The sequence below is a fragment of the Sandaracinus amylolyticus genome (assembly GCF_000737325.1).
Lineage (GTDB): Bacteria > Myxococcota_A > Polyangia > Polyangiales > Sandaracinaceae > Sandaracinus > Sandaracinus amylolyticus.
In genome coordinates this window covers 8,148,217-8,205,887 of record NZ_CP011125.1, presented here as the reverse complement: position 1 = coordinate 8,205,887, position 57,671 = coordinate 8,148,217, and the positions used below count along the sequence as shown (strand labels likewise).

The following is a 57,671-nucleotide window of genomic DNA, read 5'->3' as shown; positions in this document are numbered from 1 at the left end:
GCTCGGGCCACTCGCCCGCGACCTCGACGCCCGTGCCGTCGAGGTACAAGCGCGACCCCGCGGGCGCGATCGGCACCACGAAGCGCCCGACGAACGCGCGCGCCCGCAGCAGCAGATCGTTCACCTGCGCGCGCTGCTCGTCGGTGAGCGCACGACGCGTCTCCTCGAGCGACGCGCTCAGCGCGCGCACCGCCGCGGGATAGTCGCGGAGCTCGAAGCTCGACATGCCGATGCCGCGCAGCGTTCGCGCGTTCGGGTACACGTCGTGCGCGCTGCGGAAGAGCGCGCGCGCCTCGGCGAACCGCCCTGCGCCGAACTCCGCGACCGCCGCTTCGATCAACGTCGCGTACGACGTCGGCTCCGGCGGCTCGGTGGTCGTCGCGTCCTGCGCGTGCGCGACCTGCGACGAGAGAGCGACGGCTGTGATCAATGCGGCGGCGACGCGGAGCGCGTGCGTCATGTCAGAATTCGTCCCTCGAGAGCGAGCCGGTGCGCCCCGACGTCGAGCGCGGCGGTGTCGGCGGCGTGGTCGTCGTGGCGGCAGGAGGCTCGGGGCGCGCGGTGGTGCTGCGCGTCGCGTGACCTCCGCGATGTCGCGTGGGGCGCACGGGCGGCTCCGGCTCGACCGCGATCGGATCGCTCGCCGGCGCGGGCTCGACCGCCTGCGGCTCGAGCGCCGCGATGCCTGCGTCGGGCGCGGCGGTCTCGATGCTCGGCGCGGGCGGTGCCGGCGCGATCGGCGCGGGCGTGGTCGCCGCGGCGCGGGTCGGGCTCTCGGTCGGCGCGCTCGTTCGCGTCATCGCGTGCAGCACCACCGCCGCGAGCGGCACCACGATCGCGATCGCGAGCCCCACGACCATCGCGCGCGACGTGCTCCGCCCTCGCGCGCGCACCGGGAGATCGGGCACCGAGAGCGGCACCGACGCGTTCGCGGCGGGCGCGCGCATGGCGGCGCTGTCGAGCTGGATCTCGGCCGCGCCTTCGGGCGGTCGCGCCGAGTCGGGCCGCGCCGGTCGCGTCGGCGTGACGCTCGCGCGCGGAGCGAGCGCCTTCGGTGCCGGCGTCGTCGGCTTGATCCCGATCTCCGCCGAGCTCGCCACCTTCGCGCCCGCGAGCTCTCCCGCGAACGGCGCGATCGCGTCGCGCAGCGCCTCGACGCTCGCGATGCGCTGCTCGGGATCCTTCTCGAGCGCGCGATCGATCACCCGCGCCAGCTCGCGCGGCAGATCGGGCGCGATCACGTCCGCGGGCACCAGCGGGTCCATCACGATCGCGACCATCAGCGCGCCGTACGTCTCGGCGCGGAAGGGCACGCGCCCGGTGACCATCTCGTAGAGGATCGCGCCGAGCGCCCACACATCGGTGCGCGCGTCGACGTCGCGCGCGCCGCGCACCTGCTCCGGCGACATGTAGCTCGGCGTGCCCATCGTCGTGCCGGTCTGGGTGATCGAGGGCTGCGGCGCGCTCGCGTGGGCGTGCTCGTGCAGCTTCGAGATCCCGAAGTCGAGCACCTTCGTCGTGATCGCGCGCCCGTCCTCGCTCTGCACGACGAAGAGGTTCTCGGGCTTCAGGTCGCGGTGCACCACGCCCGCGCGATGCGCCGCCGCGACACCCTCGAGCGCCGGCAGGAGCAGCGCGACCGCTTCGCTCGGCGCGAGCTTCGTCTCGCGCTCGACGTACGCGCGGAGCGACGCGCCGCGCAGCAGCTCCATCACGAGGAACGCGGAGCGCTGGTCTGCGTCGGAAGAAGAGCTCACGCCGACGTCGAGCACGCCGACGACGTTGGGGTGATCGATGCGCCCCATCGCGCGCGCCTCGCGCAGGAAGCGCTGCACCGACGCCGCATCGGCGTCGGGGTCGGGGATCATCCACTTCAGCGCGACCGCGCGCCCGGTCAGCGTGTGCCGCGCGCGATAGACGGCGCCCATGCCGCCTCGACCGAGGACGCCTTCGATCTCGTACTTCTCGACGACCTCGCCGACGCGCGGGCTCCCGTCGGTCATCGCCGGGATGATAGAGGAGCGCCGGGCCCGGCGCGATGCTCCGTCGAGGCTCGCGCGATGGTTGTCGTCGCAATCGCCTCTCGCTACGCGCCGCGAACACGCGTATAAAGGCGCGCCGAACGAGAGGTGCGACGTGACCTGGCTCGTGCGCTCCGCGATCATCGCGATGTACCCGCGGACCGAGGCGCTCCCCGGCGCCGAGGACTGCGACATCGACGAGTTCCTCCGTCGCTTCCGCCGCGAGACCACGTTCTTGATGTGGCTCGGCGTCGTCGCGGGCGCGGTGGTCTTCCACTGGACGCCGATCCTCACGGTGTTCTTGCCGCTGCCCGCGTTCCTCCTGCCCGCGGGGCTGCGCGACAAGCACGCCTATCGGATCACGACGACGAACCTCTATCTGATCCGCCAGGCGGTCTTCCTGCTCAAGCTCGCGGCGGGCCTCTGCTGGGGCGGGCACCCGGAGGTGCGGAAGCGCTTCGCGCTGCCGGTGCAGCCCGCGGATCCCGGCACGTTCCGCACGAGCGGCGACGTCCCGCCGAGCGCGCTGACGACGTCGCGCGACGAGATGCAGCAGAGGTCGGCATGAGCGGCGCGCGTCACATCGCGTTCGAAGAGCGCAGCAAGGGCACGATCGAGGTCGAGGTCGACTACGTCGTCGTCGGCTCGGGCGCAGGCGGCGCGGCGGCGGCGGTCACGCTCGCGCGCGGCGGCGCGGAGGTCGCGATCGTCGAGGCCGGCGCGTGGCGCGACGGCGAGCACTACCCGTACAGCGCGTACGGCTCGATGCGCGACCTGATGGACGACTGGGGCTCGACCGTCGCGGTGGGCCGCGCGTTCTGGCCCGTGGTGCAGGCGCGCACGATGGGCGGCACGACCGTCATCAACAGCGCGATCTGCGTGCGCACGCCCGACGACATTTTCGCGCAGTGGGAGAAGGAGCGCGGCATCGGCGGTCTGCGTGATCGCGTGCTCGCGCACCAGGAGCGCATCGAGCGCGAGCTGAGCGTCGAGGAGGTCCCGCCTGCGGCGCGTGGTCGGTCGAACCTGCTCGCGATGAAGGGCGCGGAGGGGCTCGGCTGGGACTCGCACTACATGCGCCGCTACGTGAAGGGCTGCGAGGGCACGGGCCAGTGCCTCCAGGGCTGTCGCAAGCTGCGCAAGCAGAGCACGAACCTCAACTACGTCCCCGAGACGATCGCGCGCGGCGGCACGGTGCTCTCGTGCGCGCCGGTCTCGCGCGTCGTGCTCGAGGGCACGCGCGCGATCGGCGTGCGCGGTCACTTCGTGCATCCGCAGACGCGCGCGAAGGGCGCGGTGTTCTTCGTGCGCGCGCGCAAGGGCGTGTTCGTCGCGGCGTCGGTCACGCACACGCCGGTGCTGCTCGCGCGCTCGGGCGTGAAGAGCAAGATGATCGGAGAGCAGTTCCGCGCGCACCCGGGCACGGGCGTGTTCGGCTGTTACGACGAGCCCGTCGACATGAACGTCGGTGCGACGCAGGGCTGGGCGTCGACGCAGTTCCGCAAGGAGCCGGGCCTGAAGCTCGAGACGCTGGCGATCCCGCCCGAGCTCGTCGCGTCGCGTCTGACCGGCGCGGGCGTCGAGCTGATGAAGCGGCTCGCCGAGTACCGGCACATCGCGATGTGGTGCCACGCGGTGCGCGCGGAGTCGGTGGGCACCGTGCGTCCCGCGCCGTTCAGCGACAAGCCGATGGTGAAGTACGGCCTCGATCGCGCGGACATGGAGCGCTTCCGGCAGGGCATGATCCTGCTCGCGAAGCAGCACTTCGCGGCGGGCGCGAAGGCGATCATCCCGGGCATCCAGGGCATGCCGTACAAGCTGACGGCGGATCAGGTCGGACTGCTCGACGACGCGCCGCTCGATCCGAAGAAGTACATCGCGATCCTCAGCCACTTGTTCGGCGGCGCGATCATGGGTCGCGATCCGGCGAGCGCGGTGGTCGACGGCAGCGGGCGCGTGCACGGCTATCAGGGCTTGATGGTCGCGGATGCGTCGGTGATCCCGAGCAACCTCGGGGTGAACCCGCAGCACACGATCATGGGGCTCGCGAGCGTGTTCGCGGAGGACGCGCTCGCGGCGTGAAGCGAGAACGGCCGCTCGAGAGACGACGGCCGAGCACGCGCAGGTGGCACGAGGACGAGGCACGCGGGACGCGCACGTGCACGAGCACGGTCGCGTGCGGCGGCGCGGTGGTGATCGATGCGCGGCGACGCGTCGAACGCGCGCATCGAACCCGGATCGAGCGGGGTCGTTCGCAGAATCCAGAGTGGTTTCGCGTGCTTCGTGATGTCGCCAAACGGGGTTAGTCGGGTGCTGACCCCCGGGTATCCGCTCGGCTGAGTCGAGCTCAGTCGATCGCATACCAGGGGGTCAGTCGATCGCACACCAGGGGGTCAGTCGATCGCAGGCTCGACCTCAGTCGATCGCAGGCTCGACCTCGGGCGATCGCAGAGTCTCGCTCAGCAGAGCGCTGACCCGAGGTCCGTCGAGCGCGTCCGCGCGGGGCCCGCCGACTCGTGCCACCGAGCACCGCGAGAGACCCGTGCACGTGCACGTGCTCGTCCCGCGTGCTCGTCCACGTGCCACCTGCGCGTGCTCGGCAGCTCCTCGCGCGCGCCTCAGATGATGATCACCCCACACGGGAACGTCGCCGTCAGCGCCTCACCGCCGCGCTGCAGCCGATCACACGCCGCGCCCAACAGGCGGATCGTGTCCGCGTCGACCGCTTCCCAGTCGGTCCCGCACGTCAGCGGGTCGCCGCCGAGCCGCACCTCGCCGTCACACGCGCGCGTCGGATCGATCTCGCCCTCGAGCGTCAGCTCGCAGCTCACGACGCTGCCGACGATCGTCTCGAGCGCGGTGCGCAGGCCCGCGGTGTCGGTCGCCACCCAGAACGGCGCGGCGGGCATGTCCTCGTCGGGCGCGTTGCCGATGCCCGCGTTCGCGATCTGCTGCAGGTGATCCGCGCCCACGTCGTCGCCGACGCTGATGACGAACGTGCGGATGTCGCGCGCGTACGCGGCCTGCACCGCCTCGAGCGACTCGCGGCGACCGTTCACCTCGTCGTCGCCGTCCTCGCAGGTGTCGGGCTCGCCGTCGGTCGCGAGCACGAACACCGTCGGCTGATCGGGCGCGTCGATCAGCGAGTCGAGCCGCCCGAGGATCGCCTGGATCGAGTCGCCCGTCGGCGTGCCGCCGGCCGGGTTGCGCATCCGGTACTCCGTCTCGATCGCGTCGTAGTTGTCGAGCGCGGTCGGCACCGTGATCAGGTCGGGACAGCCCGAGGGCGAGCCCGACTCGTCGTACATCGCGAACCCGAAGCGCACCGACGCCTGGAGCGGCGAGATCACTCCGTCCGGCGTGTCGAGCAGCGCGCTCTCGAGCACGTCCCAGCGCGAGTCGCCGTCGTCGAAGTCCTCGTTCATCGAGCCCGAGCGATCGATCACCAGGAGCACGTTCGGGGTGCTGCGCGTCGCGTCGACCGTCACCGACGCGCACGTGCGATCGGCGGGCAGCGCGTCGGGGCGCTGCGCGTCGCCCACCGCGCCGTCGAGGCCGCTCTCGACGCAGTGGCCATCGCCCGAGCACACGCGGCCCGCGCCGCACGTGATGGTCGACGAGCAGTCGGCGGTGCACTCGCCGTCGTCGCCGCAGTAGAGACCGGGGCCGCACGGCGAGCTCGCGCTGCAGGGACGCCCGCATCCCTCGGGCGCGCCGGCGCCGGTGCACGCCTGACCGCCGGTGATGTTCCCCGAGCAATCGCAGCCCGCGAGCGTCGCGGCGAGCACCGCGACCGTGAAGCAAAAGGATCCAGTGAAGCCAACGCTGCGCATCCGACCATGCTCCCGGCGCGCTCGCACGTGCGCGCCCGTTTCGATCCTCTCACGACCCGCGCTCCTCGGGGCACGGGGGATTTCCCGACAGCGTCGAGAGCACCGACGCGACGGCGCGCCCGAGCGCGTCCGCGGTGAACGGCTTCGCGAGCAGCGGCGCCTCCACGCCCTCGGTGTCCTTCGCGGCATACGCCGAGACGAAGAGCACCGGCAGATCGGGGCGCGCCGCGCGGAGCTCGCGCGCCAGCGTCGGACCGCTCTCGCCGGGCATCACGACGTCGCTGATCAGCACGTCGAACGCCTCGCGCGATGCGATGTCGCGCGCGCTCGCCACGTCGTGTGCTCCGAGCACACGATGCCCCTGATCTGCGAGGAGCCGGGCGATCGTGCGGCGCACGCCGGGGTCGTCCTCGACGAGCAGCACGGTGCTGTGGACCGCGTGCGCGCGCGTCGAGCGGATCGCCGGTGCGAAGCGCCCCGTCGAGCGCGCGGTGGTCGCGCTCGCGGGAGGCAGCGCGATGCGGAAGGTCGTGCCGCGTCCCGGCGCGCTCTCGAGGGCGATCGCGCCGCCCGCTTGGCGCACGATCCCGTGCACGCTCGCGAGGCCGAGCCCGCTGCCGCGCGCGGCGCCCTTCGTCGTGTAGAACGGCTCGAACGCGTTGCGCCGCACGTCGTCGCTCATGCCCGCGCCGGTGTCGCTCACCTCGAGCATCGCGTAGCGGCCGGGCGCCGGCGGCGCGTCGATCCACGGCTCGGAGCACGCCTCGCCGACGTCGCAGTCGTAGGTGCGCACCGTGAACGCGCCGCCGTCCGGCATCGCGTCGCGCGCGTTCATCGCGAGGTTCACGAGGATCTGCCCGAGGCGCGTGGGATCGAAGCGCACCGCGATCGTGGCGCCGTGCTCGAAGCGGACCGCGACGTTCGCCGCGAAGAGCGGGCGCAGCAGGCCGAGCGACGTCGAGAGGAGATCGTCGAGCGGCGCGACGCGCTCGTCGGCCGGGTGTCGCCCCGCGAAGAGCAAGAGGCGCCGCGTGAGGTCCGCGGCCTGGCGCGTCGCCTCGATGATGCTCGTCGTGAGCTCGGCGTCGACCGAGCCCGCGGGCGCGCGACGCGCGAGCGCTTCCGACGCGTTGCCGATGATCGTGAGCAGGTTGTTGAAGTCGTGCGCGACCCCACCCGCGAGGCGACCGACGGTCTCCACCTTCTGCGCGCGCACGAGCTGCTCGGTGAGCCGCACGCGCTCGGTCACGTCGACGTTCGCGCCGAGGATCCCGACGACGCGATCGCCGACGCGGATCGGCGCGGAGATCCCTTCGTAGCGGCGCGCCACGCCGCCATGCACGTGCTCGACGGGCCGCACCACGACCTCGCCCGCGAGCGCGCGTGCGTTGTTCTCGCGCCAGTGGGCGAGGACGCTCGGCTCGACGTCGAGATCGACGATGCGCTTGCCCGTCGCGTCGCCCCAGTGCGCCTTCGCGCTCGAGTTGACGAGCACGTAGCGCTCGTCGCGATCGAGGATCCAGAAGTCGAAGGGGAGGCTCTCGATCGCGGTCTCGAGGCGCGCCTCGGACTCGACGAGCCGTGCCTCGGTGCGGCGGCGCTCGGCGATCTCGGCGCCGAGCTCCGCGTTCGCGCGCTCGAGCTCGTCGGTGCGCGCGGCGACTCGCGCCTCGAGCTCGTCGCGCATCCCCTCGAGCTCGCGCTCGCTCTGGCGGCGCGCCCACTCGGCGCTCGCGAGGACGAGCGCGGGCATCGCGAGGGCGAAGACGAGCGCGTCGATCTCGAGCAGCGCGAGATCCATCGACACGTCCCCGAGCGGCCGGCGACCGCGCGCGAGCGCGCCGATCGCGCCGAGCCACGCGAGCATCGTCGCGATGCCGGCGTCGCGCGGCCCGAGCCGATACGCGATCGCGACGAAGATCGGCAGCAGGACGTAGGGCGCGCGCGTCCCGGGCGCGATCCCGAGGGGCGCGAAGAGCACCTCGATCGCGACGAGCAGCACGATCGTGTACGCGGCACGCTCGACGAGCGACACGTCGAACACGAGCCGCGCGCGGAACGCGAGCACGATCGGGACGACGAGCGTCACGCCCATGAAGTCGCCGAGCCACCACGTGAGCCACGTGCGCGCGATCGCGCCCTGCGCGCCCATCGCGTGCACGGTGGCGGTCCCGATCGTCGCGGCGACGATGCAGGCGAGACCGGCGCACGCGACGAGCAGCCCGACGCTCCTCGGCGAGCGGAGCGCATCGAGGCCGCGCGCGAAGCGCACCACGAGCGTGCGCCCGACCAGCGCCTGCACCGTCGAGCCCACGCCGATCGCGGTGCTCGCGAGGATCAGCTCGGCGCTCGGCACGCCTGCGCGCGCGTAGAAGAGCGCGTTGAGCAGCGCGCCGCCCGCGAAGATCGCGGGCGCCACGCGCGCGCCGAGCACGAGGACCGCCGCGAGCGCGATCCCCGAGGGCAGCCACACCGCCGAGACGTTGCCCGGTGTGCTCGCGAGGGCCATCCCGACCCAACCGGTCGCGATGTAGATCGCGGCGAGTCCGGAGAGCGCGATCGCGCTCCGCCCGTGAGCTCCCATCGCCTGGGAGGATGTACCCAGCGCGCGGCGCTGTCGCGCTCGTCGCGCGTGTAGGTCAGCCGGTGACGAGCATCCACACGAACGCGCTCGCGGCCGCCAGCTGCATCGCCTGGAAGCGCACCTCGCGCTTCTTCAGCTCGTGCCACACGCGCGCGAGCACGAGCATCGAGACGAAGAGCGCGAGCGCGACGAACGTCGCCTCGCCGAGCGAGAGCGACTCGCCGGTGTACGCGCGGATGCCGCGGTTGAGCACCGAGCCGTGCAGCACGAGCAGGTGGCCGACGTAGACGATCAGCGACTCCTGGCCGACCACGCGCACCTGGTTCAGCGCGCGTCCGGCGAGCGAGCTCGGATCGCGCGCGACCGCGGCGCGCTCCATCCAGCGCTCGGCGAAGCAGAGGAGCGTGAGCACCGCGAGCACGTTGCCGAGCCGCCAGAAGAAGAAGTACGGGCTCGTCTTCCAGAAGTCGTGGATGCCGTACGGGTTCCAGAGCGTGTGGTTGACCGCGATCGGCACGAGCAGGACGAGCGCGGACACGATCGCGAACGGCCACGCGAGGGCGCGCGCGGGCTGCGCGACGTTGCGGGCGAAGTACGCGCAGAGGATCCCCGCGTACGTGAAGCCCGCCCACGGCACGAGCGGGAAGAGCGATCCCGACGAGCTGTTCACGAACCCCGAGATCCCCGGGTGCAGGACCTCGTGCGCCTGCCAGCGCCACACGATGGGCGCCGCGAGGACGACGAACGTGAACATCGTCCCGACCGCGATCACGAAGCGCCGCGGGGTGCGCAGCACGAGCACGAGCAGCTGACAGATCGCGAGGCTGATCGCGATGTGCTGCAGCACGTCGACCTGCAGCCATCGGTTGAGGCGCTCCGGGCTCAGGCTGGTGAGCGCCTGGAGCGACGTCGAGGGCAGGTGCAGCGCGTAGCCGATGATCAGCAGCCAGCCGTAGCGGCGGAAGCGCTTCCACAGCGCGGGCCCGGGGCGCAGGTTCGCGTCCCACGTGCGGAACGTCGTGTAGCCGAACGCCAGCCCCGACGCGAAGAGGAACATCGGCGCCGTGTAGCCGTGCACGAACATGTGGTGCCGGTACCAGCGCTCGGCGCGCACCGCGGGGTCGAGCAGCTCGGTGAACGTGTGGCCCTGCACCATCAGGAAGACGGCGCAGAAGCGCAGCAGGTCGAGCGCGAGCCAGCGGCCGCCCTTCTTCGTCTCCTTCGACGTCTCGACGATCGCCGCCATCGAAAACCGCGCGCGATGTTCCACGTCCGACACGGACGTGCAATCCCGGAAGGCAAGGACGAAGCGCGCTCATCCTCGCACGTCACGAGACGGCGAGACAGACCTTCCCGAAGTGCGCACCCGAGGCGAGATGCGCCAGCGCAGCGGGCGCATCGTGGAAGTCGAACGTGCGGTCGATCACCGGGCGCACGTCGGGATGCGCGGACAGCGCACGGCAGAGCGCCTCGAGGCTCTCGCGCGGCCCGACCATCACGCCCTGCAGGCGCACTTCGTTCATCAGCACGGGCAGCACGCTCAGGTTCTCCGCGCCGCCTGCGAGCACGCCGATGACGTACACGCTGCCACCGCTGGTCACGGCGCGCAGCGACTGCGCCATCGTGCCCGCGCCGCCCACTTCGACGACGTGATCGACACCGACGCCGCCGGTCCGCTGGCGCACGGTCTTTCCCCACTCGCGTTCGCTCGTGTAGTCGATCACGTCGGACGCGCCCATCGCGAGCAGCCGCTCGCGCTTGTGCGCCTGGCTCGACGTCGCGATCACGCGCGCGCCGAACAGCTTCGCGATCTGCAGCGCGGCGATCGACACACCGCCGGTGCCCTGCACGAGCACCGTCTCGCCGGCCGCGACGCGTCCGTGATCGACCAGCGCGTGCCACGCGGTGACGGCGGCGCACGGCAGCGCCGCGGCCTCGACGTCGGTGAGGTGCGGAGGCGCGAGCACCACGCCCTCGTCGCGCAGCCGCACCTCGGTCGAGAGCACGCCGCGCACGGCGCCGCCGAGCGCCGAGCGCAGCCGCGCGTGCGTGGCTTTGCCGGCGACCCACGTCTGCGCGAACGCGCCGATCACACGATCGCCGACCTTCACGCGCGTCGCGCCGGGCCCGACCGCGATCACGTCGCCGCACACGTCCGAGCACGGCACGTGCGGCAGCACGAGGCGCGGGTCGTACGATCCTTTGACCACCAACAAATCGCGATAGTTCAGCGAGACCGCGCGCGTCCGCACGATCACCTCGCCGGGCCCCGGCGTCGGATCGTCTTCCGTCGCGAGCGCGAGCCGCTCGAGCCCGAACCCGCCCTCGATGCGCCACGCCTTCGTCATCGCTCAGAACCAACCGGCGACCATCGCGCCGTACGTGTCTCCGGGGCCGACCATCGGCGCGGGGATCAGCGCGACCGGCGGACGCAGCTCGGGGCGCGCGCCGCCTTGGTAGTGCACGAGCCACGGCACGATGTAGCCCGCCACGAACCCGACGGCCGCGCCCATGAGCACGTCGGTCAGGTACTCCTGGTTGCTCATCACGCGGAGCAGCCCGACCACGCTCGCGACGGTCATGCCCACCACGCACGCCGACGCGTCCGCCGCTTCGTCGTCGAAGAGCGGCATGTGCGTGTGGTGCAGGCACATGAGCGACGCGCCGGTGAAGGCGTTCATCGTCTGGTTCGAGAAGAAGCTCGTCGTCTCGAAGTCGCCGTCCTCGCACGCGGGATCGGGCGGCGAGCTCGAGTCGGCGCACCGCGTCGCGACCGGCCGCTCGCGCCGCGCGAGCAGCACCGTGACCTTCCAGACGACGAGCGAGATCACGTACGACTCGAGCGCGATGAGGCCCATCTGGAACGCGGCGTCCCAGTTGCCGTCGACGATGCCCACCGCGCCCAGCGCGTCGATCACGAAGGGCGACGCGATCATCACCCACTGCAGCACCTCGGACGCGACGCGCGCGGTCTCGCGCGCCTCCGCCGACTGCAGTCGCAGGTTCTGCTCGACCGGATCGTCGAAGAGGATCCCACCCGTCCAGTTCGCGCTCGTGGTCGCGGTCGGCAGGAGCTCCGCCGCGACGAGGAGCGCGCCCAGCCCGAGCGAGAGCACCGCTTCGTCGAACGAGTAACGCGGCCAGTCCTCGCGCCACACGATGCGATGGCGCGGCTCGAGATCGACCTGCTGCGCCGCGGGCGCGGTGCCGACGACGGTGCCGAGCGTCGCGACGACGTCCTCGCCGCGCTCTTCGTCCGGGCCCTCGGCGTCTTCTTCCTCGTCGCCGTCGTCGCGCTCGATCGCCTCGGGATCGAGGGTGGCGCCTCCGCTCGTGGCGGGCGCCGTCGCGTCGTCGACCGCGCCCTCGACGACGCGCGACGCGTCGACGTCGGGCGGCGGAGGAGGCGTCGGAGGGTTCACCGGTGGGACTGGTGTGCTCGACGAGCCGACGTCGCCGGGCACCACCGCGCCACCTTGGGCGCGCGCGATCGATGCGCCCGCGAGGAGCGCGCAAGCGGTCGCGAGCGCGAGCAGGCCGCGGACGAGCACGGGCGAGATGTACGGCGGTCACCGGATCTGCACAAGACCGACCCGCCCCAGCTCACGCACCGTTCTTGCCCCCGCCCTCGCGCTCGGACAACGTCGCGGGCATGAAGCGTCTCCACCCACTCGCGCCGTTCGTCTTGTTCGCCGCGTGCGCGCTGTCGCAGGCGGGCTGCGTGCGCACGCCGCAGTCGATCTGTCAGGAGTACGTGGACGCGATCAACGCGATGTTCGAGCGCTGCGACATCCGCTTCGAGTTCGACGTGGTGCGCCCCGACGGGAGGCGTGGCTGCGGTGGCGTGCAGCGCGTCACCGACGCGCACCCGATCCTCGACGAGTGCATCCCGTGGGCGGAGTCCGTGGAGTGCACCGCGGTGAACCCCGCGGACCCGAGCAGCTCGTTCCCGTCGTCGTGCAGCTCGCGCGTGTTCCAGTACGTCGAGTGACGCGCGGGGACTAGAATCGGAGGAGCGTGACGCGATACGAGCGACAGTTCCGATCGGTCGCGCGCTCGCTGGGGCACGTGGAGCTCATGCGATCGTCGCTCGACGACGTGCTCGGGCTCGATCATCGCGATCTCCTCGACAAGGACGCCGGGCGTCGCTTCCTCGACTTCTACGGTGACGAGGGCATCCGCCTCGCGATCTCGCGCTACGGGCTCGAGGGCGCGATGCGTCGCCGCGGGTACGATCACTTCGAGATCGAGACGCGCGCCGCCGACGATCGCCACACGCTGCTCGTGTTCGGGCGTCCCGCGCAGGAGCCGCCGAGCGACGGCGAGACCAGCGCGGATCCCGCGCTCGAGCGCCATCGATTGATCGAGCTCGTCGTGCGCCGCGATCGGCTCGTCGTGCACGAGGTGCCCGGGCTCCCGAAGCTCGAGGCCGCGTACGACGTGCTCACCGTCGACTGGCTGCTGCTGCAGGATCCGCTCGCGCGCTTCACCGAGCACCGACCGCGCCTCCCGGGTCAGGACGCGCCGGGGCTCGGCATCGGCGAGCGCGTGCTCGAGCTGCTCTATCGCATGGTCGAGCGCCTCGGCCTGCACGCGCTCGTGACGGTCGCCGAGTACTTCCACAACGCCGTGCTCTACGCGCGCGAGCTGCCCTTCTTCGATCCCTCGCACGGCGGCAGGCTGCGCGCGCTCGAGTCGGCGCTGATGGGCACCGAGAAGCTCTCGCTGGCGCAGGCGAGCTGGGCGACCGAGTGGGGCTGCGTGCGCGGCGCCGACGACGCCGTGCTGCGCTGGAAGGGCGAGGCGCAGGTGCGGCCCTTCGCGCCCGAGCTCACGGAGTGGATGTCGAGCGAGGCGCACGTCGAGGCCGAGGCGCGCGCCGCCGCGGCGACGCGCTTCGTGCTCGATCGCGCGTTCTTCGACGACCGATGGAGCGCGGAGAAGGACGCGCTCGAGGGCCGCGAGCCGAGCGTGGAGTGACGGCGGGTCCAACGCGGGACGCGAGCGACGCTTGATCGCGCTGATACGATCACGCGACCCAGCGCCCGCGGAGGTGGACCGATGACGCGCCGGATCGCTTCGCTCGTTCTCAGCTCGCTCTCGCTCTCTCTGTTCGCATGCGGAGGTGACGACGCGCCCTCCGACGTGATCGATGCCGCGATGCAAGACGTCGACGCAGGCACCGGACCAGCCGACGACGGAGGTCGCGCGTACCGCGACGCGGGCCCGATCGTCGTGCCGGATCCCGGCGCGTGCGAGACCTGGGGGCTCGACGACGAGGGCGACGCGATCACCGGGCTCGAGGAGGGCACGTGGACGTTCGTGCCGTTCCCCGACGCGCACTGCATGAACGGCAGCTCGACCGGCATCGGCGTGAACCTCGCGCCCGGAGGGAGCGATCGCCTCGTGATCTATCTCGAGGGCGGCGGCGCGTGCTTCGACTCGATCACGTGCTCGGGCGTCGCCGGGATCAACGGGTTCGACGGCGACGATCTCGCGGGCTCGTCGGGGCAGATCTCGAACTACGGGATCTTCCGCCGCGGCGACGAAGCGAACCCGATGCGCGACTGGAACTACGTCTACGTGCCGTACTGCACGGGCGACGCGCACGCGGGCACGAACCCCGACGGCTTCGAGGGCCGCGAGCAGGTCGGGTTCGACAACGTGCACGAGTACCTGCGTCGACTCGTGCCGACGTTCCGCGAGAGCGAGCTCGTGCTGCTCACCGGTGCGAGCGCGGGCGGGCTCGGCGCGTTCGCGAACTTCGATCAGGTGCAGCAGGCGTTCGGGTGCACGCCGGTGCACATGCTCGACGACTCCGGCCCGGTGCTCGACGACGAGTACCTGCGGCCGTGCTTGCAGTCGATCGCGCGCGACTACTGGGGCCTCGCGGTGCCCGCGGACTGCACCGCGTGCACCGCGGACGACGGCGGCGGGCTCTCGGCCGTGTGGACCTACCTCGCGCTCAAGTATCCGGATCGGCGCTTCGGGTTCCTCTCGAGCACCGCCGATCGCACGTTCCGCACGTTCTTCGGGTACGGGCTGAGCCCGCGCTGCAACTTCCCGCAGTCGATGTCCGCGGCGATGTTCGAAGAGGGCGTGATCGATCTGCGCGATCGCATCCTCGGGCCGCACGACAACTTCCGCACGTTCTATCAAGAGGGCGACTTCCACACGTTCGTGGGGCGCAGCCTCGGCAGCGTGTCGCAGGACGGAACGACGCTCGGCGCGTGGGTCGGTCAGCTGATCGACGGCGACGAGGCGTGGTCGAACGTCGGGCCCTAGCGAGAACGCGCGCCCGCGGGATCAGGGCCCCAGCTCGACCCCGCCGGCGATGCGAACGCCCCACACCTTCGAGCGCGTCGCGAGGCCCTCCGGCTCGTCGAGGTTCAGCGTGCCGCGGACCTCGACGAAGCCGGGGCGAACGAGGAATCGTACGAACGGCACGAGCGAGAGCTGCGCGTCCGCGGGCCGGCTGACGACGTTCGGCGTGCCACCACCGTCGCTCCATCCGGCGAGCTGGACGCGCGCGCCGATCGCGAGCCAATCGGTCGCCTGGGCGCCGACGTACGCACCGACCTGATAGAACGCGACCGCGACTGGTGTCTCTTCGTTCGCGTCGAGCAGCCACAACGACGCGCCGACCGCGAGATCTCCACCCGCGAGGAGCGCGCCCGCGCGGGCGTCCACGTCGCCGCGAGCGAGCATGCCGGGACCGTGCACGAAGCCGTCCCAGCGATCCCACAGACCGACGATCGCGTGGCCGAAGTGAGTCATGCGCTCGGCGCGGCGGCTGTCGCCGTTGAGCATCGCGAAGGGCAACACGACCGCCGGCCCGCCGCGCAGGCGGATGCTCGCGCCATCACTCCAGCCGAACATCAGCGACATCGTCGAGCCGCCGATCGCGCAGCACAGGAACGTGCCGACGTGCTCGTAGGTCCGTCCGAAATACCCGCGCAGCGTGCCTTCGAGCTCGATCGTGCCGAGGCCGCGCTCGTCGCGGCTCCACACACCGACGCGACCGCTCGCGAACGCCGCGAGCGAGCCGAAGAGCGTGTAGCCGCCCAGGATCGGGTGCCACGCACCGCCCGCGATCTCGCCGGAGATGCGCCGCTCGATCGCGGGATCGAGCGACTCTCCGGTCCTGGTCTGGGCCGTTGCGACCGACGCCGTCAGCACCGACGCGAGCACGAGAGGGCCGACGATCGCGTGGCTCACGGCGCGCTTTCTGACGCGCGAGGGCGGTTCTTGCACGCGCGATATCCGCGTGACAGACGATTTCCGGTTGAGCGCCGCATGCTCCGATCGTTCGCCCCAGCAGTGATCTCGGCGTGGATCGTGGTGGCGCCATCCATTGCGCTGGCGGCGCCGTGCACGGACGAGGAGCTCACGCGCATCATCGCGCCGGTCGACGGCGACGACTCGCTGGCGCGCGTCGAGTGCGACGTCGATCTCACGCCGCTCATGACGGCGGCGATCACGCGCACGCTCGTCTTCTCCGGCGCGGCCAGCAGCGGCACGTCGCTCGATTGCCACGGCGGAGCGCTCGGCAGCGCACATGCGCCGGCGACGATCTTGATCGTGTCGGAGCGCATCGGCTCGTCGTCGATCGAAGGGCTCGGCATCTGGGATCCCGTCACCGACGTGACGATCCGCGACTGCGAGATCCACGGGAACGTGCGCATCCAAGGGATGGGCACGGGTCGCTGGACCGACGAGGCGACGCGCTCGTCGCACGTCCCGTTCGGCCACGTCGCGCGTGTCCGCGAAGCAGCTCCGCGTCGCATCACGTTCGAGGACGTCACGTTCGTCGGCCTCGGCGGCATTCCGCTCTACGTCTCGATCGGCGTGCAGGACACGACGGTCGTGCGCTCGTACTTCACCGGCCGTTCGAACAGCACCGCGCTCTACATGGATGCGGAGTCGAGAGGCGCGACGATCCGCGACTGCGTGTTCGACACCGAGACGCGACGCGAGGTCATCGCGCTCGACTCGTCGGAGGAGAACCGCTTCATCGCCAATTGGATCTCGAATCTCGACCGCGGTGGCATCTATCTCTATCGCAATTGCGGCGAGCGCTCGATGGTTCGATTCACGCCTTCACAGCGCAACGAGATCATCAACAACGTCTTCTATTACGAGCGCTACCGCGGTCCGTACCCGGGCGTGTTCTTCGGCGCCGACGACGGCTTCTCCACACATCGTTTCTGCCATCAGGATCTCGACTATCCGTACGGGAGCGGCGCCGACGATCGCGACTACACGCGATGGAATGCCGTGATGCAGAACCAGATCTACAGCCGATCCCCCGGTGAGGTGCTCCACACCGAGTGGCCGGTCACGAACGTCCCGAACCACGTGGAGGGGAACACGACGGTGACGAGCGCGATCTCGCGGCCATCGGGCTGCTTCGTGCGCGACGCGCACGTGCCGCGGTTCGTCCCTCACGGCGAGAGCGTCCGGCTCTCGACGGATGGCTACGGACGTCCGTTCGAGTCGCCCGTCGACGTCACCTGCGTCGACGGTGATCTCGACTACGCGTCGACGCCGACGCTTCGCCCCGCGCGTGAGATCGCGTTCGCGTGCTCCCGATCGAGCCACAACGCGGGATGCCGCGGAGAGATCGTCTGCCCTGACGGGGGCACGCTCGCGGGGGCGCGCGCGGCGTGCAACCTCGAGTGGGGATCGGTGACGGACGCGCATCTGGCCTCCGTGCCGCGCGACATGATCCAGGTCGTTCGCACGTCCGACGTCGGGCTCGAGGGACGGTGCTGGGTCGGTGAAGAGGGCACCTCCGGCGGCGAGCTCTCGATCCTCGGTACGCTCGGCGGGAGCAGCGCGGGCTTCGGGTGTCGCGAGCACGACCGCAACGGCGGTGACTGCGAGATCCGCGGTATCGCCCATTGTGTCGATCCCTGACGACGAGCATCTGGCGCTCGTGCTCGCATCCGGATAGACAGCGGTCGTGCGCTTCGCTTCGGGAATCGTCCTCGCGCTGGCGATCGCGATCGCGCCGACGGTCGCGCGCGCTCAGGAGATCGGCCCGGGCACACCGCAGGAGGCGCCGCGCCCCGCGCTGACGCCACCGCGCTTGATCGAGTCCCCGCCCGTCGAGCTCCCCGAGGGCGCGGAGCCGCTGCCCCCGGAGGCGTCGGTCGAGCTGCTGATCACGATCGCCGCCGACGGATCGGTGGGCGACGCGCAGATCGCGACGCCGCTCCGCGAGGACGTCGACGCGCTGGTGCTCGAGGCCGCGCGCGGCATGCGCTTCGAGCCTGCGACGCGCGACGGTCAGCCCATCCCCGCGCGCATCCGCTTCCGCTATCGCATCAGCGTGCCCGAGCCCGCGCCTCCTCCCGCTCCGGTCGAGACGCCGACCCCGCCCGCGGAAGAGACGCCGACGCCCGAGGGCGAGACCACGCCTCCGCCAGAGGGCGAGGACACCGAGATCGTGCCGCCGCCGGAGGAAACGCCGACGTTCGGCGCGCGCGCGACCGTCGATCGCCCCGAGCCCGGCGCGACCACGCGCATCACGCTGACAGGCGCGGAGCTCAGCACCGTGCCCGGCACGTTCGGCGAGCCGCTGCGCGTCGTCGCGTCGCTGCCCGGCGTCTCGCGCTCGCCGTTCGGCATCGGCTTCTACGTCGTGCGCGGCGCGAACTTCAACAACACCGGGTTCATGATCGACGGCTTCCCGGTGCCGATCCTCTATCACTTCGGGTTCGGCCCCGCGGTGATCGCGAACGACTACGTCGAGCGGCTGCGCTTCTATCCCGGCAATTACCCGGTGGCGTACGGTCGGTTCAGCGGTGGCCTCATCGCCGTCGACACCACGCAGCCGGTGCCGCGCGAGATCCGCGCGGAGCTCTCGCTCGACGCGCTGCGCGCCGCGGTGGTGCTCGCGATGCCGTGGGACGGCGGGCGCGGCTCGGTGTCGCTCGCGTTCCGCCGCTCGTACTACGAGCTGCTGCTCCCGCTCTTCATCGACGGGCTCTCGCTCCAGTACACCGACTACCAGCTGCGCGCGCAGTATCGATTCGATCGCGGCTTCAGCGCGTCGGTGTTCCTCTTCGGCTCCGAGGACACGCTCGATCAGACCGGCGCGATCGGCGGCGGCGCGACGTCGGCGGGCTCGAACACCGCGATCACCATCAACTTCCAGCGCATCATCGCGCGCTTCGTCTGGCGCATCGGCGAGGGCTCGACGGTCACGCTCTCCGGCACCGTGGGCCGCGACGGGCAGTTCTTCGGCAGCGCGAACGTCGGCGAGGCGCGACAGCGCTTCGAGCTCGAGACGTTCAACACCGGCCTGCGCCTCGACATCGCTCTCAACGTCGCGCCGTGGCTCGGCTTCAACACCGGGCTCGATCTCGCGGGCTCGACCACGCAGGTCGACGTCACCGCGCCCGCGCCCTCCGGGCTCGGCGAGTACCCGCGACCGGTCTTCGATCCGCAGCTCATCCGGCTCACGTCGACGGCCGCGCGCGGCACGCCGGGCGCGTACGCCGAGGGCGTGCTGCGCTTCGATCCCGTCGAGGTGAGCCTCGGCGTGCGCATGGACGTGCTGCGCTACGGCAGCGTCACGACGGTCGCGCCCGATCCGCGCGTCGTCGCGCGCTGGCGCGTGCTGCCCGAGTGGCTGCTCAAGGCGGGCTCGGGGCTCTTCACGCAGCCGCCGATCGCGGTGCAGACGATCTCGACGGGCGGCAATCCCGGGCTCGGCCCGACGCGCTCGTGGCAGAACTCTGTCGGCACCGAGATCGATCTGCCCTTCGACATCGACGTCGAGGTGAACGGCTTCTACTCGCACATGTTCGACCTCGCGCGGTTCACGTCGGCGGTCGGGACCGGTCCCGACGGACAGCCGCGCCGCGAGTTCTTCCGCGCCGATCAGGAGGGCCGCGCGTACGGCCTCGAGGTGCTGATCCGCCGGCCCGTCACCGAGGGCTTCTACGCGTGGGTCTCGTACACGCTCTCGCGCAGCGAGCGGCGTCGCCTCGAGGGCTGGGAGCTCTTCAACCAGGACCAGGAGCACGTGCTCAACCTGGTCGCGAGCTACTACGTCGACGGCTGGCGCTTCGGCGGTCGATTCGTGCTCGCGAGCGGCCGCCCCATCGAGGACATCCGAGGCGGCGTGTACGACGCGGACGCGAACGACTACGACCCGACGTTCACCGGCACGACGAGCCGACTGCCGATCTATCACCAGCTCGATCTGCGCGTCGATCGCGACTTCAACATCGACAACGTGATCCGCGGCACTGTGTTCCTCGAGGTCCTGAACGTCTATTACGCCGAGAACGCCGAAGGCCTCGTCTATCAATACGACTACCAGCGCAGCGTCCCGCTGCCGGGCGTTCCGATCCTCGGCACGCTCGGGATCCGCGCCGCCTACGACCCGTGATGCGTGCCAGTCTCCGACTCCGATGCTCGATCCTGGCGCTCGCGCTGCTCGCGACGGCGTGCACGGAGAGCCTCGACTCCCCGACGATCGTCCGCACGCCGCGCATCCTCGCGATCGCCGGCGAGCCGCCCGAGGCCGCGCCGGGCGAGGACCTGCTCGTCGACGCGATGATCTCGATCCCCGAGGACGTCGCGCGCCCGCTCGCGCTGCGCTGGCTCTCGTGCATCGACGCCCAAGAGGTGCTGCGCGCGAGCGGCTTCCGCGAGATCGAGCTGCCCGGCACGCCCGAGTGCGACGAGCAGATGCTGCCCGAGGGTGAGCCCTACGTCGTGCGCGGCGAGCGCACCGCGGAGCTCGTCGACACGCTGCGCGCGCTCGCGGCCGCGGGCGGGTTCGACCTGACGACGTTCGAGACGCTGCTCGCGACGACCGGGCTCGCGTTCTTCGTCGACGTCCAGGTGCTCGATGCGAACGGCGAGGTCGTCGTCGCGGGCTTCAAGCGCGTCGCGATGACGACGCGCGAGACGCCGACGACCAACCCGCCGCCGCCGACGTTCCTCTTCGGCACGACGATGATCACGGGGACCGGCGATCCGTTCGACTTCACGTGCGCCGCCGCGGACGGCGTGGTGCCCACGGTCGAGCCGGGCGCAGAGATCGAGCTCGTGCCGGTGCTGCCGCCCGGTCTCGACGAAGAGCCCTGGCTCGAGACCTTTCCGATCTTCGACTTCACCGGCGGCCTCGCCACTGCTCGCGAGAACGCGTACTACACGTGGCTCGCCACCGCGGGTGGGATCTCGGAGTTCACGACGCGACCGCCCGAGCGCGCGAGCGAGTGGACCGCGCCCGACGAAGAGGGCCCGCAGGCGCTCTGGCTCGTGGTGCGCGACGGTCATCTCGGCGCGAGCGCGTGCCGCCTCGACGTCGTCGTCGCGCGCTGATCACGCACCTCCTGCGCGACGCACCCCATCGCCACCGCGGCGGACTGGCGAGGCTCTTGCCATTCGAGCGCTGCAGTCGAGTCGCGCGGCGAGATCGCGCGTGATTCGAGCGCGCGTACTGCAGATACGAAACGCGCGCTTTGCAGTGCTGAAAGAAGCCGACAGTGCGGAGGTGCGTGGATGGAAGTGGATCGGTGGATCGAGGAGCACATCGACGTCGTGCTCGATCACTACGCGACGCTGCGTCGAACCGAGCACGCCGATCCGCGACCGCCCGAGCTGATCAAGAAGCTCATGGAGCCGACCGTCCGTCAGCTGGTCTCGTCGCTGCGCGGTGAGTCGCAGTGGGGCGGCTTCATCGAGGAGCTCGTCACGCGCGTGCTCGCGGCGAAGCAGGCGACAGCGGCGAGCGTGTCGGAAGCGGCGCGCGTGATGTACCAGGCGGTCCAGCTCGCGTGGCGCGATGCGCCCGAGGTGCCGCACGAGCAGTGGAAGCTCGCTGTCTGCGAGCAGATGCTCCTCGCGAGCGAGCACGTCGCGTTCAGCCTCGACATGCACCTCGGCGCGCGCATCCGCGAGCGCAACGACGCGCTCGCCGCACAGGAGCGCCTGCAGCAAGAGGTCATCGACGCGCAGCAGGCCGCGATCCGCGAGCTGTCGACGCCGATCATCCCGCTGCTCGATCGCATCATCGTCATGCCCATCGTCGGCAGCGTCGACACGCGGCGCGCGCGCGACATCCTGCGCGCGCTCCTCGCCGGTATCCGCGAGCACCGCGCGCAGGTCGTGATCCTCGACGTCACCGGCGTCGCGGTGATCGACACCAGCGTCGCGAACCACCTCACGAAGGCGATCGGCGCCGCGCGGCTCAAGGGCGCGCGTCCGATCGTGACGGGGCTCTCGGACGCAGCCGCGGAGACCATCGTCGAGATGGGCATCGACTGGAGCGGCATCGAGACGCTCAGCGATCTGCAGACCGGGCTCGGGCTCGCGCTCTCGCTCGTCGGCTTCGAGCTGCGCCGCCGCGAGGGCGTCGCCGAGGCGCGCGACGCGCGGCTGTCGTGATCTCGTCCGGCACGGCGAGCGGTCGCTCCTTCGAGCAGGTGGTGCGCGGCATCCTCGCGGCGCACCTCGGGCCGATCCACGCCGACACCGTCGTGATGAGCGCGGCGCGCCACCTCGGGATGCGGCCGGGCGAGCTCACCGAGCGCGATCGCGATGCGCTCGCGACCGCGCTCGCGCGCCCGCTGCGTCTCTATCTCGACGAGACGAAGGTCCGCATCGTCCAGCGCGAGGTCACGAGCGCGCGCATCGCCGAGCGCGGAGTGATGGTCGCGGACGAGGACGCGCCGCTGCGCCCGGTCGAGGCGCGCATCCGCGTCGAGGACGACGTGATCCGCGCGCGCGCCGAGGCGCGCGATCTCGCGGCGCGCGTCGGCTTCGATCCCGTCGACGCGATCAAGATCGCGACCGTGGTGTCCGAGCTCGCGCGCAACATCGTGATGTACGCGGGCACCGGCACGATCTCGGTGCGTCCGCTCGTCGGTGCGCGCGGCGTGGAGATCGAGTCGGTCGACAACGGGCCGGGCATCCCCGATCTCGATGCGATCCTCGGCGGACGTTATCGCTCGCGCAAAGGGCTCGGGCTCGGGATCGCGGGGAGCAAGCGCCTGCTCGACGCGATGGACGTGCAGACGGGCCCGACGGGCACGCGCATCGTCGGCCGCAAGAGGGTGCCTTGAGCGAGCGCCTCGGCAGCGACGCGCGCGCGTCGGGCAGCATCGCGCGCTTCGAGATCGCGGGGCAGGCGCGCGCGCTGCGCGGCGTCGAGCGTTGTGGCGACGCGTGGGCCGCGATGCCCGCGGGTGAAGCCGGCGTGGTGCTCGCGGTCGCCGACGGAGTGGGCCACGGCGATGCGGCGCACGCGGCCAGCACGCGCGCGCTCGCGCTGGTGCGCACGCTGATCGCCGAGGACGCGGCGCGCGCGCTCACCGACGTGATCGCGCGCTGTCATCGCGACGCGCTCGGGAGCGTCGGGCTCGCGCTGCTCGTGCTGCGCGCCGGGCCGAGCGGGGTCGAGCTCTGCGGCGTCGGCAACGTCGAGGTGCGATCGTGGCCGGCGCGCGAGAGCCGCGGCGTCTCGTACGCGGGCACGGTGGGATATCGATATCGCACCACGCGCGCGTTCACCTCGACGCTGGAGCGCGGCGACGTGCTCGCGCTCACGACCGACGGAGTGCGATCCACGTTCGCGCTCTCGCGCCCCGGGGCCTCTCTCCCGGCGTACGTCGAGTCCGCGCTCGACGCGCACGCGCGCGAGCACGACGACGCGACGATGGTCGTCGTCCGCCACGCAGAGGACTGACCGTGTCCACGCACATCAAGAAGCTCGAGGATCTGCTCCTCGTGAACGTGCCCGCGGACCTCGCCGACACGCAGATCCTCGGGCTGCGCCGCGCGATCCTCGCGGGCATCGAGCGCGAGCGCCCGCGCTGGCTCCTCCTCGACTTCTCCGAGGTCGAGATCTGCGACTCGTTCTTCGGGCGCTTCGTCGAGACGATGGTCTCGATGGCGCGCCTCATGGGCATGCGCGTCGTCGTGTGTGGCCTCTCCGACGCGGTCGTGGAGACGATGGTCGAGATGGGCTTCGAGCTCCCCGACGTGACCAGCTTGCTCGACATCGACGACGCGCTCGCGTACACGCGCCGCGTGCGCGCCGCACAGCCGCGGTGACCACGATCGTCGCGGTGCGGAGCGACGCGGATCGTGTGCTCGCGGTGCACCGCGCGCGGGAGCTCGCTCGCGCGCTCGCGTGGGACGATCGCGATCGCGGTGCGTTCGAGACGATCGTGCTCGAGCTCTCGCAGAACCTGATCGACCACGGGGGCGGCGGGGAGATCCACCTGCGCAGGTGCGACGAGCGCGGCCTCGAGGTGGTCGCGATCGATCGCGGTCGCGGGATCGCGCGGCTCGGCGATGCGCTGCGCGGCGGCGTGTCCCCGCGCGCCGGGCTCGGCGAAGGGCTCGCGGCGGTGCGACGGCTCGGCCACGAGCTGCGCGTCACCACGCACCCGTCGCGCGGCACCGTCGTCTTGGCGCGCCGCTGGGCGCGCGCTCGGTGAGCGTCAGAACGTCGCGCGCACCGCGATGCCGGTGGGCGTGACGTGCAGCGACGCGCTCGGCGCAGCCTCTTCGTTCTCGTCGCCGTCCGACGGCGACGGCATCTACACCGCGACCGCGCGTACACCGCGGCTGGCCGGCGACGCTCGATCCCGTGTGCTTCGGCACCTGCGCTCCCTGCCCGTGAGCTGATCCCGCTCTGCCCGCGGCGAGGCGTGCTCGCGGCGAGTTGCGCGACTGCCTCGACGCATCGCGCCTCGACTCTGCCGTGGGCCTCGCCGCATCTGCGACATTCGGCCCCGCCTCCCACGGAATCCCCGCCTTTTTCGGCCAGAACCGGCGGTCCGCGACGTCGGCAACGGGATTGCTCTATCCGGGGTGACGTTCGCGATTGGGCGCGGCGTCGATCCGCTGCATCGCAGTGTGGGAGAACGTCATGTTGGTCACGATCATCGGTTGGGTTCTGTTCGGCCTCGTCGTCGGTCTGATCGCGCGCGCGATCATGCCCGGCAAGCAGGGCATGGGCCTCATCGCCACCACGCTCCTCGGCGTCGTGGGCTCGTTCATCGGCGGCTTCATCGGGAACCTGGTGACCGGTCGCGACGCGCTCGCGATGAACCCCGCGGGCTTCATCGGCGCTGTGCTGGGCGCGCTGCTCGTCCTGTTCCTCGTCGGAATGGTCGGCCGGCGGACCTATCACCGCACGGCCTGACGCAGCCCTTCGTAGATCGCAGTGATCGCAGCGCGCGACCTCGCGAGGTCGCGCGCGCTGCGCTCACGGGCAGGCGAACTGGAGCGGACAGCTCTCGAGGACGAGCACCTCTCCACCGCACTGCGCCGCCATCTCACGGCACTGCGCGAGGTTCTCCTCGGTGATGCACGCATCGCCCGCGTGGTACCCGGCGCACGCGTCGTCGCTCGGCGAGCCGTCGCTCGACTGCGCCGGCGGCGCGGACGAGCCGCAGCCGATCGCGAGCAGCGCGATCGCGATCATCGGGAGCGCCCTCATCGGAAGCGCACTCCGGTCTGCTCCTCGAGCACGACGAGGAACACCTGGAAGTCCGTCAGCGCCGCGACGGGGAAGCGATAGACACCCTCGCTCTTGAAGAGGCCCTCTTTGGCGCCCTTCTTCTTGATCACGAGCATGCCCTGCTCGAAGTGGATGTCCTGCGTCTCCTCGATACGGATCTGCTCGGAGCGCCCGCTCGCGCCGATCTCGAGGAAGCCCTTCCCGATCCCGATCCAGTCGCGGCCGCACGCGAACCGCGCGATGCCCTGCTGCGCGATCATGCGATCGAAGTGCTGGATCCGGTGCGCCGACCACGCGCTCTCCGCGGCGAACGCGAAGTGCACGGGATCGGTCGGCTCGAGCGCGCCGTCGTCGCGGAACTGACCGGCGATGCGGAACGCGATCTTCCCGTTCGCGTCGCGCCACGTGTAATCGAAGTTCGTGCCGGTGTAGACGCCGTTCACGAAGTGACGGATGCGCTGCACCTTGAGCTCGCTCGCGTCGTCGAAGCGGAAGACCTCGTGCTTCGGCCCGAAGAGCAGCCCGCGCGTGTAGCGCATGAGGCCCTGCTTGCCGACGAACGTCGCCTGCGGGCGGCGCAGGAACCACACGATCGCGACGAGCAGCGCGGTGCCGAAGAGCGCGCCGCCGAGCCCGAGCAGCGCCGTCAGCGCGCCCTCGAATTGCACCACGACGAAGAAGCCGAGCTGCAGCGCGAGGTCGCGCACGAGCTGCGCGAAGATCGCGCCCGCGATGCCGCCGAAGATGAACCCCAGCACACCCGCGGCGATGCGCTGGTTGCGCTGGATCTTCGTCGCGCGATGCCAGCCGTGCTTCGTGCGGTTGGTGCACGCCGAGAGCACCGGCCCGATCGCGGGCTCGACCGGCACGAGGAAGTCGTCCTCGGGGTGCCCCGCGGTCCGATCGTGCCGCATCCACGCGGGCTCGACCGGCTGACGATAGGGGCCCGGCGTTCCCTGCGGCCCGAACTGCTGCTCGAACGACGGCGACGGCTGCATGACGACGAGTCTACGCGGGCTCGCCCGCGCCCGTCCCCGGTCACATCACGCGGACGGACGCGTCACTGCGCGACGATGCGATCGGGGTCGCCGAGGAACTCGAAGTGCATCGTGTCCCGCAGCTCGTCGTCGCCGAGCCAGTAGAACCCGAAGCGCTGGAACTGGCGCACCCAGCACTCGGGCATCGCCATGCGCTGGAAGATGTCGTCCGTCTCGAGGCGACACAGCGGATGGTCGGGCCACGGCGCGACGCACCCGCAGCACGAGTTGCGCTGCGGATCGACGTCGAGCGCGATGCCGTAGACGTGATTGCTGACTTCGCCGTTGTGGTAGGTGTTGCGATCGCGGATGCCGCTGAGGCGCACCGGCGTGTACGGCGTCGCGGTGCACGACTCCGCGATCGCCTGCTCGGCGCAGCGCACCGCGGGGATCACGCGCTCGTGGAGGCGCACCGGCAGGCCGAACACGCGGATGCCGCGCGCGTAGTGGAGCGGCGGGCGCGGGTTCCACTCGCTGCGCCCGAAGCCCTCGAAGAACCCGTAGCGCTGGGTGCGCACGCGGATCGCTTCCTGCGCGAGGCGGCGCCGCTCGCGCTGCTCCTCGGGCGACATGCGGGCCTTCACCACCCAGTTGCCGCGGATGAGGCCCGCCTCGGGCTGCTGCTCGTTGCAGCGCAGCGGCGCTTCTGCCGCGGAAGCCGCCTCCTGCGCACCGCTCGGCGTCGCCACCAACCATCCCGTGATCGCCGCCGCCACCGCCGCCGCGATCACCCCGCGCACGCTCGTCCGCATCTCACCTCACCCGGTCGCGTCGTGACTCGTACACGGCCCCGGGCCGCGTGTCACGTCCGCTTCACGCCGTAGATCGCGCCCTGACGGCCCCACAGGTACGCCAGCAGATCCTCGACGTGATCGCGATCGCCCACCGCAGCGCGCACGATCTCCGGCGCCTCGAGCACGTGCCCCTGCGCGTGCACCTTCTCGCGCAGCCACGCGAGGATCGGCGCGAAGTCACCGCGCTCCACGCGCGCCCAGAGATCGGGGATCGCCTGCTGCATCGCGGCGCCGAAGCTCGCCGCGTAGAGGTTGCCGAGCGTGTAGCTCGGGAAGTAGCCGAACGCCGCGCCCGACCAGTGCACGTCCTGCAGCACACCGCGCGCGTCGTCGGGCGGCGTGATGCCGAGGTACTCGCGGTACTTCGTGTTCCACGCGCTCGGTAGATCCTTCACGGCGAGCGTGCCCTCGAACAGCGCGAGCTCGATCTCGAAGCGGATGACGACGTGCAGGTTGTAGGTGACCTCGTCGGCCTGCACGCGGATGAGCCCGCGCTCGACGCGATTGCTCGCGCGGTAGATCGCGTCCGGGCTCTGTGCCTTCTCGGGGAAGTGCTTCTTCACCACGCCCGCGAGCCACGTCGCGAAGGGCTTGCTGCGCCCGACGTAGTTCTCCCAGAAGCGGCTCTGCGACTCGTGCAGGCCGTAGCTCGCGGCCTCGCGCACCGTCGTGCCGGTGTGCGCGACCGGCAGGCCCTGCTCGTAGAGCGCGTGACCGGTCTCGTGGATCGTGCCGCCGAGCCCGCTCAGCAGATCGTTCGCGTCGAGATGCGCCGTGATGCGCACGTCGCCCGGGCCCTGACCCGTGGAGAACGGATGCTCGCTCGGATCGAGACGGCCTCCGTCGAAGTCGTAGCCGAGCGCCGCCGCGACCTCGCGCGAGAGCGCCCACTGCTTCGTCTCGTCCCATCCGCCGCCGAGCTCGGGCTGCTGCGGCTGCGCGCTGATCGCCTCGATCAGCGGCACGAGCCCTTCGCGCAGCCGCGCGAACATCGAGCGCAGGCTCTCGACCGACGTGCCGGGGTCGTACTGCTCGAGCAGGACCTCGTACGGATGACGCTTCTCGTCGATCGTCTCCGCGCGACGCCGTGACAGATCGAGCAGCGTCTGCAGCACCGGCGCGAAGCGCGCGAAGTCCGCGTTCTTCTTCGCCTCGATCCACGCCTGGAAGCCCTCGCTTCGCGCGCGCGCGAGCTTGTCGACGAGCTCCGCGGGGACGCGCTTCTCGCGGCGATAGGTGCGACCGAGGTTGCGCAGGCACGCGCTGCGGATCGGATCGCTCGCGGTCGCGCGGTCACCCTCGAGCAGCTCGATCCAGCGACCGATGCGCGCGTCGGTGGTGCGCTCGTGGTGCAGCCGGGAGAGCAGCGCGAGCTGCGCGCCGCGGAGCTCCGCGGCCTTCTTCGGCATGTACGTCTGCTCGTCCCAACCGAGCACGCCCATCACGCCGTCGAGCGTCTCGATCTCGGTGAGGTGCGCGACGAGCGCGCTCCACTCGCTGGGCTGCAAAGGTCGACCTCCGGGAGAGCGATCCTCTTAGCGCCGCGCCGCTCGCGAGAGAAGCGCGAAATCGGCGACGGCGAGAGAGAACGCCTAGTCCTGCGAGGCGCTGAAAAGAGAGCGAGGCAGAAAAAAGAACCGCCCCGTCTCGTTCGAGAGCGGGGCGGTCCAGAAAAAGTGGGCGGCTCGTGGGCTGGGGGGGGACGCCTTCACGAGCCGCCGCACCTTCACGCTAGAGCCAGGTTCGTGCCAGGGGTCGCTGTCGCGAAATCACGAGGTTTTCGTCTCGTCGATGTCGCGCATATTTCAGATCTGCAATTTCAGATCTGCAATGCGCATTGCGGGCGTCCGCAGCGAGATGACCGCGATGCGCGTCCCCTGTGCATGGGCTCAGTCACCACTGCTGGGCGGGCGCGTTCCGTTGAACGCCTGCGTGTTCTGGCAGGTGTTGTACATCCCGCACTCGGCGAGCCCGTTCGTCTGCGCGAACCACGTGAGCGTCCCCTCGAGCACGTCGCCGTCGAGGTCGGCGTCGAGGTCGACGATGAACGTGTAGGCGCACGAGCCCGTGGTGCCAGCGTTGCCGGTCAGGCGCGCGTCGATGTGGCTGCCGTCGACGCTCCCGACGAACTGCCGCGAGCCGACCACGACGTCGAGGTACGCGCCCGCGAGACCTTCGACGTTCACCGTCACCGCGTCGCCGTCCTGCGTCACCGCGATGGTCGTGCCGGTGACCGTGTCTCCCTCTTCCCAGTTGTCGAGCATGCAGCCGTTGGGGCCGTTCGTGAGGTTGATCGTGTACGTGCCCGCGACGTTCTCGGGGTCGTTGCCGCAGCTCGCGATCGTCAGGCCCAGGAGCGTCGAGAGAAGCACAAGACGGTGCGGTTTCATCGCTACCTCCGGGCGCGAGGGTAGCTCGCCTGACGCAGTGCGTCGCGCCGCGCACCCATCTCGACGTGCTCTCGGCATCGTGTCAGTCTCACCGCCGTGAGCCCAGGGCCCTCGGCGGGAAGGCGCAGCCCCGCGATCTGGATCGGTGTCGCGCTCGTCGCGATCGGCGGTGTGATCGTCAGCGCAGCGGCAGCGACCCGAGGCGGTCGCGGACACACCGACCCGGTGGCGATCGCGCCCGAGGCCGACGCGCATGCGGCCCACGAAGCGCACGAGGCTCACGCGGTGCCCGCGACGCTCGCCGACGCGAGCCGCGTGGTCTCCATCGAGATGTACAGCGCGGCGTGGTGCCAGGCGTGCAGCCGCGCGAAGGCGTGGATGCGCGACCAGGGCATCACGTACCACGAGGTCGACGTCGATCGCCGCGCGGGCGCGCTCGCGCAGCTGCAGATGCTGAACCCGCGCCGCAGCCTTCCGACGTTCGACGTCGACGGCCAGGTGCTCGTCGGGTTCGAAGAGGCGCGCCTGCGCGCCGCGATCGACGACGCCGCGCGTCGCCGCTGAAGCGCTCCGCGACGCGCTGCGTGCATCGCGGAGCGTCCTCGTCGCGCGCGTCAGTCGCCGAGCTGCACGAGCTGATACGCCCAGCCGGGGATCGTGAAGCGCAGCGTCGGCGCGCCCTCCGGTCCGATCTCGTACGCCGACGTCGAGCCGTAGTCGTCGGTCGGCAGGAGCACGATGGTGCGATCGCCGTCGACGCGGAACGCGTAGTAGCCGCCCGAGAAGAGACCGATCTCGTCGATCGGCGCGGCGCTCCACGACGTGGTGTCGACGCGCCAGAGCCGCCACGCGGTCGCGACCGCGGCCTGGCCCGGAGCGACGTCGTCGGGGAGCTCCTCGGTGTGCAGCACCGCGACGAGGCCGACGCCGTCGGCGAGGTAGCGGAACGCGGCGGTCGGGCGATCGCCGACGAGCGTCGAGAGATCGCGCGTCCACGTCGAGTCGATCTCGTCGCGGTCCGCGGGCACGCGCACGACGCAAGGACGCGGCGCGCTCTCTTCGAAGTGCGGCGCGGCGGCGCTGAACACCCAGTTGCTGAAGTACGCGTTGCCGTCCTCGTCGACGCTCGCGACGTCGAGCCCGGGGCAGGGCGCTTCGAGGACCGCGCGTGCCTCGCCGCTCGCGCCGTCGACCACCGCGATCTGCGACGCGGGCGCGAAGCGGTAGTAGTCGTCGTCCGAGAAGTAGTGCGGGTGGAGCACGCGATCGCCGCGCGTGATCGCGGCGCGATCGAAGCTCGCGCGCACCGCGAGCCCGTCGCGTGCCTCGTCGACGCCTTCGAGCTCGACGACGCCGATCGCCTCGAGCGTCGCGGGATCCCACGCGACGCGCTGCACGTCGTCGATCGCCATGAACGCGCGCGAGGTGCCGGCGAACACGTTGCGATAGAGCGCGCCGCGCGCGCCGTAGTCGAGGAAGCTGATGCGCCCGCTCTCGGCGAACGTGCCCTGGTCGTCCGCGGAGTAGCGCGTCAGCGTGGGCGACTCGCCGTCGCCGACGAAGAGCATGCGGTCGACGCCGCCGATCGTCGCCCAGCCCGCGAACTCGCGCGCGCTCGCGAGGTCGACGTCGCCTGCGTCGAGCGTGTCGAGGAAGACGACGTAGGTCGTCGTCCCTTCGTCGCCGAAGATCGTGCTCGCGACCGCGTACTGCGCGTCGAGCGCGGGCGGCTCGCCACCGTCGTCACCGCCGCACGCCGCGAGCGCGAGCGCGCCGATCACCACCACCGCTCGTCGTGTCCGCACTGTCGATCTCCTCATGCTGGAAGACCGCGAAGATGGGTGTCGTGAGAACGATTGTCAAAGTCGTTATCGGCGCTTGCGCCGGATTTTCGAATGATTTCGTGAGCCGAACCGACCCAGGTTGAGCTCTCGGGCCCCGCGAGGCCGCAAACGAGGATGCAACACCATCCTGGTCCTTGAACAATGCCACGAGAATGATAGTGACTCTCACCCCTGAGAGGATCTCATGCCGTATCCCGCTTCGCTCCGAACCTTCCTCGCCTCGCTCCTCGCGCTCACGCTCGTCGCGTGCGGTGACGACGACTCCCCAGCCGACGACACCGACGCGGGCACGCAGCCCGACGCGGGCGCCATCGACGCGGCGCTCGCCGACGCCTCCGAGCCCGTCGAAGATCCGCTCTTCGTCCTCCACTCGGCCGTGCAGAGCACCGAGGGCCGCACGAACTACTTCACCGCGGTGAGCTCGCTCGCGGAGGTCGCGGACATCGACTACTCGTCGTCGATCGAGCTGCCCGGTCGCGCGCGTCTGTACGCCGAGCCCGGCATCGGCTTCTTCGCGATCGGCGATGGCGAGGACACCAGCGTCACGCGCTACACGCTGAACGACGACGGCACGTTCGAAGAGGGCGCGCGCCTCTCGTTCCAGCCCTTCGGCGTGACGTCGATGGGCGCGCAGGCCGTGCTCTTCGTCAGCCCGACGCGCGCTTACTACAAGGACGCCGGGCAGGCGCAGATCATCGTGTGGAACCCGACCTCGATGGAGGTCGACGAGGTGATCGAGCTGCCCGCGGAGCTGATCCGCGACGGACGCGTGACCGGGTTCAGCGCGTGGGCGAGCCGGCCCGGCGAGGCGTACTTCGCGGTGGGCTGGACCACGCTGGAGTACGACCGCGTCGACGCGGGCAGCGCGCTCGTGCGCATCGACACGACGACGAACGCCTTCACCGTCACGAACGACTCGCGCTGCCGCGATCTCAACAAGACCGGCGTGGTCGGTGACTCGCTCTACTTCTTCAGCGGCGTGATCAACGGCTTCGGCCACGCGGTCTATCCCGACGACGGCGGCCAGCAGGACTGCATGCTGCGCGTGCTCCCGGGCCAGAACGTGTTCGACGCCAGCTACGCCGGGACGATCTCGAGCGCGCTGGGCGAGGACGAGATCGGCACCGTGATCGCGGTGACGGGCGACGGTCGCGCGTGGGCGCAGGTCGTCGACACGACCGTCGCGCCGAGCACGCCGGGCTCGACCTACAACGAGTGGTACGCGGCGGGCTGGCGCTGGGTGAGCCTCGATCTCGCGACGGTCGGCGACCTCGTGCGCATCGCGGGCGAGCCGGGCGCGTACAGCGGGTTCACCGTGGTCGACGGCACGCGCTTCTTCGTGTCGCAGACCGAGGCGGACTACTCGGAGACGACGCTCCTCGATCTGAGCAGCGGGACGCCGGCGCCGGGCATCACGTTCCCGGGCTTCGCGCTCGACGTCGCCCGCGCGCGCTGAGGCACGCGCAGTGAAGCTCCCTCGTCACGCGTTCCAGACGTACTGGGACGTGCACGCGTGGTCGGGCGCGATCGCGGCGATCGTGCTGAGCGCGATGTTCTTCGCGGGCGTGTTCGCGCTCTTCCACGAAGAGATCGCGCTCTGGCAGGAGACGCGCGCGCATCACGCGCCGGGCACGACGTGTCGCGACGCGTCGCTCGAGCCGCTCGTCGCGCGCGCGCTCGAGGACGCGCCCTTCGCGGCGCGCAACGCGTTCGTCACGCTGCACGAGGGAGCGTGCGCGCCGATCACGATCGACCTGAGAGGCGCGGAGGCGCAGCAGCGTCGCATCGTGATCGGCGACGTGCGGAGCGGTGAGGTGCTCGACGAGCGATCGAACGTCGCGACGTTCCTCTTCTACTTCCACTTCCTCTATCACCCCGACGTCGCGTGGGGCATGTACGTCGCGGGGCTGCTCGGGCTCGTGCTGCTGCTCGCGATCGTGAGCGGCGTGCTGATCCACCTGAAGGACCTCGCGCGGCAGCTGCATCGTTATCGCGACGACGCGCACGGCGTGCGGGTGCTGTTCTCGGATCTGCACAAGGTGCTCGGCGTGATGGGGCTGCCGTTCCAGACGATGGTCGCGCTCACCGGCACGATCATCTGCTTCGCGGCCCCGCTCGCGCGCGCGTGGCAAGGGCCGGTGTTCGCGAACGATCCGAACGCGGCGCTCTACACGTTCTTCGACATCGATCGTGCGCCGCCGCCGAGCGACGTCGCGGGGCCACGGCTGCCGATCGACGAGCTCGTCGCGCGCGCGCGCGCCGCGCTGCCGGAGATGGAAGCGGAGTCGGTGCGCATCGTGAGCCCCGGCGACGCGAGCTCGTCGATCGAGGTCAGGGGGCCGGTGCACGGCGTGCTCTTCGGCCAAGCGCGCGTGCGCGTGCGGGCGAGCGACGGCGAGGTGCTCCGCGTCTCGGTGCTCGATCGCGCGCGCGCGACGCACGTGCTGATGCGCTGGGTGTACGGGCTGCACTACGCGTACGCCGGCGGCGCGGTCACGAGGCTGCTCTACGCGCTGCTCGGGATCGCGGGCTGCGCGACGCTGCTGAGCGGGAACTGGATCTGGCTCGCGCGTCGCGATCGCAAGCGAGAGCATCGCGGCAATCGCGTGCTCGCGCGGCTCACGCTCGGCGTGGGGCTCGGGATCGCGAACGCGGTCGCGGCGATGTTCCTCGCGAGCCGCGTGCTGCCGATGTCGCTCGCGTGGCACGTCGAGGGCGAGGTCGCGGCGTTCGTGCTGGTGTGGATCGCCGTGACGATCGCCGCGTTCGTCGCGCGCGACGAGGCGCGGTGCGCGATCGCGACGTTGGTCGCGGCGGGCGCGACGTTCCTGCTCGTGCCGATCGTGAGCATCGCGGTCACGCCGCTGCATCTGCTCGCGGCACCGACGTCGGTGGTCGCGGCGGTCGACGTCGGGCTCGCGGCGTGCGGCGCGTTGTTGCTCGGGTGCGCGGCGCTGGTGCGACGCGGCGCGCGCCGCGCGCGGTAGGCGCGCGCTCAGCCGCGTGCTGCGACCGCGAGCGCGAGCGCGGCGGTCGAGACGGCGAGCGCGAGCGCGGCGCGCCACACGCGCGCGTCGAGGAAGACGAGCGACGCGCCGGTGACCCAGAGCGGGACCGTCGCGCCGAAGCCGATCGCGAGGCGCACGTCCTCCGGCGCCGGCACGAACAGCGCGAGCACGATGCCCGCGAGCACCGCGGCGGGCAGCGGGCCGATCACCGCGAGCAGCGCGCGGAGCGAGGCGAGGACCCGCTCACGCATCGAAGCGCTCCGCGATGATCGCGCCGAGCGCGACGACGACCGCGACCACGCTCGAGAGCACGCGCGAGCGAGGCGCGATGCGCGACGCGATCGGCACGACGCTCGCGGCGACCGTCCACGCGAGCGTCGCGATCAGCGCGCCTTCGGCGAGATCGTCGGGCGACGCGACGCGCGCGGCTGCGACGACCAGCGCGGCGCTCGTGATCCGCATCGCGGTGCGGCGCCGTGGCTCGGTCGTCCCGGCGTGGAGGGCGGTGTAGGAGAGCCACGCGAGGGCGGCGCCGGCGAGCTCGGACATCGTGTTTTCCCTTCGAGAACAGCAGGTTCGGCGCGAGGATGAGAGTTGTTCTCGGTTGTCTGCGGAGCTAGCAGGCGCGCTCGGGAGCGTCCAGGCGCGAGGACTGCGCGGCGCTCGGTTCCGACCGCCATGTCGGCTCGACCCGGCCACGCGACGTCGCGCCGGGCGCGGCGCGGCGCGTAGATGCGCGCGGCACATCGCGTGCTGAGCGCGCGTCGCATGCACGTCCGTTCGATCGTCGTCGTGCTCGCGCTCGCGTCGCACGCGGTCGCGAGCTCACCCGCGCGCGCCGACACCTATCGCGTCGGGCCTTCGCGCTCGTACCGGCAGCTCTCCGAGCTGCCCGCGCTCGCGCCGGGCGACGTCGTCGAGGTCGATGGTGGCGCGATCTACGAGCCCGCGTCGTTCGAGACGCCCGGCGCCGACGGTGCGCCGATCGTGCTGCGCGGGATCCCGGCGTCGTCCGGCGAGCTGCCGGTGCTCGAAGGCGGCGACAACACGCTCGAGCTCGCCGCCGATCATTATCTCGTCGAGGGCTTCGAGATCCGCGGCGGCACGCGCCGCTGCGTGTTCGTGCACGCGCACGATCTCACGCTGCGCAACCTGCGCATCCACGACTGCGTGAACCACGGCATCGAGGGCGGCGGCGGCGGAGGCGGCGACCTGACGCTCGAATTCGTCGAGGTCTATCGGAGCGGCGAGGGCACGCAGCACCACCAGATCTACGTGTCGAGCGACACCACGCAGCACCCGGGGTCGGTGTTCCGGATGCGCTTCTGTTACGTCCACGACGGGCGCGGCGGGAACAACGTGAAGAGCCGATCGGAGCGCAACGAGATCCACTTCAACTGGATCGAGGGCGCGCTCTATCACGAGCTCGAATTGATCGGTCCGGACCCCGACGACGCGGGTGTCGACGAGGACGACGCGATCGAGAACAGCGACGTCGTCGGGAACGTGCTCGTGAAGGGCGGCGGTCACTCCGGCGGATGGATCACGCGCATCGGCGGCGATGGCACCGGACAGACGTGGGGGCGCTATCGCTTCGTGAACAACACGATGGTGCTCGCGAGCGACTCGAGCGGCGTGTTCCGCGTCTTCACCGGCCTCGACTCGCTCGAGGCGCACGGCAACCTGATCGTGTCGCGCGGCGCGAGCACCGCGCGCGTGGTGCGTGACGTCGAAGCGGAGTGGCTCTCGGGCACGGCGCAGCTGCACGGCTCGAACAACTGGGTCATGGACGGGCTCGGGTTCGTGCCGACGAGCTGGACGGGCACGCTCCGCGGGAGCGATCCCGGGCTCGAGTCGCTCGCGGAGAACGACCTCCGGCCGCGCGAAGGAAGCGCGCTGATCGATGCAGCGATCCGCGCGCCTACGAGCCCGGCGGGCTTCGCGTTCCCGGGGCCGCTCGCGGTGCCCACGCATCACCCGGGGATGCGCGCGCACGTCGCGCCGGGCGCGGAGGTGTCGCGGCCCGACGTGGGCGATCTCGACATCGGCGCGTTCGAGCACGGCGCCGGGCCGCCCGTGATGACGCCCGACGCGGGGACGATGTCGATGCCCGACGCCGGCAGCGCGTGCGTGCCCTCGTGCGGCGCGCGCGAGTGCGGGACCGACGGCTGCGGCGGGACGTGCGGGCGCTGCGGGCCGCGCGAGGCGTGCAGCAGCGCGGGCACGTGCGAGTGCGACGACGGCGCGAGCGCGTGCGGCGGCGCGTGTGTGGACACGCGCTCGAGCCCCGATCACTGCGGCGGGTGCGACGTCGCGTGCGAGGCCGACGAGGTGTGCGCGGCGGGCGCGTGCGCGAGCGAGTGCGGTGGATCGCTCGTCGCGTGTGATCGCGCGTGCGTCGACACCACGCGCGATCGCGCGAACTGCGGCGCATGCGGGAACGCCTGCGACGGCGCGTGCGAGGACGGCGCGTGCGTCGTGACCGGGCGCGTCGAGGGCGGCTGCGGATGTCGCGCGGTCGGCGCGACGTCGGGCGCGCGCGCCGGGTGGATCGTCGTCGTGCTCGCCGGATGGCTCTGGGCGCGACGCGCGGCTCGGAGGCGTCTATGACTCGTCCGGAGAGATGCAGATCCGGATCCGACATCGGTTCGAGGGCGCGACGCGCGAGCAGGTCGAGGCGCTCTACCTCGTCGACGACGACTTCAACCGCGAGGCGTTCGAGCGCATCCAGTACGAGCGCAGCGTCGTCGAGCTCCGACGGGACGGCGATCACCTGAAGCGCGTGCTGCGCGTGCGTGCGCGAGGTGCGGTGCCGGCGCCGCTGCAGGCGCTGGTGCCGGCCGGCGGGTTCCACTTCGACGAGCACACCGAGTACGACTTCGCGCGGCACCGCGGGACGTGGAAGACGGTGCCCGGCGTGCTCCACGAGCGCGTGCGTGCGTCGGGCACGTTCGAGATCGTCGACGTCGAGGGCGGTGCCGAGATCCGGTTCGACGGCGAGACGAAGGCGTCGCTGCCGCTGATCGGTCGCGCCGCCGAGCGCTTCGCGCTCAGCACGGCCGAGGCGAGCCACGCCGCGCTCGCCGCGGCGGCGCGCGAGCGCCTGGCGAAGACGAGCTGAAAGACACCGGCTCGCCCGCCGTTCCCTCCCGTCCGCGCGCTTCGCGCGCCCGTTCGGGACCGGCAAAAAAGAAAATCTGCGACGAGCGGAGCGCCTTCGCGTCCTCGGGGCGAAGGAGGTTCCTCTCACATGTGTAGCAAGCTCGTCGTCTCGTCGGTCCTCGCGCTCCTCGCGCTCTCGATCTCGGCCTGCGGCAACGACTCGATGTCTCCCCCACCCGGTATGTGCGGCAGCCCGGGCCGCGACGGACGCAGCGACTGCAGCGGCGTCACGACGTGCAACGCGGGCCAGTACTGCGACGACTCGGGGGTCGCGACGTGCACGCCGGGGTGCACCAGCGACTCGAACTGCGGTCCCAACGAGTTTTGCGCGCGCCCGGTCGGCGAGGCGATCGGCGCGTGCCAGTCGTGCCCCGTCTGCGGCAACGGCTCGTGTGAGAGCGGCGAGACCGCGAGCTCCTGCGCGTCGGACTGCACGGGCGGCCCGCAGTGCGGCAACGGATCGTGCGAGCCGGGCGAGAGCGCGGCGTCGTGCGCGTCCGACTGCGCGAGCGCGCCGGTCTGCGGCGACGGTCTCTGCGAGCCCGGCGAGGGCGCGTGCGCCGCGGACTGCGGCGTCGGTCCGCGGTGCGGCAACGGCGTGTGCGAAGCGGGCGAGAGCGCGGCGTCGTGTCCGCCCGACTGCGCGATCGGTCCGGTGTGCGGCGACGGAGTGTGCGAGCCGGGCGAAGCGTGCCCCGGCGACTGCACCGACGTGACGCTCGCGGAGTGTCTCGAGCACTGCGACGCGTACAACTTCTTCGAGTGCTTCGCGCCCGGCGGGCTCCAGACGTGCCGCGATCTCTGCGACGCGGCCTCGATGGCGAGCCGCGAGCAGTTCGACTCGTGCGCGTCGACGCGCGCGGTGTCGTGCGACGAGTCGTGCTTCGAATTCCTGCAGTGACGCGGCGTATCCTGCGGGGATGACGCGCCTCGGACTCGCGCTCGCGCTCCTCTCGCTCGCGGCGTGCGAAGCGTCGTCGCGCGATCCCGACGCCGCGACGCCTCCACCCGACGGCGGCACGACGAGCGGCCCCGCGGCTCCCGCGCTGCCCTCGCTCACTCCGTGTCCCGCGGGGTGGAGCGAGCGCGCGCTCGAGCCGGGCGGGCCGCTCGTCTGTGATCCGCCGAGCGATGCGTGTCCCGACGCGACGGTGCGCTGGCCCGGCGCGACCGAGTGCACGCCGGTGGGCGCGCCGTGTCCGAGCGGCGCGTGGCCCGACGATCTCGCGGCCGACGCGATCCACGTCGACGCGAGCGCGACCGCGCCGGGAGACGGGTCGCGCGACGCACCGTTCGCGACCATCGCCGATGCGCTCGCGGTCGCGTCGAGCGGCGACGTGATCGCGATCGCGGCGGGCACCTACTCGGGCGTGGTCGCGCCGATGGTCGACGTCGAGATCCGCGGCGTGTGCAGCGCGCGCGTGACGCTCACGCACGTCGCGGGCGGCGGCGCGACGCAGGTGGTCGGCGTGCGCGAGGGGCGCGCGATCGCGCTGCGCGACGTCACCGTGCAGAGCGCGGATCTCATGGCGATCGCGGTGCGTGGCGCGCTCACGCTGCGCGGGGTGCGCGTCTCGGGCGCGGGCGTCAGCGTCGCAGTGCTCGGCGCCGGTGCGCGGCTCGATGCGCGCGAGCTGCACGTGCCGCACACGTCGAGCGACGCCGACGGGCGCGCCGGGCGCGGCGTGGATCTCGAGGCGGGCAGCACCGGCACGATCGAGCGCGTGATCGTCGAGGACGGCGGCGACAGCGGGATCGCGGTGGTGCACGAGGGCGGGTCGCTGATCGCGCGCGACGTCGCGGTGATCGGCACGCGTGGCAACGGCAGCGGCGCGTTCGGCAACGGCATCGGCGTGTTCGACGGCGCGACGCTGATGATCGAGCGCGCGGTCGTGCGCGACGTGCGCGAGGCCGGGCTGATCGTGTCGATCGGGAGCGCGACGGTGCGCGACGTGGTGATCGACGGAGTCGCGAGCGAGCCCACGCAGAGCAACGGGTACGGCGTGCTCGTGCGCGACGGGCGTCTCGACGCGGATCGCGTGCGGGTCACGGGCGCGCGGCGCTCCGGGATGCTCGCCGCGCGTGGCGCGACGATTGCGGCGCGCGACGTCGTCGTGCACGACGTCGTCGCGGACGACGCTGGGTTCGCGGTCGGGATCGGCGTGGTCGGCGGCCGTCTCGAGCTGGCGCGCGCGTACCTCGCGCGGCTCGCGGTGTATGGCCTGTCGATCCTCGAGCACGAGGCCTCCAGCGCGAGCGGCGACGTGGAGGACGTCACGATCCGCGACGTCGCCGTGGGCGCGGAGGACATCGGGTTCGGCGTCCTCGTCAGCCGCTCGACCGCGACCGTGTCGCGCCTCGATCTCCGCGGCGCGCGCGTCCTCGGCGTCGACGTGATGGGCGAGGGCGCGATGCTGACCCTCGAGGACGCGCGCATCGAAGAGATCGACGCGACGAGCACGTTCGACTTCGGGCGCGCGATCGAGGTCGACGTCGGCGGGCACGCGATCGTGCGGCGCGCGCGCTTCGCGGGGACGCGCGAGAGCGCGGCGGCCAGCTACGAGGCGGGCTCGCGGCTCGAGCTCGTCGACGTCGAGGTGAGCGACGTGCGCGAGCGGGCGTGCGCAGCGACGACGTGCTCGGGCCAGCCCGGCGGGGTCGGCGTGGTCGCGCTCGGCGGGGGCGCGGTGCGCGGCGAAGCGCTGCGGATCGCGGGCGCGCCGCTGTGCGGCGTCATGGTCGCGTTCGACGGCGCGCTCGATCTGCGCGGCGGTGAGATCCGCGGGTGCAGCGTGGGCGCGTGCCTTCAGGTCGAGGGCTACGACGTGGCGCGCGTGACCGACGGCGTGCGCTACGAGGAGAACGACGTGAACGTCGACTTCACCGGATTTCCCGCGCCGATGAGCGCATCCGCGCCGCCTCCGCTCTGACGCGCGAAAAAAAAGCCGGCTCGCCCGCCGTTCCCTGCCGTCCGCGCGCTTCGCGCGCTCCCGTCCGGGACCTGCGGGACGAGCACTCCAGCAAAAAAAATCGCGACGAGCGCGAGTGACGCACGTCCTCGGGGCGAGCCCACCGAGGAGGTCGTTCCCGATGTCGTTCCCGATCCGTCGTCCCGTCGCGCGCACGTTGTCCGTGATCGCGCTCTCGTTCGTCCTCGCCGCCTGCGGCGCGCGCCTCGTGCCGCTGACGCCGCAGCGCGCCGTGCTCTTCTCGTCGTCGTTCGAGCAAGAAGCGGTGCGCGCCGCGATCATCCGCGCGCTCGCCGCGAGCGACTACGTCGCGGAGAGCGAGGAGCCCGGCCGCATCGTCGCGCGCTACGAGCGGCGCGGCGTGATCCTGCGCGTCGAGATCCACTACGACGCGACGCGCTACGAGATCGTCTACCTCGACAGCGCCGGGCTCTCGCAGCAGACGCGCCCCGATGGTCAGGTGATGATCAGCGCGAACTATCAGCGCCGCATGCAGCAGCTGACGTCGCGCATCGACGACGAGGTCGGGCGACCGGAGCGCGAGGCGCGCGAGGCCGCGGAGCGCACCGAGCGCGAAGCGCGCGAGGCCCAGCAGCGCCAGCGCGATCACGAGCTCGCCGTGCTCGAGGCGCAGCGCCAGCGCGAGCAGGACGCGCGTGATGCCGAGGCGCGCGAGCGCGATCGCACGCGCGAGGCGGAGCTCGAGCGCGAGCGGCTGCGCACGCGGCGCGCCGAAGCGGAGGCGGAGGCGCGTCGTCCGGTGATCGTCGGCGAGAGCGGCGGGCGCTCGGTCGCGCGGCTGCGCTTCTCGCGCGAGAGCATGGTCGATCCCGGCTACGGCACCGTGCGGATCACCGGGTCGCTCGGTCACGGCGGGATGGCGTACGACGGAGTCGCGGGTGGGGATCGCTCGGCGCGTCAGATGCGCTTCCCCGACTACTGCCGCGGGTTCTTCGCGGACGCGCCCTCGCACGTGCTGCAGGTCGACGCGACGATGGGCTACCTGCGCGTCGAGGCCGCGAGCGCGGGTGACACCACGCTCGCGCTGGTGAGCGCGGACGGCAGCGTGTGGTGCGACGACGACGGCGCGGGCGGGCTCAACCCGCGCATCGAGGGCGAGCTCCCGCCGGGCGTCTACTACGTGTGGGTCGGCAGCTACCGGCAGAGCGAGCGCGCGCCGTATCGGCTCGCGGTCTACGACACCGGCGCGAGCGCCGGCGCGGTGGTCGCGGTCGCGCCGCCGCGGCGCGAGGCGATGAGCGGCGCGCGCTTCCGCGGTCTGCTCGACGACTTCCGCGCGGTGCCGGTCTACGCGCAGCAGCCCGGTGTCGCCGCCGGCTACGTGCGCGCGGGCAACACGTTCACGTGCGCGCAGATCGCGGAGATGGTGCAGGCGACGTACGTCTACGCGCTGGAGGTCGACGTCGCGGCTGCGCTCTGGGAGGGCGTGGTCGACCCCGAGAACGCGCACCTGATCACGGCGGCGTTCCGCATCTACGCGAACGGCCCGGAGTTCCGCGCGCGCATCGGGCTCTGAGCCGCTTCAGTACATCGGCGCGACGACGCCGAGCACTTCGGTGGCGCTGGGAGGCATCGCCGAGAGCACGGCGTCGAGCGCCCCGGTGAACGCGGCGTCGTTCGTCACCGCATCGCCGAGCCGCTCGATGCCGCTGTCCCAGCCTCCCGGGGGCGTCGCGACCTGGAGCGTGTCGGTGCCCGCGACCGGCGCGCCCGCCACCGCGCCCAGCGCGCTCCCGCGCGCGTCGACGCTCACCTGCTCGAAGCGCGGCAGCGTCGCCGCGCCGCCCACGTCGAGCACGATGCCGGCGCGCGCTGCGCCGCTCACCTCGACCCGCGCCATCACCACGTCCTCGAGCGAGCGGATCACGTGGAGCCCGTCGCCGATCTCGATCGCGCCGATGAGCCCGACCGGGCGGCGCGACGAGCCGACGCTCGCGATCGTCACATCGGAGATCGACACGTGCGCCGAGTCCGAGATCACCACGCCTGCGAACTCGCCGTCCGCGATCGACGTGCGGATCGTCTCGTCGCGCTCGAGCGCGCGCAGCGCGAGCGACTCGACCCCCGCGGCCCACACCACGACGTCTCCCTGCTGCTCCGCGACGAGGCCCGCATGATCGATCGCACCTCCCGCAGCGACCGCGCCGTACCGATCGTTGTCGGTCAGGCGCAGCGCCTCGGTGGTGAGCGTCCCGCCGCCGGTGATCAGCGCGTAGCTGGGCTGGCCGCGCAGCCCCTCGCGCGTGCGCTCGATCGTGCAATCCCGACACACGAGCTCGCTCTCCGAGGCGACGACCGCGGCGCCGATCGTGTCGGCGACGTGGAGCGCATCGAACGTCGCGCTGGCATCGCGCACCAGCACGCCGACCCGCGCGAGCCCGAGCACCTCGACGTCGTCCGCGACGACCGTGCCTTCGACCACGAGGCCGTGGGTCGCGGTCATCGTCGCCCAGCGGCCCAGCGCGTCGCAGGTGCGCTCACCGTCGATCGCGCCGGGCTCGCATGCGCACGTCGCGGCGGCGCAGCCGGTCGCGGTCTGCGGCCCCGGCGCGACGAGGACCCACCGCGTGTCGTCCGCGTTCTCCGCCGTGACCTCGCCGACGAGGCGCACCGCGTGCAGCGCTCCGCTCGCGCCCGGACGCACCGCCAGCGCGATGCCGCGCGCCGCGCGGACCTCGACGTCGTCGACCTCTCCCGCGCCGCCGATCGCCACGCCCGCACGACCGCGCGACTCGATCGTCAGCCGCGCGAGCGCGCCGCCCGTCAGCTCCACGCCGAGCTCGCCCTCCGCGACCTCGATCACGCTCTCCGCGCCGACGCCCTCGAGCGTGACGCCCTGACCGACCACGAAGGGCCCGCGCACCCGGCACGCGCCGACGCGCACCACGTCGCCGCTCGAAGCGCTCGCGAGCGCCGCGCGGATCGCGTCCGCATCGCACTCGCTCGCATCGCCGTCGCAGCTCGCGAGCAGCACCGCGATCGCGACACCGACGAGACCTCGCCTCATTGTCCCTCCGCCCACCGAGCGCTCATATAACCTACGGGCTCATCGTGTCGCACGTGCCTCTCGAAGAGCTCGCGGCGTTCGTCGACGGACGCCTCGAAGGCGACGCGGTGTCGCGCGTCGAGCAAGAGCTCGATCGCTGCGCCGAGTGCCGCGCGATCGTCGGACAGCTCGCGCGCGATGTCGAGCACGCGGGCACCGCCGCCGCGGCCCGTGCGAAGGAGGACGCGACGCTGCGAGCGCTCGGCGAGACCGTCCACGATCCGCTGCTCGGCGCGCTGATCGGTGGGCGCTACCGCGTGCGATCGCGGCTCGGCGCGGGCGCGATGGGCGTGGTGTACGCCGCCGAGCACGTGCTCCTCGGGCGCGAGGTCGCGCTCAAGGTGCTGCACCCCGAGCTCGCGCGCAGCGCCGAGATCGCGCGTCGCTTCCGCAACGAGGCGCGCGCCGCCGCGGCAGTCGGTCATCCCGGCATCGCGCTGGTGATCGATCTCGGGCGCACCGAGGGCGGCGCGCCGTTCCTCGTGATGGAGAAGCTCGAAGGGCAGGGCCTCGACGCGCTGCTCCAGGACGCGCGCATCCTCGCGCCGCCGCGCGCGGCGCGCATCGCGCGCGACATCGCGCTCGCGGTGCACGCCGCGCACGAGCGCGGGATCGTCCATCGCGATCTGAAGCCCGCGAACGTGTTCCTCGCGGGCTCGCGCGAGCGCGTGAAGGTGCTCGACTTCGGCATCTCGAAGATCGCGGAGCTCGCGAGCCTCGAGGCGACGCGCACCGGCGCGGTGATGGGCACGCCGCAGTACATGGCGCCCGAGCAGTTCGTCGATGCATCGCGCGTCGGGCCCGCCGCCGACGTCTACGCGCTCGGCGCGATCCTCTATCGCATGCTCGCGGGCCGTCCTCCGCACGACGCGAGCACGCTGCCCGCGCTGGCGCGCGCCGCGACGAGCGAAGCCCCGCCCGCGCTGCGCGACGTCGCATCGCAGATCCCCGCAGGGCTCGCGGCGATCGTGCATCGCGCGCTCTCTCGTGAGCCCACCGATCGACACGCGTCGATGGCGCAGCTCGCGGAGGGGCTCGCGCCCTGGGCCGAGACCACGAGCATCGAGCGCGCGCCCGCGACGCTGCCGCCGCCGAGCGACACCCGGCGCGCGGTCGTCGCAGTGCGCGTGATCGGTGTCCGCGACGCGAGCGCGCTGCGCGCGAGCATGGCGCGTCACGGAGGGCGCCTCGTCGACGACGCGCTCGTCGTGTTCGGCCACGAGACCTGGACCGGCGACGAGCTCGCGCACGCGATCGCCGCTGCGCTCGACGGCGCGTCGTACGCGACGTCGCTGCTCGTCGCGCCCGCGCGCCTCACGCGCGGCGGTGAGATCTCGATCGCGACCGTCGATCTCGCGTCGCCGGCGCGCGGCGGCGTGCTCGTGTCGGCCGCGTTCGCGCCGCTGCTCGGCACGCGCTACCAGCTCGACGACGCGGGCGACGGCTTCGTACGCATCGCGGGGGCGCGCGCGTCGCGCGACGCGGCGCCGCTCGTCGGTCGCGACGTCGAGCGCGCGCAGCTCGGCGCCTGGCTCGACACCGTGCTCGACGAGGCGCGCCCCGAGGTGTTCGTGCTGCGCGGCGCACCCGGGATCGGAAAGACCCGGCTCACGCAGGAGCTCGCCGCGCGGCTCGCGCCCGAGCGCGGGTTCGTCGTGCTCTCGTCGCGCTGCGATCCGCGCGGCGCGCGCCGACCGTTCGCCGCGATGGGCGGGCTCGTCGCGGGCCTCGATCCCGTGCTCGCGGCGTGGCGTGAGGGCGACGCGCGCACGCCCGCCGAGCTCGCCGACGCCGCGCGCCGTGTCGCGTCGCTCGCGCCCGACGCCAGCGCGAGCGGGATCGGGGAGCTCCTCGACGTCACGCTCGACGCGCAGGCGGGGCAAGGCGGCGGGGCGCGCGCCACCCGCGATCGCGCGCGCGTCGCGGCGCTCGACGTGCTCGGCGCGCGCGCCCATGCGTCGCCGCTCGCGATCGTCCTCGAGGACGTGCAGTGGGCCGACGTCGCGTCCCTCGATCTCCTCGCCGAGCTCTCGGTGCGCGCGGCGAGCGCGCCGCTCGCCGTGTTCCTCTCGGCGCGCGACGACGCGCCGCCGCTCGACGAGGCGGTCGCGCGCGGCCTGCCGATCACCGAGCTCCGGGTCCGCGGCCTTCGTCGTCGCGACGTCGCGCAGCTCGCGCGCGCCGAGCTCGGCGACGTCGTGCCCGACGCGCTGATCCACGCGCTGCACGAGCGCAGCGGCGGCAATCCGTTCTTCGTGCAGCAGCTGTGCGCCGCGCTCGGTCGTGCGCCGAGCGCGAGCGCGCTCCCGCCGAGCGTCGAGGGCGCGGTGCAGGCGCAGCTCGACGCGCTCGGCGAGATCGAGCGCGAGATCTGCCGGCGCGCGTCGATCGTCGAGGGCGCGTTCGGCGCCCCCGAGCTCGCGGCGCTCGGCGTGCCCGACGCGGCGCCGTTCCTCGACGAGCTCGCGCGGCGCGAGCTGCTGCGGCGCCTGCCCGGCGAAGCGACACGCTACGCGTTCCGCACGCCGCTGCTCGCCGAGGTGATCGCGGGCCTGCTGGGCGACACCACGCGGCGCGAGTCACACGCGCGCTTCGCGGCGTGGCTCGAGGCGTCGGGCGAGACGACGAGCGAGCGCGTCGCGCGCCACTGGGAAGGTGCCGGCGAGCCCGCGCGGGCGTCGCGCGCGTACGTCGACGCGGCGATCGCGGCGCTGCGTCGCGGCGACGTCGAGGCCACCGAGCGCTGCGCGTCGCGCGCCGTCGCGCTCGGGGTCGCGGAGGACGCGCGCCACGCGCTCCACCTCGCGCGCGCCGAGGCGCTCGAGGTGCTCGGTCGACAGAGCGCGCAGGCCGAGGCGCTCGAGGCCGCGCTCGGCGCCGCGCGCACCGCCGGCGAGCGAGCCGCGGCGCGCACGCTCCTCGCCGTGGTGCGCCAGCGCCTCGGTCGTTCCGAGGACGCGCTCGCGCTGCTCGAGACCGCGGTCGTCGAGGCCGAGGAGAGCGGTGATCCCGAGGCGCTCGCGCGTGCGCTCGGCAAGCGCTCCGCGGTGCTCGTCTATGCGTCGCGGCTCGACGAGGCGGCAGCGTCGCTGGTGCGCGCGGAGCGCCTCGTCACGCTGCGGGTGCCCCAGCTGCGCGCCGAGGCCGCGGTGTGGCGCGCGCAGCTCGCGGCAGCGCGCGGCGACCTCGGCGATCGCCACCACGCGTACTGGGCCGCGGTCGAGCTCTATCGCGAGATGGGCGATCTGCGCCTCGCCGCGGGCGCCGGCGTGAACCTCGCCGACGTGCTCAACCGCGTGCGCGCCTTCGACGACGCGGAGCGCGCGCTCCTCGAAGCGCTCGAGCGCTGTCGCCGCCTCTCGATGCACCTCATGGAGGGCTACGCGCTCGCGAACCTCGCCTATGCGCGCCTCCAGCTCGGCCGCGCCGACGAAGCGCTCGCGACGCTCGACGACGCGGAGCGCATCGCGAAGAGCGCGGGCGAGGAGCGCCTCGCCCGTTACGCACGCCTCTATCGCGTGCTCGCCACCGCGCGTGCCGCGCGCCACCACGACGCGATCGCGCTCGCGACCGCGCTGATCGACGACGCGCACGTCGTCGCCGAGCGCCCCGTCGAAGCGCTCGCCCTCGGCGCTCGCGCGAGGTCGCATCTGGCGTGCGATCGGCGCGAGGCCGCGCTCGACGACGCACGGCGCGCGATCACGATCCGCGACGCGATCGGCTCGCTCGAAGAGGACGACGTCGAGCTCTTCGTGACGCTCGCGGCCGCGCTCGCCGCGTGCGGCCACGACGACGACGCGATGCGCGCCCGCGCGCGCGCCGACGCCGAGCGCGCATCGGTCGCCGCGCGCATCAGCGACGCCGAGTGGCGCGCGCGCTACCTCGAAGGAACGCTCACCGCAGCAGCACGCTGAGCGACACGTCGAGCTGACTGCCCGCGAGCCGCAGCATGCTCTCGAGCGCCTCGGGCCCGAGCCCGCGCTCACGCAGCAGCGCCCGCTTCACGTGCGCGAGCACCTGCTCGTGCGCGCCGCTGATCCACCGCGCGACCGTGCCTCGGTGCACGCGATAGAAGCGCGCGATCGACTCGGTCGAGACGTCCTCCACCAAGTGCATCCGCAGCACGGTGCGCTCGCGCGCGCTCAGCGCCCGCATTCCCTCCGCGAGCGCTTCTTTCAAGAGCGCGCGGCTCTCCGCGCCGAGCGCGTCGTGCTCGGGGCTGCCCGCGAGCGACGCGTCGAGCAGCTTCTCGTCGTCGGCCTCGACCTCGTCGCGCGCGCGGCGCTTGCGATCGTACGCCGCGCGGATTGCCGCGACCTGGACCCAGCTCCGCAGCGGCCCGCGGCCCGCGTAGCGCGTGATGCGCGCCGGCGCGCCGGGCTCCGCGACCAGCAGCTTCACGCGCAGCTCCTGCGCGATCTCCGCCGCGAGCTGCGGTGACGCGTCGATCCGCGAGATCGCGGGCGCCACTCCGTCGAGCACGCTCTTCTCGAACGCCGCGAGCGCCGCCGCGTCCCCCGCCGCGCACGCGCACGCGAGGTACACGTCGAGCACGTGCGCGCCCTCGAGCGCGCCCTGCACCGTCTCTCCGTCGGCGAGGTGCGGCCGCACGAACGCCGCGAGCGCGTCCGCCGTCACCGACGTGCCCGCGAAGCGCGCGCGGCCACGCGCGATCACCGACTCGAGCGCGCTCTCGTCCGACATCGGCGCTGACGATATCCGATCTACGGGTCCGTCCACTCGCTCGGCGGCGGCGCACCGTCGAGCGCGCGGAGGAACGCGGCGATCACCCGCTCGTCGCCCTCTTCGTAAAAGAAGCTGCTCGTGATGAACGACTCGAGATCGCGCGTCCCGCTCCGCCCGTACGGCGCGGTCTGCGCGATGTTGCGCAGCGACGGAGTGCGGAACCGGCCTTCGTCGTCCTCGCTCGGCCCCTCGGGCAACGTCAGCGCCTCGCCCGCGTCTTGATCGAAGTAGGGTCCCGCCGCGCTGAACGGGCTCGCGAGCAAGATCTCGATGCCCTCCGCGCGCCCGCGATCTCCGTCGGTCCCGCTCGCCGCCGTCAGCCGGAACGCGCCGTCCGCGAGCATCGGCCCCGAGTGGCACGTCGCGCACCCCGACTTCACGAAGCGCGCGAGCCCGCGCCGCGCGTCGTCGTCGAGCGCGTCGCGATCTCCGTCGAGGTAGCGATCGAGCGCGCTCGGTCCGCTCACGATGCGTCGCATGTACGCCTCGAGCGCCTTGCCCACGTTCGCGACGACGCGGTTCACCGCGTCGCGGTCCTCCTCGCGCAGCGCCTCCCAGCTCGGGTCGCCGGGCTTTCCCTCGGCGGGAAGACCGTCGAGCGCGGGGAGCGCGCCGAAGATCGCCTCGTACTCGTCGCCGTACTCGCTCGCGATGCGATGCGCGATCGCGAGGCGCGTCGTGCGCATCTCGATCTCGTTCTCGAACGCGAAGAGCGGCTGCGACCACAGGCTGTCGGCGCGCCCGTCCCAGAAGAAGAAGCCGTCGTTCCACGCCGCGTTGTAGAGCGTCGGGCTGTTGCGCGCGCCGGGCGATCCCGCGATCACCTCGGACACCGCGACGCCGTCCTGGAACGCGCGATCGGCGCGATGGCACGTCGCGCAGCTCACGTCGGGCACCGTCGAGAACCCGGTGTCGAAGAAGATCGCGCGCCCCAGCTCGGCCGCGCGCGGATCGTCGGCGTACGCGTTCCCGCGCGCCGGCGGCAGCGCGTCCTGCAGGCGCCACGCCGCGATCGTCTCGCACTCGGTGTCGTCGAGCCCGAGCTCGGCGCACTCGGCGCGCAGCCCGGTGAGCGGCTCGCTGCAGCCGAGGGCGAGCAGCGCGATCGGGATCCAGCGTCGCATCGTGATCGGGCCGCGATCGTACGCGGCGCGGCACGGTCTTGGAACCGCGTGTTCAGTCTGCGATCGTGGAGACGCCCGCATGCACGCTTCACGCATCTTCATCGTCCGCCTCGTCTCCGCGCTCACGTTCGTCGTCGCGCTCGCGCTCGCGCCAGGACGCGCCCACGCCGTCCTTTATCCCTGCACGCTCGCCGGCTTCGACGCCGCCCTCGCCGCCGGTGGGATCGCGACGTTCTCGTGCGCCGGTCCGACCACGATCACCCTGCCCGGGCCGCGCACGATCACGCGCAGCGGCACGGACATCGACGGCGAAGGCCGGCTCGTGATCTCGGGCGCGGATGCGCACGTCCCGCTGACCGTCGCGGCCGGGATCACCGCGACGATCCGACGCCTCACGATCGAGCGCGGCCGCAGCCCGGCCTTCGGCGGGTGCATCGACGTCGCAGGCACGCTCGACCTCGAGCGCAGCACGATCCGCGGGTGCGAGGCCGCGAGCGGCGGCACCGGCATCTGGGTGCGCGGAGGTGGCCGCCTCCGCGCGACTGCGAGCACGATCGCGGGCAACCGCGGCGGCGTCGAGGGAGCCATCGCGGTGCACGGCATCGCGGAGCTGACGAACGTGACGATCGACGCACCGCACCGCGGGATCGTCGCCCGCTTCGGTGGCAGCGCGACGCTCACGCATTGCACGATCGTCGCCGGCAGCGGCGAGCCCGCGTTCGCCGTCGCCCCCGGCGACACGCTCACGATCGGACACTCGCTGCTCTCTTCAGCCCCGAGCGCGCCCGCCGTGACGGGCACCGGCACGTTCGTGTCGCAGGGGTACAACCTGTTCCACGCCGCGCCCGCGCTCGCGCCGACCGGCGTCCTCACTGGCAACCAGGTCGCGACGCCGCTGCTCGGTCCGCTCGTGGACAACGGCGGCCCGACCGCGACGCGCGCGCTGCTCGCGTGCAGCCCGGGCATCGACGCCGGCGCGACCAGCGGCGGCCCCACGACCGATCAGCGCGGCCAGCCTCGGCTCGCCGGCGGCGCACGCGACGTCGGCGCGTACGAGTCCACGCAGCGCCCGTGCTTCCGCATCTCGAGCACCAGCGTGGTCGAGGGCAACACGGGCACCCGCAACGCGACGCTCACCGTGATCCTCTCGGGCGCGTCGAGCGTCCCCGCGACCGTCGCCTACGCGAGCGCCAACGGGACCGCGCTCGTGGGCGACGCGGACTACGTCGCGGCCTCGGGCACGCTGATGTTCCCGGCGGGCACCACCTCGCGCACCGTCTCGGTCACCGTGCGCGGCGACACGCGCTTCGAGCCGGACGAGGCGATGGTGGTGAACCTCTCGGCGCCGACCGGGGCGACCCTCGCCGACGCACAAGGCTCCGTCGTGATCGAGAACGACGACGTGCGACCCACGCTCTCGGTCGCGAACGCATCGGTCGCCGAGGGGAACAGCGGCACCACCAACCTCACGTTCGCCGTCACGCTGAGCGCGCCCACCTCGGAGACCGTGACCGTCGCCTACGCGACCACGAACGGCACCGCGACCGCGGGGAGCGACTACGACGCGCGCTCCGGTACGCTGACGTTCACGCCCGGCGCGACCAGCCGCAACATCACCGTCCCGGTGCGCGGCGACCTCGAGCACGAGCCGAACGAGACGTTCGAGGTCGTCCTCAGCGCGCCCGCCGGCGCCACCATCACCGACGCGAGGGGCCTCGGCACGATCACCAACGACGACGCCGCGCCGGCGATCGCGGTGAGCGACGCCAGCGTCACCGAGGGCGCGAGCGGCACCACGCCCGCGCAGTTCACCGTCACGCTCTCGCGCCCCAGCGCGTCGCAGGTGCGCGTCAACTACGCGACGCAGGTGGGCAGCGCGACGCTCGCCGACGGCGACTACACGCAGACGATGGGCACGCTCACCTTCGCGCCCGGCGTCACCAGCCTCAGCGTCGACGTCCCGGTGCGCGGCGACCTCCGCCACGAGCCCGACGAGGCGTTCTCGCTCCTCCTGAGCGCGCCCGTGGTCGGCACGCTCGGCGACTCGGTCGGCGTCGGCACGATCGTGAACGACGACGCGGCGCCGACGATCTCGGTGAACGACGTGTCGGTCGTCGAAGGGACGACCGGGGTCACCACCGCGACCTTCGTCGTCACGCTCTCGAACCCCAGCTCGTCGTTCGTCGACGTGAGCTACGCGACCGCCGACGGCACCGCGACGATCGCCGACGCCGACTACACCGCGGCCTCGGGCATGCTGCGCATCGACGCGGGCGAGACGACGCGCGCGATCAACGTGATGGTGCGCGGCGACATGCGTCACGAGCCCGACGAGACCTTCGTGCTGCGGCTGAGCGCACCGTTGGTTGGCACGCTCGGTGACGCCGAGGGCACCGGCACGATCGAGAACGACGACGCGCTGCCGACGCTCGCGATCGACGACGTCGCGGTCGCCGAGACCGATGGCGCGCTCGATGCGGCGGTCACGGTGCGCCTCGTGGGGACGACCGCGACCCCGGTCACCGTCGGCTACGCGACCGCGGACGACAGCGCGACGAGCGGGAGCGACTACGACGCCGCGAGCGGGACGCTCACGTTCCCCGCCGGCACCGCGACCCAGACGATCGCGCTTCGTGTGCTCGGCGACGACGTGCACGAGGGCGTCGAGCGCTTCGCGATCACGCTGAGCTCGCCGAGCGGCGCGACGGTCGCGGACGGCAGCGCGACGGTCACGATCACCGACGACGAGAGCGAGCCCGCGCTCGCGATCGCCGACGCGACGATCCCCGAGGGCAACACCGGCACGATGGCCGCGACCCTGAGCGTCACGCTCTCGGGCCCGAGCGCGCAGCCGATCACCGTCGCGTGGGCGAGCGCCGACGGCAGCGCCACGAGCGACGACTACGTCGCGGCGTCGGGCACGCTCACGTTCGCGCCGGGCGAGGTCTCGCAGCCGGTCGCGATCGACGTGACCGGCGACACGACCTCCGAGGACGACGAGACCGTGCTCGTGCGCCTGTCGGGCGCGACGAACGCGACGATCTCCGACGACGAGGGCGCGCTCACGATCCTCGACGACGAGGGCGCGCCGATCGTCGTCGTCGCGGGCGCCGAGGTCGACGAGGGCGACGAGGGCACCACCGATCTCGCGTTCACGATCACGCTGAGCCACGCGAGCAGCGACACCGTCACGATCGACTACACGACCGAAGACGGCACCGCGACGATCGAGGACGGCGACTACGAGACCGCGAGCGGCACGCTCACGTTCGCGCCCGGCGAGACGACGCAGACGGTCACGGTGCAGGTGCTCGGCGACGTCGAGGTCGAGAACGACGAGACGCTGCTCCTCGTGCTCAGCGCCGCGACGAACGCGACGCTCGACGAGGACTCGGCCGAGGGCACGATCCTCGACGACGACGACGCGCCCGACGCCGGCACCGACGCCGGCGAGACGCTCGACGCGAGCGTCGCGCCCGACGCGGGCACCTCGCCCGACGCCGGCGTGGTGATGCGCGAGGACGGCGGCTGCGGCTGCGTCGTGATCGGCGGCGATCGCCGCGCGGTGAGCCCGATCGCCGCGGCGGCCATGCTCGCGCTGGCGCTCGTGCTGGCCGCGCGCCGCCGCGCGCGCTGAGGTCCTACGAGTGGCGCGCGGCGTGGTGCCGCGCGTCCACGGCACCCCGCGGCCGGCCGGGCAGGAGCGACGAGCGCGCCCGCGCCGCGCGCGCGTGTCGCCGCTGCTCGGCCTGAGCTTCGCGCGCGCCCGCCGCGAGGACGTGCACGCCCGCCAGCTGCTCACCGCGCAGGCGCGGCCGGCGCTGGTGGACGCAGTCGCGATGCAGTCCGCGGCGTCCGACGTCAGCGATCGCTCAGCGCCTCGCCCGCCGCCTCGGCAGCCCGCCACGCCGAGCGCGCAGGCGCTGCGCGCGGTCACGGAGCAGCAGGCCGCCTTCGTAGGATGCTGCGGGGGCGCTCGCGATCCTGCGAGCGTACGAGGACGAGTCCCTTCCGGAGTCGCCGCGCATGATCCATCGCATCTACATCCAGGCCGACGGCGAGGACGCGCAGGCCGACATCGCGCGAACGCTCGAATCGGTCTTTCCGGGTCACACGATCTCCGTCCCCAGCGCACCCGAGCGCGCGCGTCGCGACGCGCGACAGTGGTCGTGTTTGGAGCTCACCGACGACCTGCCGTGGGAGCGCGTCCACGGCGCCGCCGCGCGCCTCGCCGCGGCGCTCCCCGGGCGCAGCGCGGTCGCTCTCCGCATCGCGGGGGACTCGTTCCGTCTCGCGCTGTTCCGCGGCGATGCATGCGTGCGCGAGCTCCAGTACCAAGAGGGCGATGGCTGGCTCGTGGCTCGCGGTGAGGTGCAGCCGTGGGAGGCCGCAGCGTTCTTCGACGACGATGACTTCGCCGGAATCGGAGAAGACGAGCTCCGCAACGAGCTCGGCGAGAGCTCGGCCGAGCACCGCGCATACACCTCGCGCAAGGTCGTCGAGGGCGCGCAGCGGCCATGTCCCCCGCACATCGACCGCGCTCTCGCTGCGGCGCTGTCGCTTCCCTCCCGCGAGCCGCCGTCGTTCCGGGTCGGCCCGGTCGCCCCGAGCGTACGCGAGGCATCCAAGGTCGGCGGAATCGCGCTCGTCGTGCTGGCCGCGGTCGTGCTCGTGTCCGCGCTCCTCGGGCTGCTCGTCTCGTCCTTCGAGTGATCATGCGCGGCGCCGGCGCGCATAGGAGAACATCGCGTGTCCTCGAATCGATTCTCGCGCTGGCGCACGACGGTGCTCGCCGTTCTCGCAGTGGCCGCTGCGCTCGTCGTCGCCTCGGGGATCGACCACCAGCGCGACATCGGGCCCGCGAAGAACCGCTCGAGGGCGTGGGTCGTCGCGCGCGAGGCGAAGATGGAGCACGCGCCCTCACGGCTCGACCGATCCCCGTAGCACGCACGACGGAGCACGGACGGCATCGCCGCGTCCGAGACGGGTCCGTCGATCGGGTGTGTTCGGCTTGCCGGAGGACGAAGTGAGCGTCGTTGCCTCCCGAAGGAGCGCCTCGGCCGAGCGTGTCATTCTCGCAGCGATGACGAGATCGACGACCACGGGCGTGCTCTCGCTCGTGATGCTCGGCGCGCTCGCGACGGCGAACGCGCAGGACGCCGCGCCGGCGGTGACGAGCGAGGGCGACCACGCGCAGCACCGTGTGTTCAGCATCGTGGTCGACGCCGCGGAGGGCCTCACGGCGCGCGAGGCGGGCTGGGCGCTCGACTGGGCGCTGCCCGAGCTGAACGCACGCTGCGCCGGCCCGGGCCCGGTGCTCGAGTCGCATCCGCTCGCGCTCGACGTAGATGCGCGCGGTCGCGTCACCATCGCGACGTACGACGGACCGTCGGCGGAGTGCGTGCGCGGCGCGCTCGCGGGGGCGCGCTTCCCGCACGGTCATCCCGCCACGGTGCGCGTGACGCTCTCGGTGCTCGCGCCGCTCGTCGGCATCGGCTCCTTCGGCGGCAGCGGCAGCAGCTCCGGCGTGTCGTGGCACGGCCCGCTCGGGCCGCGCGATCTGGAGCGCTTCGTCGCGTGTCGTCGCGGCGCGCGCGAGATCGCGTACGACGTGCAGGTCACGGTGGACGCGAGCGGCGCGGTGAGCGACGCGCGTGCAATCCGCCCGTCCGGCCGCGCCGCCGCGTGCGTCGTCGACGCGCTGCGCGCCTCGCGCTTCTCCGCGCCGCCCGACGCCGCGCCCGCGACCTTCCGCGCGACGCTCGGCATCGGCCCGCCCCTCCGCCTCGGCGGTGGCGGCTTCGGCGGCGGCGGCCACATCGGCGGTCTCTGACGCGCGCGCCCCAGGCGAGCGCTCATCCGGCGAGCTCGCGTTCGCCCTCCTGCTCGCTCCGCGTCGCGCGCCGGATCTCGCTCTGCGTCATCGGGCCGCGCAGGTACGACATCGCCCAGCGCGGGTTGAGGAGCGTGGCCTGCGACGTCTTCGCGTCGCGCACCACGAACCAGCGCGGCGCGAGCATCTTCACGAGCGCGCCGAGCTCGCTCTTCTTCTTGTCCTCGCCGAGGCCTTCCATCACGCGCGCGCGATCGGCGTCGGTCTGCAGGCGCCCGAGCATCCACGTGCCGGCGTTGGACAGCGCGCGGTAGTCGAGGTCCATCGGGTTCTGCGTCGCGAGCACGACGCCGACGCCATACGCGCGCGCCTGCTTCATCAGCGCGACGAGCGGACGCTTGGTCGGGGGGCTCGCCGGATGAGGCGGGATGAAGCCGTAGACCTCGTCGAACACGACGAGCGCCTTGAGCCGGCTGCTCCCGGGCAGGCTGCGCGTCCACGTCAGCACCTCCTCGAGCAGCACGCCGAGCACCAGCGCGCGCTCGTCGTCGTCGAGGTGCGCGACGCTCACCACCGTCGCCGGTGTCTTGCCGTCGGCCTTCTCCATCCACCGAGCGACGTCGAGATCCTGGCCCGTCCGCCACGACGCGAACGACGGTGACGCGATCAGCGTGTTGAGGTCGGCCGCGAGCTCGGCCCGGAGGCGCGCCGAGAGGAACTGCTCGACCGGCAGCGCGCCCACCACGGCGAGCGGCGGCTCGAGGATCTCGGGCACCAGCTGCTCGAGCGCCGCGGTCTCGCCGCGCCGCACCCGCTGCTCGGCGAGCACCGCGAGGAACGCGTGCTCGCGGCTCTTGCCGGGGTCGCCGTCGCGCCCGGTGAGGCGCAGCACCAGCGAGATCGCGGCGCTCAGGCGCGCGCGTTTCGCGGCGGCGTCGTGCGCCCAGGCGTCCGAGCTGCGCTCGAGCGCCGACAGGAGATGCAGCGGCTCGCCGGCGTCGGAGCCGGGCGTCACGACGCGCACCATCGTGCTCGCCGCGTGCGCTGCGAGCTCGGCCTCCCCGATCGACCACTCGCGGAGGCCCTCGGCGTGCTTCGCCAGCGCCGCCTCGACCACGTGCGCATCGGCGACGCCGTCGTCGTCGTCGGGCTCGGGCTCCACCCACGGCCCCATCCGCGCCGCGTCGAGCGACGGGAACGCGAGCTTCAGGTTCGGCAGGTCGCCTTTGACGCCGATCACCAGCACCGGCACGCCGGCGCGCAGCGCCTCCTCGACCATCACGGTGACGAGGCCGGTCTTGCCGCTGCCGGTCATCCCGACGACGACCGCGTGCGTCAGCAGGTGATGGGTGGGCAGGTGGAACGGTCCGAGGTCGTTGCGTCCGTCGATGGACCGGCGCTGACCGAGGTGCAGTCGAGGAGCCACGATCGCCTCCGTGAGCGGTGCGAAGGAGAGGAGAGAGCAGCGAGCGCGGTGATGGCGGTCTCGTCCACGCCCACGCTCACGTCCGGTCTACGTTCACGAGGCGGCTTGCCGACGTGCAGCCGGTTCGCGCGCATCGACGTGGTCGTGGGCGTGGTCGTGGTCGACTGTCCCAGCGCCGCGCGCTGCGATCACGGGGCGAAGGGTCCGCCGCCGTTGTTCGGGCCCTCGATGACGATCGGCGCCGGCGTGGGCTCCGGCTCCGGCGTCGGCTCGACGTCCTCGTCGGGCGGGTCGGTGTCGGTGCCGCCGTGCTTGCGGCCGCGACGCGCGTAGAGCGACGGCGCGATCTCGTCGGCGTCGCCCTGCGCCCAGCGCACGAACGTGAGCATCCGGCGGATCTCGTCGTAGGTGCGGACGAGCAGCGTGAGCGCGCGGTCGCGCAGCTCGCGCGTGGGCATGCGGGTCGCGCGCTGCTCGCGCTGGTTCAGGCGGTCGAGCATCGCCTGCGCCTTCGCCTCGATGCGCTCGAGGTCGGCCTCGGTGAGCAGCGTCCGGCCCTGGATGGTCATCCAGAGCGAGCGGGTGAGGCTGAGGAGCACGAACGTGCTGTCGACGGTCGTCCGGTAGCCCAGGATCGAGCGCCCGGCGTCGATGCGCGAGCGGTCGATGATCTTGCGGTTGGCGAGGGCGTCGAGGTCGCCGGCGATGAGCTGGTGCTCCTCGAGCACCTGGCGGTGCAGCTCGCGCATGTCGCTGTCGTCCTCGGCCGCGTCGACGTCGTACGCCGCCTGGTACGTCGCGTAGACGACGGTCGGCAGGTCGTCGAGCAGCGCGCGGGCGCGCTCGCCGAACTCCGCGATGAGCGCGGCGCGGTGCCGGGCGATCCGCGGCAGGCTGCCGCCGGCGATGCCGGCCGCCGAGCGCGCATCGAGGCGCATCGCGTGGAGCACCTCGGTCGCCGGCATGTTCGTGAGGATCTCGCGCTTGGCCGCGAGCGCGGCGATCAGCGTGGGACCGTCGGGCATGACGGGCGGCTCGTGGATGATCTCGGGCATGGGGACACACACTCCTTCCGGGGTTCGACTCGCTCTTGTTCGCGAGTGCCCCCTCATCGGCGCGTGTGGTTCCGGCGTTGCGTCGAAAATCGACGTGGGTCGAGATTTTCGGTGCGCGGGATGGGTCGGACCCATCGGGATCGAGTTTGGAGTCGATCGGGATGGGTCGGACCCATCGGTGGTCGAGAATTTTCTCGATGGGGGATGGGTCGGACCCATCGGTTGCCGAGAATTTTCTCGATGGGGGATGGGTCGGACCCATCGGTCGTCGAGTTTTGGGGCG

At 72.3% G+C, this 57,671-nt stretch carries 48 protein-coding genes (1 of these 48 running past the window's edge); 27 read left to right on the top strand and 21 right to left on the bottom strand.

What is annotated here, in order from left to right:
* Positions 1-460: the 5' portion of a tetratricopeptide repeat protein gene (locus tag DB32_RS34595; RefSeq protein ID WP_053236935.1), read on the bottom strand. It extends 545 nt beyond the left edge of the window; 460 of the gene's 1,005 nt are visible here — the first part of the coding sequence; the start codon lies at positions 458-460; its stop codon lies beyond the left edge, outside the window.
* A gap of 1 nt (position 461) precedes the next feature.
* Positions 462-2,003, bottom strand: a complete 1,542-nt coding sequence (locus tag DB32_RS34590; protein ID WP_053236934.1) for a serine/threonine-protein kinase — start codon at positions 2,001-2,003, stop codon at positions 462-464.
* A gap of 133 nt (positions 2,004-2,136) precedes the next feature.
* On the opposite strand from DB32_RS34590, the gene DB32_RS34585 reads away from it, so the two are divergent.
* The gene (locus DB32_RS34585) at positions 2,137-2,589 is read left to right on the top strand and encodes a hypothetical protein (RefSeq protein ID WP_053236933.1); all 453 of its coding nucleotides are present in this window, start codon (positions 2,137-2,139) and stop codon (positions 2,587-2,589) included.
* The gene (locus DB32_RS34580) at positions 2,586-4,103 is read left to right on the top strand and encodes a GMC family oxidoreductase (protein ID WP_053236932.1); all 1,518 of its coding nucleotides are present in this window, start codon (positions 2,586-2,588) and stop codon (positions 4,101-4,103) included. Before DB32_RS34585 ends, DB32_RS34580 begins: the two co-directional genes overlap by 4 nt.
* Before the next feature lie 536 nt (positions 4,104-4,639).
* Here the strand turns inward: DB32_RS34580 and DB32_RS34575 are convergent.
* The 5 genes from DB32_RS34575 to DB32_RS49215 all read right to left on the bottom strand — a co-directional run bounded on the left by DB32_RS34575 (position 4,640) and on the right by DB32_RS49215 (position 11,989).
* Entirely contained in the window at positions 4,640-5,854 is a 1,215-nt protein-coding gene (locus DB32_RS34575) for a vWA domain-containing protein (protein WP_169791655.1), read from the bottom strand.
* A 49-nt stretch (positions 5,855-5,903) separates the two neighbouring features.
* On the bottom strand, positions 5,904-8,438 hold the full coding sequence (locus DB32_RS34570) for a hybrid sensor histidine kinase/response regulator (protein WP_053236930.1): 2,535 nt from the start codon (positions 8,436-8,438) through the stop codon (positions 5,904-5,906).
* Between the two features lie 55 nt (positions 8,439-8,493).
* Positions 8,494-9,684, bottom strand: coding sequence for a heparan-alpha-glucosaminide N-acetyltransferase domain-containing protein (locus DB32_RS34565; RefSeq protein ID WP_053236929.1), 1,191 nt, complete (start codon positions 9,682-9,684; stop codon positions 8,494-8,496).
* A gap of 82 nt (positions 9,685-9,766) precedes the next feature.
* Positions 9,767-10,786 (bottom strand): zinc-dependent alcohol dehydrogenase family protein, encoded by a 1,020-nt coding sequence (locus DB32_RS34560; RefSeq protein WP_053236928.1) that lies wholly within the window; start codon positions 10,784-10,786, stop codon positions 9,767-9,769.
* A 3-nt stretch (positions 10,787-10,789) separates the two neighbouring features.
* Positions 10,790-11,989 carry a phosphatase PAP2 family protein gene (locus tag DB32_RS49215; RefSeq protein ID WP_053236927.1) on the bottom strand — a complete coding sequence of 400 codons (1,200 nt, stop codon included), beginning with the start codon at positions 11,987-11,989 and terminating at the stop codon, positions 10,790-10,792.
* 101 nt (positions 11,990-12,090) lie between these two features.
* Between DB32_RS49215 and DB32_RS34550 the strand changes: the two genes are divergently transcribed.
* The 3 genes from DB32_RS34550 (at position 12,091) to DB32_RS34540 (ending at position 14,723) form a co-directional block, all read left to right on the top strand.
* On the top strand, positions 12,091-12,429 hold the full coding sequence (locus tag DB32_RS34550) for a hypothetical protein (RefSeq protein WP_053236926.1): 339 nt from the start codon (positions 12,091-12,093) through the stop codon (positions 12,427-12,429).
* 26 nt (positions 12,430-12,455) lie between these two features.
* Positions 12,456-13,418, top strand: a complete 963-nt coding sequence (locus tag DB32_RS34545; protein WP_053236925.1) for a hypothetical protein — start codon at positions 12,456-12,458, stop codon at positions 13,416-13,418.
* A gap of 81 nt (positions 13,419-13,499) precedes the next feature.
* Positions 13,500-14,723 (top strand): pectin acetylesterase-family hydrolase, encoded by a 1,224-nt coding sequence (locus DB32_RS34540; RefSeq protein ID WP_053236924.1) that lies wholly within the window; start codon positions 13,500-13,502, stop codon positions 14,721-14,723.
* A gap of 21 nt (positions 14,724-14,744) precedes the next feature.
* Here DB32_RS34540 and DB32_RS34535 read toward each other — a convergent pair whose 3' ends face one another.
* Entirely contained in the window at positions 14,745-15,656 is a 912-nt protein-coding gene (locus DB32_RS34535; protein WP_053236923.1) for a hypothetical protein, read from the bottom strand.
* 123 nt (positions 15,657-15,779) lie between these two features.
* Here DB32_RS34535 and DB32_RS34530 point away from each other — a divergent pair, with 123 nt between their 5' ends.
* The 9 genes from DB32_RS34530 to DB32_RS34490 all read left to right on the top strand — a co-directional run bounded on the left by DB32_RS34530 (position 15,780) and on the right by DB32_RS34490 (position 24,615).
* On the top strand, positions 15,780-17,357 hold the full coding sequence (locus DB32_RS34530) for a right-handed parallel beta-helix repeat-containing protein (RefSeq protein WP_169791654.1): 1,578 nt from the start codon (positions 15,780-15,782) through the stop codon (positions 17,355-17,357).
* A gap of 46 nt (positions 17,358-17,403) precedes the next feature.
* Positions 17,404-19,842, top strand: coding sequence for a TonB family protein (locus DB32_RS34525; protein ID WP_053236921.1), 2,439 nt, complete (start codon positions 17,404-17,406; stop codon positions 19,840-19,842).
* Complete coding sequence (locus DB32_RS34520) at positions 19,842-20,783, top strand: hypothetical protein (protein WP_053236920.1); 942 nt, start codon at positions 19,842-19,844, stop codon at positions 20,781-20,783. Before DB32_RS34525 ends, DB32_RS34520 begins: the two co-directional genes overlap by 1 nt.
* A gap of 180 nt (positions 20,784-20,963) precedes the next feature.
* A complete protein-coding gene (locus DB32_RS34515; RefSeq protein ID WP_053236919.1) occupies positions 20,964-21,848 on the top strand; it encodes an STAS domain-containing protein in 885 nt (294 codons plus the stop codon).
* Entirely contained in the window at positions 21,845-22,525 is a 681-nt protein-coding gene (locus DB32_RS45895) for an ATP-binding protein (RefSeq protein ID WP_053236918.1), read from the top strand. Before DB32_RS34515 ends, DB32_RS45895 begins: the two co-directional genes overlap by 4 nt.
* Entirely contained in the window at positions 22,522-23,148 is a 627-nt protein-coding gene (locus DB32_RS48740) for a PP2C family serine/threonine-protein phosphatase (RefSeq protein ID WP_053236917.1), read from the top strand. The genes DB32_RS45895 and DB32_RS48740 overlap by 4 nt, the downstream gene beginning before the upstream one ends.
* Positions 23,149-23,150: 2 nt before the next feature.
* The gene (locus DB32_RS48735; RefSeq protein WP_053236916.1) at positions 23,151-23,516 is read left to right on the top strand and encodes an STAS domain-containing protein; all 366 of its coding nucleotides are present in this window, start codon (positions 23,151-23,153) and stop codon (positions 23,514-23,516) included.
* Positions 23,513-23,905, top strand: a complete 393-nt coding sequence (locus tag DB32_RS34495) for an ATP-binding protein (protein ID WP_053236915.1) — start codon at positions 23,513-23,515, stop codon at positions 23,903-23,905. The genes DB32_RS48735 and DB32_RS34495 overlap by 4 nt, the downstream gene beginning before the upstream one ends.
* A gap of 434 nt (positions 23,906-24,339) precedes the next feature.
* Positions 24,340-24,615 (top strand): GlsB/YeaQ/YmgE family stress response membrane protein, encoded by a 276-nt coding sequence (locus DB32_RS34490; protein ID WP_053239052.1) that lies wholly within the window; start codon positions 24,340-24,342, stop codon positions 24,613-24,615.
* 63 nt (positions 24,616-24,678) lie between these two features.
* On the opposite strand, the gene DB32_RS34485 is transcribed toward DB32_RS34490, so the two are convergent.
* From DB32_RS34485 to DB32_RS34465, 5 genes are all read right to left on the bottom strand, one after another.
* Positions 24,679-24,912 carry a hypothetical protein gene (locus DB32_RS34485; protein WP_053236914.1) on the bottom strand — a complete coding sequence of 78 codons (234 nt, stop codon included), beginning with the start codon at positions 24,910-24,912 and terminating at the stop codon, positions 24,679-24,681.
* Positions 24,909-25,931, bottom strand: a complete 1,023-nt coding sequence (locus DB32_RS34480) for a DUF6585 family protein (protein ID WP_053236913.1) — start codon at positions 25,929-25,931, stop codon at positions 24,909-24,911. The genes DB32_RS34485 and DB32_RS34480 overlap by 4 nt, the downstream gene beginning before the upstream one ends.
* Before the next feature lie 62 nt (positions 25,932-25,993).
* A complete protein-coding gene (locus DB32_RS34475; RefSeq protein ID WP_053236912.1) occupies positions 25,994-26,722 on the bottom strand; it encodes a M15 family metallopeptidase in 729 nt (242 codons plus the stop codon).
* 50 nt (positions 26,723-26,772) lie between these two features.
* Positions 26,773-28,272: a carboxypeptidase M32 gene (locus DB32_RS34470; protein ID WP_053236911.1), complete on the bottom strand. Its 1,500-nt coding sequence runs from the start codon at positions 28,270-28,272 to the stop codon at positions 26,773-26,775.
* A gap of 381 nt (positions 28,273-28,653) precedes the next feature.
* The gene (locus tag DB32_RS34465) at positions 28,654-29,154 is read right to left on the bottom strand and encodes a hypothetical protein (RefSeq protein WP_157069734.1); all 501 of its coding nucleotides are present in this window, start codon (positions 29,152-29,154) and stop codon (positions 28,654-28,656) included.
* Between the two features lie 96 nt (positions 29,155-29,250).
* Here DB32_RS34465 and DB32_RS34460 point away from each other — a divergent pair, with 96 nt between their 5' ends.
* Entirely contained in the window at positions 29,251-29,718 is a 468-nt protein-coding gene (locus DB32_RS34460; RefSeq protein WP_053236909.1) for a glutaredoxin family protein, read from the top strand.
* Positions 29,719-29,768: 50 nt separating this feature from the next.
* Here DB32_RS34460 and DB32_RS34455 read toward each other — a convergent pair whose 3' ends face one another.
* The gene (locus DB32_RS34455) at positions 29,769-30,959 is read right to left on the bottom strand and encodes an MxcI (RefSeq protein WP_157069733.1); all 1,191 of its coding nucleotides are present in this window, start codon (positions 30,957-30,959) and stop codon (positions 29,769-29,771) included.
* A gap of 223 nt (positions 30,960-31,182) precedes the next feature.
* Between DB32_RS34455 and DB32_RS34450 the strand changes: the two genes are divergently transcribed.
* Together DB32_RS34450 and DB32_RS34445 are read left to right on the top strand one after the other, a co-directional pair.
* Positions 31,183-32,454 carry a hypothetical protein gene (locus tag DB32_RS34450; protein ID WP_053236907.1) on the top strand — a complete coding sequence of 424 codons (1,272 nt, stop codon included), beginning with the start codon at positions 31,183-31,185 and terminating at the stop codon, positions 32,452-32,454.
* A 10-nt stretch (positions 32,455-32,464) separates the two neighbouring features.
* Positions 32,465-33,985: a PepSY-associated TM helix domain-containing protein gene (locus DB32_RS34445; protein ID WP_053236906.1), complete on the top strand. Its 1,521-nt coding sequence runs from the start codon at positions 32,465-32,467 to the stop codon at positions 33,983-33,985.
* Positions 33,986-33,993: 8 nt separating this feature from the next.
* On the opposite strand, the gene DB32_RS34440 is transcribed toward DB32_RS34445, so the two are convergent.
* Positions 33,994-34,257, bottom strand: coding sequence for a hypothetical protein (locus DB32_RS34440; protein WP_053236905.1), 264 nt, complete (start codon positions 34,255-34,257; stop codon positions 33,994-33,996).
* Positions 34,250-34,555, bottom strand: a complete 306-nt coding sequence (locus DB32_RS34435; RefSeq protein WP_053236904.1) for a hypothetical protein — start codon at positions 34,553-34,555, stop codon at positions 34,250-34,252. The genes DB32_RS34440 and DB32_RS34435 overlap by 8 nt, the downstream gene beginning before the upstream one ends.
* A gap of 219 nt (positions 34,556-34,774) precedes the next feature.
* Here DB32_RS34435 and DB32_RS34430 point away from each other — a divergent pair, with 219 nt between their 5' ends.
* The 5 genes from DB32_RS34430 to DB32_RS34410 all read left to right on the top strand — a co-directional run bounded on the left by DB32_RS34430 (position 34,775) and on the right by DB32_RS34410 (position 41,674).
* Complete coding sequence (locus tag DB32_RS34430; protein ID WP_157069732.1) at positions 34,775-36,616, top strand: hypothetical protein; 1,842 nt, start codon at positions 34,775-34,777, stop codon at positions 36,614-36,616.
* 13 nt (positions 36,617-36,629) lie between these two features.
* Complete coding sequence (locus tag DB32_RS34425) at positions 36,630-37,127, top strand: DUF2505 family protein (RefSeq protein WP_053236902.1); 498 nt, start codon at positions 36,630-36,632, stop codon at positions 37,125-37,127.
* A 129-nt stretch (positions 37,128-37,256) separates the two neighbouring features.
* Positions 37,257-38,069: a hypothetical protein gene (locus DB32_RS34420; protein ID WP_053236901.1), complete on the top strand. Its 813-nt coding sequence runs from the start codon at positions 37,257-37,259 to the stop codon at positions 38,067-38,069.
* Positions 38,070-38,088: 19 nt separating this feature from the next.
* Positions 38,089-40,098 (top strand): DUF1565 domain-containing protein, encoded by a 2,010-nt coding sequence (locus DB32_RS34415; RefSeq protein ID WP_053236900.1) that lies wholly within the window; start codon positions 38,089-38,091, stop codon positions 40,096-40,098.
* 160 nt (positions 40,099-40,258) lie between these two features.
* Positions 40,259-41,674 (top strand): hypothetical protein, encoded by a 1,416-nt coding sequence (locus DB32_RS34410; protein WP_053236899.1) that lies wholly within the window; start codon positions 40,259-40,261, stop codon positions 41,672-41,674.
* A 6-nt stretch (positions 41,675-41,680) separates the two neighbouring features.
* On the opposite strand, the gene DB32_RS34405 is transcribed toward DB32_RS34410, so the two are convergent.
* On the bottom strand, positions 41,681-43,165 hold the full coding sequence (locus DB32_RS34405) for a right-handed parallel beta-helix repeat-containing protein (RefSeq protein ID WP_053236898.1): 1,485 nt from the start codon (positions 43,163-43,165) through the stop codon (positions 41,681-41,683).
* On the opposite strand from DB32_RS34405, the gene DB32_RS34400 reads away from it, so the two are divergent.
* The gene (locus DB32_RS34400) at positions 43,165-47,118 is read left to right on the top strand and encodes a serine/threonine-protein kinase (protein ID WP_157069731.1); all 3,954 of its coding nucleotides are present in this window, start codon (positions 43,165-43,167) and stop codon (positions 47,116-47,118) included. The genes DB32_RS34405 and DB32_RS34400 overlap by 1 nt on opposite strands.
* Here DB32_RS34400 and DB32_RS34395 read toward each other — a convergent pair.
* Together DB32_RS34395 and DB32_RS34390 are read right to left on the bottom strand one after the other, a co-directional pair.
* On the bottom strand, positions 47,099-47,908 hold the full coding sequence (locus DB32_RS34395; RefSeq protein ID WP_053236896.1) for a sigma factor-like helix-turn-helix DNA-binding protein: 810 nt from the start codon (positions 47,906-47,908) through the stop codon (positions 47,099-47,101). The two genes, DB32_RS34400 and DB32_RS34395, sit on opposite strands and share 20 nt — an antisense overlap.
* Before the next feature lie 20 nt (positions 47,909-47,928).
* Entirely contained in the window at positions 47,929-49,074 is a 1,146-nt protein-coding gene (locus DB32_RS34390) for a cytochrome-c peroxidase (RefSeq protein WP_053236895.1), read from the bottom strand.
* On the opposite strand from DB32_RS34390, the gene DB32_RS34385 reads away from it, so the two are divergent.
* The 4 genes from DB32_RS34385 to DB32_RS34370 all read left to right on the top strand — a co-directional run bounded on the left by DB32_RS34385 (position 49,019) and on the right by DB32_RS34370 (position 54,907).
* Positions 49,019-52,711, top strand: coding sequence for a Calx-beta domain-containing protein (locus DB32_RS34385; protein WP_169791653.1), 3,693 nt, complete (start codon positions 49,019-49,021; stop codon positions 52,709-52,711). The two genes, DB32_RS34390 and DB32_RS34385, sit on opposite strands and share 56 nt — an antisense overlap.
* Before the next feature lie 389 nt (positions 52,712-53,100).
* Positions 53,101-53,787 (top strand): hypothetical protein, encoded by a 687-nt coding sequence (locus tag DB32_RS34380; RefSeq protein WP_053236893.1) that lies wholly within the window; start codon positions 53,101-53,103, stop codon positions 53,785-53,787.
* 36 nt (positions 53,788-53,823) lie between these two features.
* Entirely contained in the window at positions 53,824-54,018 is a 195-nt protein-coding gene (locus DB32_RS34375; protein WP_053236892.1) for a hypothetical protein, read from the top strand.
* A gap of 139 nt (positions 54,019-54,157) precedes the next feature.
* The gene (locus tag DB32_RS34370) at positions 54,158-54,907 is read left to right on the top strand and encodes an energy transducer TonB (RefSeq protein WP_053236891.1); all 750 of its coding nucleotides are present in this window, start codon (positions 54,158-54,160) and stop codon (positions 54,905-54,907) included.
* Between the two features lie 22 nt (positions 54,908-54,929).
* Here the strand turns inward: DB32_RS34370 and DB32_RS34365 are convergent, their stop codons facing one another.
* Complete coding sequence (locus DB32_RS34365) at positions 54,930-56,333, bottom strand: ATP-binding protein (protein ID WP_053236890.1); 1,404 nt, start codon at positions 56,331-56,333, stop codon at positions 54,930-54,932.
* 188 nt (positions 56,334-56,521) lie between these two features.
* Positions 56,522-57,445 (bottom strand): hypothetical protein, encoded by a 924-nt coding sequence (locus tag DB32_RS34360; protein WP_157069730.1) that lies wholly within the window; start codon positions 57,443-57,445, stop codon positions 56,522-56,524.
* Positions 57,446-57,671 lie beyond the last annotated feature (226 nt).

Coding starts and splice junctions, on each gene's coding strand:
- DB32_RS34430 (WP_157069732.1), top strand. CDS start 34,775: ATGCACGTCCGTTCGATCGTCGTCGTGCTCGCGCTCGCGTCGCACGCG.
- DB32_RS34450 (WP_053236907.1), top strand. CDS start 31,183: ATGCCGTATCCCGCTTCGCTCCGAACCTTCCTCGCCTCGCTCCTCGCG.
- DB32_RS34380 (WP_053236893.1), top strand. CDS start 53,101: ATGATCCATCGCATCTACATCCAGGCCGACGGCGAGGACGCGCAGGCC.
- DB32_RS34360 (WP_157069730.1), bottom strand. CDS start 57,445: ATGAGGGGGCACTCGCGAACAAGAGCGAGTCGAACCCCGGAAGGAGTG.
- DB32_RS34440 (WP_053236905.1), bottom strand. CDS start 34,257: ATGCGTGAGCGGGTCCTCGCCTCGCTCCGCGCGCTGCTCGCGGTGATC.
- DB32_RS34520 (WP_053236920.1), top strand. CDS start 19,842: ATGCGTGCCAGTCTCCGACTCCGATGCTCGATCCTGGCGCTCGCGCTG.
- DB32_RS34590 (WP_053236934.1), bottom strand. CDS start 2,003: ATGACCGACGGGAGCCCGCGCGTCGGCGAGGTCGTCGAGAAGTACGAG.
- DB32_RS34580 (WP_053236932.1), top strand. CDS start 2,586: ATGAGCGGCGCGCGTCACATCGCGTTCGAAGAGCGCAGCAAGGGCACG.
- DB32_RS34405 (WP_053236898.1), bottom strand. CDS start 43,165: ATGAGGCGAGGTCTCGTCGGTGTCGCGATCGCGGTGCTGCTCGCGAGC.
- DB32_RS34420 (WP_053236901.1), top strand. CDS start 37,257: ATGTGTAGCAAGCTCGTCGTCTCGTCGGTCCTCGCGCTCCTCGCGCTC.
- DB32_RS34390 (WP_053236895.1), bottom strand. CDS start 49,074: ATGCGACGCTGGATCCCGATCGCGCTGCTCGCCCTCGGCTGCAGCGAG.
- DB32_RS34370 (WP_053236891.1), top strand. CDS start 54,158: ATGACGAGATCGACGACCACGGGCGTGCTCTCGCTCGTGATGCTCGGC.
- DB32_RS34480 (WP_053236913.1), bottom strand. CDS start 25,931: ATGCAGCCGTCGCCGTCGTTCGAGCAGCAGTTCGGGCCGCAGGGAACG.
- DB32_RS34565 (WP_053236929.1), bottom strand. CDS start 9,684: ATGGCGGCGATCGTCGAGACGTCGAAGGAGACGAAGAAGGGCGGCCGC.
- DB32_RS34515 (WP_053236919.1), top strand. CDS start 20,964: ATGGAAGTGGATCGGTGGATCGAGGAGCACATCGACGTCGTGCTCGAT.
- DB32_RS34415 (WP_053236900.1), top strand. CDS start 38,089: ATGACGCGCCTCGGACTCGCGCTCGCGCTCCTCTCGCTCGCGGCGTGC.
- DB32_RS34395 (WP_053236896.1), bottom strand. CDS start 47,908: ATGTCGGACGAGAGCGCGCTCGAGTCGGTGATCGCGCGTGGCCGCGCG.
- DB32_RS34570 (WP_053236930.1), bottom strand. CDS start 8,438: ATGGGAGCTCACGGGCGGAGCGCGATCGCGCTCTCCGGACTCGCCGCG.
- DB32_RS34560 (WP_053236928.1), bottom strand. CDS start 10,786: ATGACGAAGGCGTGGCGCATCGAGGGCGGGTTCGGGCTCGAGCGGCTC.
- DB32_RS34485 (WP_053236914.1), bottom strand. CDS start 24,912: ATGAGGGCGCTCCCGATGATCGCGATCGCGCTGCTCGCGATCGGCTGC.
- DB32_RS34465 (WP_157069734.1), bottom strand. CDS start 29,154: ATGAAACCGCACCGTCTTGTGCTTCTCTCGACGCTCCTGGGCCTGACG.
- DB32_RS34540 (WP_053236924.1), top strand. CDS start 13,500: ATGACGCGCCGGATCGCTTCGCTCGTTCTCAGCTCGCTCTCGCTCTCT.
- DB32_RS34490 (WP_053239052.1), top strand. CDS start 24,340: ATGTTGGTCACGATCATCGGTTGGGTTCTGTTCGGCCTCGTCGTCGGT.
- DB32_RS34435 (WP_053236904.1), bottom strand. CDS start 34,555: ATGTCCGAGCTCGCCGGCGCCGCCCTCGCGTGGCTCTCCTACACCGCC.
- DB32_RS34410 (WP_053236899.1), top strand. CDS start 40,259: ATGTCGTTCCCGATCCGTCGTCCCGTCGCGCGCACGTTGTCCGTGATC.
- DB32_RS34575 (WP_169791655.1), bottom strand. CDS start 5,854: ATGCGCAGCGTTGGCTTCACTGGATCCTTTTGCTTCACGGTCGCGGTG.
- DB32_RS34475 (WP_053236912.1), bottom strand. CDS start 26,722: ATGCGGACGAGCGTGCGCGGGGTGATCGCGGCGGCGGTGGCGGCGGCG.
- DB32_RS34550 (WP_053236926.1), top strand. CDS start 12,091: ATGAAGCGTCTCCACCCACTCGCGCCGTTCGTCTTGTTCGCCGCGTGC.
- DB32_RS34425 (WP_053236902.1), top strand. CDS start 36,630: ATGCAGATCCGGATCCGACATCGGTTCGAGGGCGCGACGCGCGAGCAG.